The organism is Pseudoalteromonas sp. NC201 (genome assembly GCF_002850255.1).
GTDB lineage: Bacteria > Pseudomonadota > Gammaproteobacteria > Enterobacterales > Alteromonadaceae > Pseudoalteromonas.
Map to the genome: position 1 here is coordinate 3,462,501 of NZ_CP022522.1, position 57,671 is coordinate 3,520,171.

The window sequence follows — 57,671 nt, forward strand, 5'->3', positions numbered from 1 at the left end:
ACGATGGTTTCTATTTGCTCTAATTGGTCGTTGTCTTTATGGTATGCCACAAATATCTCTCTTGAGTTACTTTCTACTTCATCAACTTGAGTCAACCTTCCAGCCTCAATGGACTCTAACGCTAACGCTTCTGGCACAAATGCAGAGCCACCACACTGAAGAATAAGATCAAGCGCTATTCTGCCGGTGCTGGTTCTAAAATAAGGAGGGGTTGCGCCAGTGAACTGTTTTGCATGCCATAGAGAAAAAGCAGTTCCCCAATCAACATAAACATACTGGTTGTCAAAAAAGTCTTCCTTTGTTGCGTTATCAAAAGTGCTTACAGGAATAATAGCAAGATCGCTGATCGGCTTAACAACCAGTTCATCCACTTTTGGCGGATCGAACAGAACAGCGAGATCCAATGTTCTCTCTAATAATAGTCGCGTGCTTTCTTGCTGTGCTTTCACTTCAGCAACAAGCGATACTCCGGGCATAGCGGATACAATATGGTTAATCCCGAATTGTAAAAATGCGTCCCAAATATTAGCCGTGCCGCTCAATGACAATTGCTTGTGCATATTGTTTGCCAATGCAACATCTACTTTGGCGCGCTGCATCCCAGTTAAGATCATTTTGGCGTGTGGTAACAACCTTTCACCTGGCGCAGTTAACTGAATATTGTTACGCTGGCGAATAAAAAGATTCACCCCTAAACTTTGCTCAAGCTGGCGGATCCTAAAACTTACAGCTGACTGAGTGATGTATAAATTTTCTGCCGCTCGACCAAAGTGACGGGTTTTGACAACTTCGACAAAAGTTTTTAATAGATCTATGTCCATTTTTCTTCCTGACGATAAAAATTACTCGTTTAAAAAATTATAAAACTTGGTCCATACTCCAGCCAGATAATCTTAGAGGACTCAGTTATGGATCATAATTTAGCGACTTTGAAAAATGCATTTGCAAGCCCCAGAGCCTTTTATGATGACGCCAACTTCCCTAGAGGATTCGGACGCAGTGGTCACTTCACGCTACAAGAAGCCGAAATTCTTGAACGCTGTGGTGCCACATTAAGAAGCTTATACAGCAAAGCGGAAGAACCTCAAAACAGTTTCCAATCTCAGTTTGTTCAGGTGATGGAAGGGTTAATCCCCCCAACTAACGCTGTAGAAAAAGCTTGGACCAAATATTTGAAGCATACTACGTGTAAGACAAAGTTTCACACGCTATTTGGACGCTCTAAAGTTCAAAACGATGGTAGCGTGGTGATCCCGGTAGATATTGACGACGAGCTATAAGCAAAATCGCCTAAATCCAATCAAGCTTAGACGCCAACAGAGTGGCTTTATTTCTGTCGTTGGTGTCTGGGCACTTCACTTATTAACCCCATTTCAACCTCGATTACCTCATCAGCCTCTATTTGTCTCGTATTTTGTTCTTAGTCATTACCTGTTTATTAGCACAAGCATTGCAATTAAGCGCAGTTAGGTTAAGAATTAGTAAAACAGGAAATGATTGGCGAAGGTTGTGTTACGGAAAATCTTAATCATTGAAGACACCCCCACAATTGCGAAGGTGCAAAAGCATATTGCGACCACTGTGGGATACCATGTAGATATTGCAGAGTCTTTGGCCGAAGCCAAAGCATTGTTATCACAGCACGATTATTTTTGTGCCGTGGTAGACTTTGTGTTACCAGATGCGCCGCTTGGAGAAGCTATTCCCTGCACGGTTAAAGCTGATATTCCTACCATCGTGATGACTGGTAACCTTGAAAGTCAGACTCGCTCAATCGTTGAGCAATACCCCATCATCGACTATATCACCAAGGAAAATAAACAAGCCTATCATTATTTACGTCGCCAATTAGAACGCCTGCCAAGAAATGAAAATGTCAGAGTACTGGTTGTGGACGACTCTATTTCGTCGAGACACTATGTCTCAGCACTCCTCACTCGCCATAAATATCAGGTACTAGAAGCCTGTGATGGCATAGAAGCACTCGCAGTATTAAAAGACAACCCGGATATTTCAGTGATCATTACCGACAATGAAATGCCAAATATGCGAGGCGAAGAGCTATGTATCGAAATTAGGCGACTCTACACTGATGATGATAAAGCGATAATTGGTATATCTGGAGTTGAAACCGAAAATTTATCTACACGATTTTTGAAAAATGGTGCTAATGACTACCTCAGAAAGCCCTTTAACGCTGAAGAGTTTTACTGCCGCCTTAGCCAGAACGTCGATATGCTAGAACATATTCAAACGATACGCCGACAAGCAAATACAGACTATTTAACCAGCTTGCCAAATCGACGCTACTTTTTCGATACCGTAAAGAAAAGCCTAAAAGCAAGACATAAAAAGGAGCTCTACGGGCTGATCGCTATGATAGATATCGATCATTTTAAGCAAGTAAATGACAAATATGGCCATGAAGGCGGCGATGCAGTGCTTGAGTCAATTGGCCAAGCGTTTGCTCAATACTTTCCCAATGATTTAGTCGCTCGATTAGGCGGCGAAGAGTTTGCGATATATTTTAAAGATACGGTGGCTGATCATTGCAAAGAAAGACTGGAGTGCTTTAGGGAATATTTAGAGCAAAGTAGTAACGAACTGACTGAACAGCAGATCTCATTTACCGTTTCAATGGGACTTGCCGCTCAGGTGACTACGGACATAGAAAGCCTGATAAAACGAGCCGATGAGCGTTTATATCAGGCGAAAGCTTCGGGAAGAAACCGCTTAGTTCACTAAGCGCTTTCTTTTATCTCGATAAGAATCAAAGCTAAACATCACCAGCGCTCCCCAAATAAAGGCAAACGTTATTGCTCGTTCTGCATCAAAGGCTTCCCCATAAAAGAGTACCGCCAATATGAACATTAAGCTCGGCCCGATATATTGAAAAAAGCCAAGTGTCGTGTAGGGTATCCGTTTTGCTGCTGCGGTAAAGCATAACAAAGGCAAAGTTGTCACCACACCCGCACTTATCAAAAGCGTGTTGGTGTACCAATCATTATTCCAAAGGTTGCTTGTGGCACTGGGCTCAACCCACCACCAATAAGCCAGTGCAATTGGGGTGAGAATAAGGGCTTCCACCAGCAATCCAGGAAGTGACTCAACCGCTAAGGTCTTACGCAACAATCCATATATTGCAAACGATCCTGCCAGTGAAAACGCAATGACTGGGAATGAGCCAAAGCTGATTAACTGTAACACCACACCCACTATCGCTAATAACACAGCAAACTTTTGCGCCGTTCTCAACCTTTCCGATAAGAACAGCATTCCCAATAGCACGTTAAGTAATGGGTTGATGTAATAACCCAAACTCGCATCTAGCATAAAGCCGTTATTCACAGACCAAATAAATAAACCCCAGTTAAAACCCAACAGCAACGCAGTGAGTGTCAACATCGCCAGCAATTTAGGATTAGCCAATATGGCCTTAATTTTGGGCCATTGCTGCTTTGCCAGCACAATTAGTGCAATAAAAAAGACAGACCACACAACGCGATGAATGAGTATCTCAATCGCGTCAACATGGACGAGTTGCTTAAAATAGATGGGTGCAAGTCCCCACATAAAAAAGGCGAGTACAGCGAGTAAGTGGCCTTTCTTTTGTTCTTCAATCACGGGCGTTTAACCTTTGGAGGGATCAACTAAGAGGTCAATCATTATACTCATTTTTACTAATCACGGCGATGAAAGTTCGATGAATTCACAATCACAAAGTTTAAAGCCTACAAGTGCTCAAAACTTATTCAAGTCTCTTAAGATTAGATAAAAAGCAAAGACAAGGTTCAAAAAAAGCTCTAAAATGACACCGATGGATACCCTCGTAAGCACCCCAATTAACGACCCTCATTCAGTACTGAAAGATGTGTTTGGCTACAGTACGTTTAGAGATGGTCAGCTTGATATTATTCAGTCTAGCTTAGCTGGTCAGGATACGCTTGTACTACTGCCTACCGGCGGCGGTAAATCACTCTGTTACCAAGTCCCAGCAGTATTATTTGCAGGCGTGACAATTGTTATATCGCCACTTATCTCATTAATGCAAGATCAGGTCGCGCAGTTAAAAGCACAAGGCATAGCCGCTGAATATATCAACAACAGCGTCGCTTGGGAGCAGCAAAGAGATACCTATGACGCGCTTTTCCAAGGCCGTTTAAAGCTGCTGTACGTTGCACCAGAAAAGGCCTTACAACGAGACTTTATTGAACGCATATCCAACTGTAACATCAGTTTGTTTGCCATTGATGAAGCCCATTGTGTATCTCATTGGGGACATGACTTTAGACCGCACTATTTTCGTTTAAAAGAATTACGTCAACATTTTCCGTCCGTTCCGATGATGGCATTAACCGCAACGGCCGATTTAGCGACACGAAAAGATATTGTCCAGCAATTAGGTATGCAAGCACCATTTATCTATACCGGTAGCTTTGACAGACCCAATATTCGTTACACCATCGAAGAAAAGTTCAAACCCCTGTCGCAGTTGATCCGCTATTTAAAAGAGCAAAAGGGGCAAAGTGGCATAATCTACTGTGGTAGCCGTAAACGTGTTGATGATATTGCCGAAAAGCTGATTGATGCTGGGTTCAATGCTGCAGGTTATCACGCAGGTCTAGATAATGATCAGCGCCAGTTTGTACAAAACCGCTTCGCCCGAGATGACATTCAAATCGTAGTTGCAACCGTTGCTTTTGGGATGGGGATCAATAAACCCAACGTGCGATTTGTGGTTCACTATGATATTCCTAAAAGTGTAGAAGCGTATTATCAAGAAACCGGCCGTGCAGGGCGAGATAGCTTAGCAGCTGAAGCCGTTATGTACTTTGATCCTGCGGATATTCCCCGCGTTAGGCGCTTTTTTGAAGATATTCCAGACGAGCAACGTCGTAAGGTTGAAGAACAACGGTTTCAGGCGATGTCGAGCTTCGCTGAAGCGCAAACCTGTCGTCGTCAAATTTTGCTCAATTACTTCAGCGAATATCAACGTGAAGCATGCGGAAACTGTGATATTTGCCTTAACCCACCGAAACAATTTGATGGCACATTAGTTGCCCAACAAGCGTTATCGTGCGTATACCGCGCAGAACAACGCTTTGGCATTGGTTACATTGTGGATATTTTGCGTGGGGCAAATACCGCAAGGATCAGAGAACAAAATCACCATACCCTCTCAACCTATGGGATCGGGAAAGAGCACAGCAATGAATTTTGGCTGAGTATCTTACGTCAATTGATCCATCATGGTTTATTGAGTCAAGATATTACTCAAGGCGCAACGCTTAGATTAACAGAAGCCGCCCGCGCCGTACTTCGCGGCGAATATGTGCTACAACTCGCAGAACCAAGACTTGTAGCAAAGCATGTCTATCAAGATAAACTGGCTCAGTTTAATTACGATAAGAAACTATTTGCTAAGCTTCGTGCACTCAGAAAGCAGCTCGCAGATGAAGATGATGTACCACCGTATGTTGTATTTAACGACCGAACGTTGGCTGAAATGGCACAAAGAACGCCAACAACTGATAGTGAGTTTTTGCAAGTATCTGGTGTCGGTTTTACTAAGCTCAGCAAGTACGGTGCCCCTTTCATGCAGCTCATTCGCAATTATTTGGAAAGAGAATAATGACTACACTCACTTTGAATAATTCACACGAGGTGATTATCGTCAGCTGTGAAATTACACCTCAAGACGATGAATTTGAACTTTGGGGGCAAATATTCTTACATCAAGATGAGATTCAATTAATTGAATTCTCTGCTGGAGCGGATAGACATCAGTGGCGTTTTTCATATAAAAGCTGTAATTTTAATTTAAATTTTGAACATTACAGTGAGAGTGTGTGGATAGCTCCTGATGGCGTTGATGCCTTAGAACTCCTACCTTTCCTACGCCAACAACTTTCTCGTTAAGTCCACATAAAGCTCTTTAAGTCTATAAATATTATTACTTTTGTTGCAGAACTAAAGCAAGCTGCAACAATATAATCCATACTAAAGGAATATTAGACTTAAAGGCTCTGTGATGAATGTAAAGAGGATTTCGTGTAATAGTATTGTGCTAATGTGTAGCCTAAATGCAGCTGCGCAAGCTGAAAAAGTGCCTGCTGTTGATTTTGCTAATAGCTGTGGTAATGACCGAGTTGAAGCACAAAGCGACCAAAACCTTTCACGCCAGCTAGACAGCAAACAAGCCTATCCTGAGCCCGCAGAGGGTAAAAAGGTCGTCGCTATCACTCTAAAACAACTTAATGTTTTCGATACCGATAAACCTGAAGAAGACAATGCCCTATTCCGATTTGCCAACCGTTATCATATTCAAACCAAGCCCGAAGTATTAAAAAGCGTGCTCCTATTTCAGGAAGGGGATGCTTACAACCCAAGAAAACTCAGTGAATCCGAACGACTCCTTCGCAATCAGTCATACCTATATGATGCACGTATCTATGCCGTAGAAAACTGTGATGGTGATATTTTAGTTACGGTTGTAACGCGGGATCTTTGGACACTATTGCCCGATTTAAGTTTTAGTCGTAGTGGTGGGGAAAACACTTCTCGAATTGGGTTTAGAGAAAGTAATTTATTTGGCTGGGGAAAGCGCCTTTCTTTTACCCACATACAAGAGGTCGACCGCTCTGGTTATCAGTTTGTCTATGATGACCCTAATATTTTAAACTCAAGATATCGTGGTCGCGTAGAATATTCAGATAATGACGATGGTGAGCGCCACTATATCGATGTGAGCTATCCATTTTTTGCAACCGATACTCCATATAGTTATGGTTTTACGAGTTATTCCGACAAACGCGAAGAACCCATATATTCTGAAGGTGAAACAATCTCAGAGTTCAGTCAATCCACGGATGTCACGCAAGTCTACTTCGGACACTCAAAAGCGCTATCGGGCAGTTGGACTCGCCGTCTCATCGCAGGCGTTAGACATGAGCAACATACCTTCCGTGAGATAGCAGATACCACTTTACCCATTGCACAAGATAGAACGCTCACCTACCCTTATGTTCAAGCTCAGTGGTTTGAAGATTCCTATGTAAAAGTACGCAACTTCGACTCGATTTATCGTACAGAGGATCTTAATTTAGGTTGGAATATTAATGCTCTATTTGGCTATTCAGCCGAATCTTGGAGTGACGATACTGAACGTCTTGTCTATTCATTTTCTGCCAATACGGCACACTACACCTCAGATCACAGCTTGTGGCGTTTTTATTTTGATGTCAGTGGCAACTGGAACAAAGACACAGATAAAACCGAAAACCTAATAGCGAAAACGACCTTTCAATACTATTTAAATACCAGCTTGTATGAGTCTTGGTTTATCAACGCAAGCTATACCTATGGGAATAACCTGACCTTTGATAATCAAATTACGTTAGGGGGCGAAACCGGGCTTCGCGGATACCCAATAAAATATCAGCAAGGTAGTCGCAGTATGCTACTCAATATCGAAAAACGCTATTACTGGGAATATGACTTACTGCGCTTATTCAAAATTGGTGGTGCAGCTTTTTTTGATGTAGGGCGCGCGTACCACTCTCACCTGCCGATTGAAGCAGATGAATCAGTCCTAAAAAATGTCGGTATTGGCTTGCGTTTAGCACCTAGCCGAGCCAATTCAGATATCATGGTTCATATTGATTTAGCCGCACCAATTAATGGCCCGGATAACGTCGATAGCGTACAGTGGCTATTAACGGTAAAAAATCGCTTTTAACGGTGTCGCACAACAATAAACATGATATAAAGCAGAAAAAATTTCTTAGGATACGGTTTTGCATTTGTTAGATTTCGCACTCAGTCAATACAAGCTAATTGTAACTTTGGTGGCGCTATTATCCTTCCCACTATTAATGAAGGCATGTTGCAAACTCTTAGAAAAAGTAACACGCGGAAAAATAGACTCTCATCGTAAACAACGTGCCGACTTACTCGTTCGTGTACTTGTTGCCTTTGTATTCGTCTGCTTTATGCTTGTATTCTGGGGCATAGAACTTCGTGGTTTACTGGTGCTTGGTTCATCGTTATTTGCGATGCTTGGTGTTGCCATGTTTGCCGGTTGGTCATTACTTTCCAATCTGACTTCATTTTTACTTATGTTTATTCAAAACGATTATCGCGTTGGGAATTGGGTAAGAATTGTTGACGGTGCAAACTTTGTGGAAGGCTGTATTGTAGAGATGGGGTTGATGAGTGTAGTGCTACGCCATGTTGACGGCCATAAGGTCGTATATCCTAATAACTTGTTTGTCACTCGCCCCGTTATGGTGCTTAGTCAAGAACCGACTAAACCTAAACAGGTTACAACACCAAGAAGAACATTAGGCCCTAAGAAATAGGGCCTATATCGTCAATAAAGGTTTCTAGCTGTTGCTCAACAATACTATTTGCATGTGCAAAGTAAGCTAAGTGAAAAACTGCATCTCCCTCATTCACCAAAGGTAGCATTTGTTGGCCAATCACTATCCCACTACGAGGTGCGATAACTGCTTCTTCGCTTTGACCTAATGGACTGTCTATATAAGCCAAGATTTGACCTTTTGATACGCGTTCCCCCAAGTTAACTTGAGCTCGAACAATACCGTCAACGTCCGCACGCACCCAACTTGTCGCTGCCGCGATAACCGCGTCATGACGTTGTTTCCTTCGACGCCCACGCAGCATTCTGAGTTTACGCATGACATTTTCAACCCCTTGCAATCCAGCTGCAATGGCCAATGAGTCAAACCGCAACGCTTCTCCCGCTTCATAAGTGATAACAGGAATGTCCAATCCCGCCGCTTCACTTCGCAACGAGCCGTTACGCAGTCGCGCATCTATCGCAACCGGCGTACCAAACGCCATGGCCATTTCTTTGGTCATTTCGCAGGACAAGTCACCACGGATCTGCGGTAAATTAGAGCGATGAATCGCGCCGGTATGTAAATCGATAATATGTGTGCATTTTTTTACCACCAAATCGAAAAACATAGATGCCATTCGAGCCCCTAACGAGCCTTGCTCAGAACCTGGAAAACAGCGATTTAGGTCTCGTCTATCAGGTAAATAGCGAGACTTATGAATAAAGCCAAAGATATTTACGATAGGCACCGCTATCAAGGTGCCACGTAGCGTTGCCGCATCGACTGTACTTAATAGCTGACGCACAACCTCTACGCCATTCAATTCATCACCATGAATTGCGGCACAGACCAAAAGTACCGGTCCGGCCTCTGCGCCATTAACGACTTCAATCGGAATGGTCATTGGTGTGTGAGTGTAGAGCTTAGCCACTTCCAACTGGACAGTCTGCCTTTCAGCAACACCCACTCGTGTATCTAATAACGTAAAGGGTTGGTTGATTTTAACCTTTGCCACGTGTAGCAGTCCTTTTCGCCGCCGCATTCTTCTCGATAAAGGAGATAATCAGGCTAGCTATGTCTTTACCTGTTGCCTTTTCGATACCCTCAAGGCCTGGAGAAGAGTTCACTTCCATCACCAAAGGCCCACGCTCTGAACGTAACAAGTCAACACCAGCAACATTTAGGCCCATGGCCTTTGCTGCAGCAATCGCAGTGCGACGCTCTTCTGGAGTGATTTTTACCAATGTCGCTGAACCACCACGATGTAGATTTGAGCGGAACTCACCTTCTTGCGCTTGACGTTTCATCGCGGCAATAACACGGTCGCCGATAACGAAACAGCGAATGTCCGCACCACCAGCTTCTTTAATATACTCTTGCACCATAATGTTGGCTTTTAAGCCCATAAATGCTTCAATAACGCTTTCTGCAGCTTTGCGCGTCTCAGCTAACACCACACCAATTCCTTGTGTGCCTTCTAGTAGCTTGATTACAACCGGTGTGCCGCCAACCATTTCTAGTAAGTCTTTGACGTCATCTGGCTTACTGGCAAAGCCTGTGATTGGCATGCCTACGCCTTTTCTTGACAGTAACTGTAATGAACGCAACTTATCTCTTGAGCGAGTGATTGCAACAGACTCATTCAATGGGTAAACCCCCATCATTTCAAACTGCCTGAGTACCGCACAACCATAAAACGTCACAGAGGCACCAATTCGCGGAACAATCGCATCAAAGCCGCTCAACTGCTGACCCTTAAAGTGAATTTCAGGCTCGCTACTATTGATATTCATATAACAACGTAGCGCGTCAATAACCTCAACTTCATGCCCACGCTGCTCTGCCGCTTCAATTAAACGACGTGTTGAATACAAAGATTGATTCCTTGAAAGAATGCCAATTTTCATGATTTATCCGTTTTATTACTTAAGTATGACTGTTCTGGATCAACAAGGATGCGGCCTCGCATCGCCGTGCGGCCCAGTAACATTCTAAATTTCATGGTTTCTCTATTGCTTAGCGTGATTTCAATTGGCCAAGCCTGATTGCCGATAGTTAAATTTGTTTCTATTACATAACGTAGTTCTTTATGACCGCCCGAATCGGTAACAACGCGCTCATCTACTACTTTTGCTTCACTACAGACTTCATAGTCGGTATTGTCTTGTTTGGGATGGATCCAAAACCTTACCCAAAGTTCATCTTGTTCTGTTTTGAAAGGCTCAACCTTAAAGGCATGCAGACATGATGTTCTTGCTCCAGTATCTACTTTCGCTTTGATTTTTTCGATACCTAAATCGGGTAAGGAAAGCCACTCTCTCCAACCAACTGTGATCATATTATGCTCTCGTACAAAATGAGTTTGGACTTATACGCTGATTCAAGTCACTTGAAAAACAAAATAAATTTATCCTAAAGATAAAAACGCTCTGTTAAGCCGAGCACCTTAACTTACAGTAACACCAGTTACACATTTTTCAAGGTAAAGCCCTATACTGAGCTAAAGTAAAATAGAGTATTCAAACAATTTATTTCATCGCCAAGATTTTTAAATGAATTTGAAAATTAAATTATCTATGTCAGTCTTGGGACGAACTTTTTAATAGGAATTAGCTATGACTGGATTACTCCATGCGTTTGTGCTCGACGGTCAAGGCGGCGGTAGGCTTCTTTGCGATCTGAGTGAAGTAAAATCCGTAATTCACAAGGAGCCACTTTGGCTCCATTTTGACTACAGCTTCGACGAAACGACTGAATGGCTGAAGCAACAAACGTTTTTGGATGACTGGGAAAGAGAAGCGCTAACCGCAGATGAAACTCGTCCGAGAACGGCTAATGGCGATGAAGGTTTGCTAGTGTTCTTGCGTGGCGTGAACCTTAACCCCAAGCAAAGCCCCGAAGACATGGTTTCTATTCGCTGTTTTGCAAACGATAAACTACTTATCACCTGTCGTAAGCGCCATATTATGTCTGCCCAAGATATGCTGGCATCGCTTAAAAAGGGTCAGGGCGCAAAAAGTATCGGTGAGTTACTGTCTACATTGGTGATGCGACTTTCTGTGCGAATGCAAGACATCATCTGGCAAATAGAAGAACAGCTTGATGAATTTGAAGACGCGATGGAAAGCAGCGAGCAGCTGCCAAACTATCAGCAACTTTCAACATTAAGAAGACAAACCATTGGTTTAAAACGCTATCTTAAGCCACAAAAGCTTGCTATTAGCGAACTGCTATTGGCAAAGATTGCTTGGCTAGATGAAGATCATCGACACATGATTGAAGAGGCGAGCAATGCCTTAAGTCGATATATCGAAGAATTAGAGGCAGCGATTGAACGTGCACAAGTGATCCAAAATGCGATCACCAACCATCAAAATGAACAGTTAAACCAAAGAATGTACGTGATGTCCGTCGTTGCAGCGTTATTCTTACCACTTGGATTTTTAACAGGCTTGTTAGGGGTGAATATTGGCGGTATTCCTGGCACTGAATGGGGTGGCGCATTTGCCTTTTTTGTTATTATGTTGGTGGTACTAACTGGCGGTATTGGCGTGTACTTTAAACGCAAAGGCTGGTTGTAAGTAGGAGTAATCATTGGCGCTCTCGCTAGGGATCGAACCTAGAACTCAGCCTCCGGAGGGCTACGTGATATCCATTTCACCACGAGAGCGTCGCCAACATAATAATGCTAAGTGCAGACAATTGCCAGACAATGTTTGCTATATGACTAATTAGTAACCTATTTTTTAAAAAAAGCTGTACTTTGGGCAAAAAACCAGTTATTCAACTATGCTTTGAAAATAATAAAATAGACTGATATTGCTGCCCGTTCAGAAATATCGCGATACATCATTGAGGATCCCAAATATGACACCGATGACAACAGAGCAAGTTGCAGAGTTTCTTGACGTAAAGGTTGAGCGCGTAAGACGCCTCGCACGAGAAAACTTGCTAGTCGCCAAAGACACAGATGCCAATGGCGAACCTATCTTTGACAAAGCAGATGTTGAAAAATACAAAGAGTTAGCACAGCGACTGGGTGGGATTTAAACTACCCAATAGTGATGGCCAGTAATGTGATCAAGGAATATCACACACTACTGGCTCAGCTTGTAGCTAGAGTATCCACTGCTTCAGTAACTGTCTAAGCTTTTCGGGTTCTATCATTACGCCGCGCTGCTCGTACCATTGAATGCTAACAATCAAATAAATTTGGCAAAATACCGTCAGTTTAGCTTGAGCGTATGAAGGCATGGCTTGCCGCTTTAGAGAAAAGTAAGACTCAACCACCGTAAGTGCTTCTTCGACACCACAGCTAAAACTACACACCAGCGCTGCTAAATCAAAAAAGATGTCACTATGACAAGCATACTCAAAGTCGATTAACCGACCCCCCTCAGGAGTTTGAATGATATTGCTCATGACTAAGTCATTATGGCAAAACGCCTGATCCACGGGTAAAGAAGCTAAGCTTTCGATAAGCCATGCGATGTCGACCAGGTAACGCAGTTCCTTATCAATAGCCTGAACATAACCGGCTAAGTCCAGCACCTCATATACTTCAAGCTCTAAGCTATGCACCTGAATAACTTGTGCTAACAACGCAGTGTTTAACTTTGGCTCAGCACACACTTCTGGCATAAAGGTGAACAATGCCATACGAGTGCGTAGGTCGTACTGCAGTACTTTAGAAGTAATGCCTTGCTGTGCTAACTCATTCTGTGCCTTTAATGCCTCAGTAGGAATACCATGGCTATAGCATTTTAATAGGTAGCTTTCGCCCTTACTCACCATCAGGTAATTATTGTTACTCACACCCTTAGTTAGCTTTTCTAATCGCTCAGCTGAAACCTTGAATACGGTATCCACCTTTACTTTTAATTTTTCAAGCTCAGAGTGCTGCAAGCGTCTTTCCTTGCTTAACTTCATATTCTTCGTACCAACGCTTGTAGCCCCAACACGCCATCAAGGTGTAGAAAATAAATAGTACCAGCGTAGGATAGAAACCTTTAAGGTAATAAAGGTAGATGGAGGCTGCATCAATCACGACCCAATATAACCAGTTTTCAAGAATTTTCTTAGCCACTAAATAGGTCGTCACCACCGCAAAGCACGTGGTAAAGCTATCTAAATAGGCGAGATCTGCTGCCATATAATGCTTGGTGAAATACCCGAGCACAACGGAAACCACTGAAGTAATAACAATGATTGAAAGATGTTTTGATAACGACCAAGAAACAATATCACTGGGCTTGTTTTTGTCACCCTGACGCCACATCCACCAACCAACAACGGCCATGACCATATAGTAAAAGTGCAACAGTGATTCCATCACTAGTGCTCCGTTCCAGTACAGCACGGTATAGATGAAGGTGTTAATAAAGGCCACAGGCCAACACCAAATATTCTCTCGAATTGCCAGCAGTAAATAGGCGACTGCCAGCACCACAGCGATATACTCCCAACTCGACATCGCTGTGAACCCTGCAAAGGTTTCAGTAAACCAGTCCATTAATCGCAGGCACTATCAGCTGGAGATAAATCGCCTGAGATAAACTTACAAACAAAAATACATTTTCCGTAAGCTTCAAATGAGTGTTTCATTTCTTGATTCAATACTGAGGTCACTAAATCAAATTCACCAAAGACCTGAGTTGACATCGTGTTTGTGATCACCTTGATCCCTTCATGCTCATTCAGCCTATCAATAAAACCTTTAATAAAAGGGATATAGTCTTGGTGCAGTGGGTACTTGCTTATTTCAACAGAAACTTGCATGGGCGCTCCTTACAAATGGCAGCCGATTATTAATATTGCTGGTTTAGATTTTCCCCACCGGTAAAATCCGATTTTGGGGTATAGTTAATCCAGTCTTGCTGATAGATAATTTTACCTTTTTCGTCAAACTTTAGCACTATCAGAAATCGCCAAGGACCTAACTCGCGTGACGCATAATTAAAGCGATTAAAAACGCCTCTAGCAACCACGGTTCGAGTCGTGCTATCGACTACTTTATCCTCAACCACTAATACGGGTTGTTCATCCAGCACAGCAAAATTCCCAGCAGACCAATTAAAAAAAGCCGTAATCTGATCTTTACCTCGTGCCCTATGACCAAAAACCATATCTTCAAGCACGGCATCTTCGGCATAGAACTCGATAAACTGGGTAAAGTTCTGCCGCTGAGCATAGCTATTAAAGTAAGCATCGGCATGGCTGATGAATGTATTTTTCTTACTGATATTAACGGAGTTACTACAACCACTCAGTATTAATATAAAGAATAACAAGAACCGATAGCGCATCATAGCCACTCCAAAAACCGTATTAATCGAGTATAAAAAAAGCGCCTGTAGCGCTTAATTCGACGATGATAAAGTGTGTATTTTTATACTGTTACTATACCCAATGGTTTAGCGGTTTTCCACGCTCCACGGGTAAAGTCTGGAATACTCAATGATTCACTGCGATTAGCGACTGATTGAGCCGATAATGGAGAAATTACCGACCAAGCGGCACCGTCGTATACGTCTTGATCTAGCGCCTCACCATTGCGCAGGCAATAGATCATCCGCCAGAACATTAAAAAGTCCATACCACCATGACCGCCGTTGCGCTGTGCTTCTTCACCCATTTTAGTCCAAAGCGGATGGTCGTATTGTTTATACCATGAATCCATTTCGTAATCCCATTCATGGAAGCTCTTAGTACCACCTTGCTCTAACGCGATACGATTAGGGAAACCAGCAAAGACCCCATTAGTTCCTTGAATAAGATTGTGACGAGAATAAGGCCTAGGCGTGGTCGTATCATGTTGTACCATGATACTGCGTCCTTTGATGGTCTTAATCATCGTGGTATTCATATCACCCGCAATATAATGTAGTTGATTGCGTTCATGATCTGCCGGAAATTCGCGTTTTGCATAGGCTGCACGACCTAGGGCGGGAGAACTCATAGAAGTTAAGTAATCAAAACGGTCACCGCGGTTAATATTCATGTACTGAGATACGGGACCTAAACCATGAGTTGGATATAGGTTACCATCTCGCTTAGTATGCCAGTGTGTACGCCATGAGCCGGTCTTGTGCTCAATTTCCTTCATTTGCCAACGTAGCTCATGAATATATGCAGCTTCACCATGTAATAACTCACCGAATACACCTTGGCGAACCATATTCAGTACCATCAACTCATCGCGACCGTAATTGACATTTTCCATCATCATACAGTTCTTTTGCGTGCGCTCTGCGGTGTCGACTATCTGCCACATTTCTTCAACGGTCAACGCTAAAGGCACTTCAACAAACGCGTGCTTACCGCTATTCATGGTATCAATTGCCATCGGCGCGTGCCATTTCCAGGGTGTTGAAATTATAACGATGTCAATATCATCCCGGTTAAGCATTTCTTGATAAGCTAAGTCACCACCACGATACAGCGCAGGTTTCGGCAAACCTCGCTCGCGCACAAGATAGTCAGCCGATTTTTCAAGCACTTCATCATGGGTATCACAAATCGCGACAATACGTGCACCATCGATGTGACTCATGCGCTTTACATGACCATAGCCACGTTGGCCAACCCCAATAAAACCTACCCGAACCACGTCCATTTTTGGTGCTACGAGCCCAATAACAGAGCGGCCTTGTTGCTTAGGTACAACGCTGTTATTTTGATTAGAACTTGCGCACCCAGCTACTACACTCGCAGCCGCTGCCGCTCCTGCGGCTTTTAAAAAGTCGCGGCGGTTTATATTTTTCATTCTTACTCCTAAACGATACTTCTTAACAGCACTAATACTGCTCGCTATCAAGCTAACCTATCCCAATCTTAGGTTCAAAACATTGCGATAAAGCCGCAAAAAAAGCGCTTGAAGCGCTTTTTCTTAAAATATATTAAATCGTTAAATTGCTCTGATAATATTATTCAGACAATCCTCTTTTTCTAGCACACTGGAATACAACGCAAACTGGTTCTTCGCACGGTCAAGATTATGACTGGCTCTGTGGGTTGCAAAATAATTATCTCCATCTAAGTGATCTGTTAAAAATCGCAGACCTATCATGAATGGCATCACTTTTGCGCCAAGAATAAAACTATCTTTCTCTGCTTCAGTCACACTGTCTTGTAACGGTTCAATGTACCCTTGCGCCAACGCGGCAAAGATATTTTCTCTTACCTGCACATTACTCAAGTTCGTTGAGTCTTCAGCTTCTGGCGAACAGAAGGTACGCACCATATCGCCAAAATCAAATAACCAGTTACCTGGCATACAAGTATCTAAGTCAATAACGGCTCGCGCTGCATCACTCTGTGTTGAAAACAGCATGTTGTTGATTTTGGTATCGTTGTGGCAAGCTCTAAGTGGTACTTGTTTTTGTGCCTGCTGCAGCTCTTCTGCAAGCGCAAATTGCTGCTGAAAAGCAGCGATAACATCACTGCACTTGTCCGCGCGACCATGCTCATCTTTCGCTAGCACTTGGTTAAATGCATCAATACGCATCGCCAAGTTATGAAAATTTGGAATGACATGATGTAACTGCGCCGCATCAAAATCATTTAGCGCATGTGCAAACTGCCCAAAAGCGTTTGCAGCGGTTAATGCTTGCTGTTCGTTTGCCACTACGTCTTCGCTATAACTGCGGCCAATAAATGCAAGCGCACGCCAAACTTCATCATTAATATCGACTAAATATTGGCCTGAACTCGTCGCTAGATGCTTTATGATAGCGAGACTATATTCACCATTTAAGGCTTTTGCTGTTAAGTGCTGTTCAATCGCTCGCGCATTTTCAACAAGATGCAAAGGGTTTGGAAATACCGTGGTATTTAGCTTTTGTACCACCATGGTTTTGTGGTTGTCCTGCAACAGCATAGTCGTGTTGATATGACCACTACCGATCGGCTTCATTTTAGCTTCTTCACTAATGAGACCGTATTCATCAGCAAGTTGTTGCGCAACGGCTTGATACTCCATATTCACCTCAAAAGGAGTTAAGTCGGATGTAGTTGTGTGGAGATGATTATCTTCCCTGACGTGCTTCATAAATCTTTCTCGCGACAATGTCTAGTTCGCTCTTATAAGTTATACCGTACCAATGTGATTTAGCTTGGTAGACCGACACGGTTTGTCGGCCCTTATTGATACTGTGTTGGATACAATCTGGCAGATAATACTCTTTTTTGACACCGTTGTCATAATTCCTTAAAAATGCATTAAACCCGGCTTCTAATGAATCAAAAAGTGACGGTGTCACACCCCAGCAGGTCATCGAAGCCAGCGCAGAGTGTGCTATCTTACACCGCTTACCTGCAATATCACCTGACAACTCGCCGTTTTCAAAGCGAATATCTAATGCCTCTTCAACCGAGTGTAGTTGTTGCGCTTGTACCTGACAAACGCCACGGTTTACTCCACCCTGATCTGATAAGGTATTTATAATTGGGTATGCGACCATCGCCATATTGCTATGATGCTGAAAATGTTCAACAAGCTGCTCAAATGCATCTGGCCCGTAATAATCATCCGCCGTAATAACTATCGCAGGCTTATCAACGTATGGTTTTGCACACAGCAGCGCATGTCCTGTGCCCCATGGTTTTTCTCGCCCTGCCAAACAGTCGATAAATTCATTCGGAATATCGCTAAGCCGCTGCTGCACTAAAGTAATGTTCAGCGCCTTCGGCAATCGTGGCAATATCACATTTTCGATTAGGCTTCGCACTTTGTCATTGATGATCAAAATAACATCTTGCACACCAGCATGATGCGCGTCAATTATGCTCAATTCCATAATGCTTTTATCGATACTTGGCAGCTCAGCAACCTGCTTATTACCACCAAAGCGGCTTCCTAATCCACCTGCCAAAATGATCAGCTTAGGGGGTTGTTCGATTCCTATCATTGAAAAAATATCAAAACTCAAATAAGCGGGTAAGTGTACTGAGCTTTTGCGCAGAATAAAAGCAATTGCGAGGAAAGACGTCCTCGCTATTAGTGTGAACTAGCTAAACTTTTGACATAAGTACTTTATTTCTTGGTATTCAAGCAATCCTTCCTGTGCTCCTTCTCGACCAAGACCTGAAAACTTCACACCACCAAAAGGCGCTACTGGATTGGATATGATCCCTTCATTAATCCCAACCATGCCATACTCAAGCGCATGACTTACTCGCCTTATTTGATTGCCATCATTCGAATAAAAATAAGCAGCAAGCCCTTCTGGCACAGAGTTTGCCATTCTTACCACTTCATCTTCACTCTCAAAATCAATAATGCTGACAATCGGTGCAAAAATTTCTTCATGGAAGATCCGCATGGTGCTATTTACACCCGTGATAACTACCGGTGCCATAAATTGGCCGCTTTGTTTATCACCTTGATAAGCGATGCTCGCACCTTTAGCTAACGCATCTTCTAACAGCTGCTGTGCTTTTTGTTTGGCTTCAAGTGAAATGAGTGGACCAATATCAATACCCTGCTCTAGACCATTTCCCAAGGTGAGCGTGCTAACCTGCTGAGTGAGTGTATTGAGTAGTTCTGCCGAGATACCTTTCGCGACAAACACACGATTTGCGGCCACACAAGTTTGTCCTGCATTTCTGAACTTCGCTGCCATCAAACCACTTACCGCTTGCTCAACATCAGCGCTGTCGAAAACAATAAATGGTGCATTACCACCAAGCTCCATTGACGTTCTTTTCACTGTGTCGGCACATTGCTTTAACAACGCACTCCCCACTTGTGTTGATCCCGTAAACGTGAGTTTTCGCACTTGTGGTGACTCAGTAAGGTGTGCTACTAACCCTTTAGAGTCGTTAGTCACTAACACCTGAAAAGCGCCAACTTCCATTCCAGCCTGAATAGCCAGCTTTGCAAGGGCGATGGCCGCAAGAGGAGTTTTCTCAGAGGGCTTTAAAATAAAACTACAGCCTGCAGCATAAGCTGGTGCTACTTTTCTGGTGATCATCGCCAGTGGAAAATTCCACGGTGTGATCCCAAGTACAACACCAACCCCTTGCCTGATTGTAGTTAGCTCATGTGATTGAGAATGACTGGGAATAACCTGACCATAGGCGCGCTTGGCTTCTTCGCTATACCATTCAATAAATCCTGCAGCATAATCCGCCTCGGCAAGTGCCTCCTTAAGCGGTTTGCCTTGTTCCTTAGTGACGATTTCAGCCAAGGCCTGGCGATGCTCTATTACCAATTCGTACCATTTTCTAAGTACTTGACTACGGGCATGTGCTGTCGTGCTAGCGAGTTTTTCGAAGGTTTCAGCCGCTGCTTGCAGCGCTTTATCGGCAGCCTGATTATCCGCCTCCGAAACCTGAGCAAGGTGCTCTCCAGTTGCAGGATTAACCACATCGACATGCGTTTTACTATGATGTGCTTGGCCATTGATAAGTGAAAATTCGGGGTTACTGATGAGTGACATAGCGTTCCTCCTAGAAAAGCAAAAAGCCGTAGTATCAGACTACGGCTTTATTAAATTTGTCAGTAACAACCTAGGTTGTTAGCAGCACTTAATGGTCTTCATTAACGATATTGAGATTGTACTTTGGAATTTCAACCACTAAGTCTTCATCACTAATTATCGCTTGGCAACCTAAACGCGACTCAGCTTCAAGACCCCATGCTTTATCTAGCATGTCATCTTCTAACTCATCGCTTTCTTCCAGCGAGTCAAAACCTTCACGAACAACGATATGGCACGTAGTACATGCACATGACTTTTCACAGGCATGTGGAATACTAATTCCGTTTTTCAACGCCACATCGAGTACAGTTTCACCCGTTTTCGCGTCGATTGCAGCACCTTCCGGACATAACTCTTCATGGGGTAAAAAGATAATTTGTGGCATATTACACCTCGTCTACCGACTGCCCTTGCAGTGCCTTTTTAATTGATTCATCCATACGGCGTGAAGCAAAATCACTACTCGCCTGATCGACTTCTTCGATCGCCTTTTTAATCTGCTCTGGATTGTCTGCACTTTCGCGAATTTGTGCAAGTTCAGTCATTGCACCACGCAGTGTATTGAGCTCATCTTCTGCCAACAGATGACCATCCGTTGCAAGCGATGCCTCTAACGCTTCTAACACACGCAGCGCTTCAACCTGCTGCTCTTTAAGCATACGAGCGCTCATGTCTTCTTTGGCATTGCTCATCGAATCTTTTAGCATTTGCGCTACTTGGTCATCGCTCAAACCAAACGACGGTTTTACCTGGATCTCAGCCTGCACGCCTGTCGACTTTTCTTCAGCCGAAACACTCAATAGACCATCAGCGTCAACTCTAAAAGTGACTCGAATATGCGCAGCGCCTGCCGCCATTGGTGGAATGCCTTTTAGACTAAATTTAGCTAAGCTACGACAATCATCAACGAGTTCACGCTCACCTTGCAATACATGCAATGACATAGCGGTTTGACCATCTTTAAAAGTGGTAAACTCTTGTGCACGTGCAACAGGAATAGTGGTATTGCGCGGAATGATTTTTTCAACCAATCCACCCATAGTTTCTAGGCCTAAAGACAATGGCAATACATCAAGCAGTAACATATCAGAGTCAGGCTTGTTACCCACTAAAATATCAGCTTGGATAGCAGCACCTAATGCCACCACACAGTCTGGATCGATTGATGTTAGCGGCTCTTTGGCAAAGAAACTCCCGACTTCTTCACGCACCACTGGCATACGAGTCGAACCACCGACCATCACAACCTGCAAGACTTCTTCTGCTGTGACACCGGCGTCTTTTAACGCGCGGCGACAAGAGCGTAAAGTCTTTTTAACTAAAGGCATTGCCATTTCAGCAAATGCTTGACGCGTGATCGTAACAACCAACTTTTGCTCGCGAACTGGTAGCTCTACGTTTACCGTTTCATAGCTTGAAAGCGCTTCTTTACAGGCTCTTGCCTTATTGATAAACAAGCGTAGCTCTTTTGGGTTTAAATCAAATAGCTGCGTTTGCTGTTTGAAGAAATCGACCAACAGTGAATCAAAGTCATCACCACCAAGGCTAGAATCACCACCGGTTGATAATACCTCAAACACTCCTTGGTTTAAGCGTAAGATAGAAATATCAAACGTACCACCACCAAGGTCATAAACCGCGATCACGCCTTCTTGACCGGAGTCTAGGCCGTAAGCTACCGCAGCTGCAGTCGGCTCATTGAGAAGTCTTAATACTTTTAGACCAGCAAGCTCGGCTGCGTCTTTTGTACTTTGCCTTTGTGCATCATCAAAATATGCAGGTACAGTGATCACCGCGCCCATTACATCCTCACCAGCAAAGCTATCAATAGCACGTTGGTGTAATGTTTTTAAAATTTCAGCGGAGGCTTGCACTGGGCTTACAGCGCCAGCTACGGTTTCAATAGCAAGCGAACCGTTATTATCGACAAAATTATAAGGCAACTGACCATAGCTTTGTTCTATTTCAGATTGCGTTTTACCTAAAAAACGTTTTACAGAAATAAGCGTATTAGTCGGGTCTTCAGCAGAAGCAGCTTGGGCTTGTTCACCAACAATAACCTCTGAGTCGGTGTACCTTACTACCGACGGCAGCATAGGTTTACCCATAAAATCGCTAAGAGTCTTCGTTTCGCCACTTTGTACTGTTGCCACAAGAGAGTTCGTGGTACCTAAGTCAATACCAATCGCTAATTTATGCTCATGAGGTGCCGCGCTCTGCCCCGGCTCAGCAATTTGCAATAATGCCATAATGCTCTTTTCACTTTAACGTTTGTTGATGTTATACATCATCAATCGAATAATTCATCTTCGATACGTGCTAATTCGTCGCGTAACTTGTAGACAAACTTTAGCTTACGAATATTGTCTGCTGCGGCTTCTAATGTGCTCACGTCATCGCTTTGAAGCTGCTCGGCAAGGGAGGCGCTAAACTCTGTATCTAACGCTTTAATCTGTGTTTCGAACTCTGCAATCGCGCCGTCAGGATCCGCCGCATCAGGTAATTCTTCTAATGCTTCGCGCAGCTCCATCTGTTGCATTAAAAACATCGGATCTTGCAACGTTTGTTGCTCTGCACGTATGTCTACACCCTTTTCGCTTAGCATATACTCGGCGCGTTTAACTGGGTGTTTAAGTACCGCTAGCGCGTCATTGATCTCTGCGGTTTTCTGTACCGCGAGCAACTTCTCACGCTCACTTTTACCAGCAAATCTATCTGGGTGAACTGCACGCTGTAGCTCTAAATAACCTTGATTTAGTTTGTTTAAATCAACGTGATAATCAACAGGTAAATCAAATAATTCAAAATAACGCATACGCACCTAATACAGCAAAGCCCCACCAAGGCAGGGCTTTAAGCTATTCACTGTTGCAAACTATACGGTGAAGCTTTCGCCACAGCCACATTCGTCTTTCTGATTTGGGTTATTGAATTTAAACCCTTCATTCAGACCTTCTTTTGTGTAATCAAGCTCTGTGCCGTCGATATAAACTAAACTTTTTGCATCAACGATGATTTTGACATCTTTGTCTTCAAATACTTCATCGCCTTCATCTAAATCGTCGACAAATTCGAGAACATAAGCAAGACCTGAACAGCCCGTGGTTTTAATACCAACGCGCAGCCCTATGCCTTTTCCACGGTTACTCAAAAAGGCTAATACGCGATTAGCGGCTGCATCTGTTAACGTCACTGCCATAATAGTCTCTTACTTCGCTTGTTTACTCTTATAATCTGCAATCGCAGCTTGAATCGCATCTTCTGCCAAAATTGAGCAGTGGATTTTCACTGGTGGCAACTCAAGCTCAGCGCTGATATCAGTGTTTTTGATAGTGGAAGCTTCTTCTAACGATTTACCTTTCACCCACTCAGTCACAAGGGATGATGATGCAATCGCGCTACCACAACCATATGTCTTGAATTTCGCATCTTCGATGATGCCTTCTTTTGACACTTTAATTTGTAGTTTCATTACGTCGCCACATGCAGGTGCCCCCACCATGCCCGTTGCTACGCTTGGATCGTTCTTGTCTAAAGAACCTACGTTACGTGGATTCTCAACGTGGTCGATAACTTTATCACTGTAAGCCATAACTATTTCCTCACTACCTGCTTGCGGCTGGATAGTATCCAGCCAGCGGCTAAAACTTGCTTAATGGTGTGCCCATTCAACGCTATCTAAGTCGATGCCATCTTGGTGCATTTCCCAAAGCGGTGACATCTCACGTAAGCGACCAATAGAATTCTTAAGAAGATTGACGGTGTAATCGATCTCTTCTTCTGTCGTAAAACGACCAATACTGAAACGGATTGAGCTGTGTGCTAATTCGTCATTACGACCTAGAGCACGCAGTACATAAGATGGCTCTAAGCTCGCCGATGTACATGCAGAACCTGAAGAAACCGCAATGTCTTTAACTGCCATTAGTAGACTTTCACCTTCAACAAAGTTGAAGCTGATGTTTACAATGCCAGGTACTGATTGGTCGATAGCACCATTAAAATAAACTTCGTCCATATCCATTAGGCCGTCCAATAGACGCTGACGAAGCGCACTGATGTGTGCATGGTCTTTTTCAAAGTCTTGCTTAGCAATTCTAAATGCTGTGCCCATACCCACGATTTGATGAGTAGCAAGAGTACCAGAACGCATACCGCGCTCATGACCACCACCGTGCATTTGTGCTTCTAAACGCGCACGTGGCTTACGGCGTACGTACAACGCACCGATACCCTTCGGGCCATAAACTTTGTGGCCCGAAAATGACATAAAGTCTACTTTCAATGTTTGTAGGTCGATTAGTACCTTGCCAGCACTTTGCGCCGCATCAACATGGAACATGATCTTGCGCTCACGACACATCTCACCGATAGTCGCGATATCTTGAATAACACCTAGCTCGTTATTAACGTGCATTACGCTCACTAAAACAGTGTCTTCACGCATGGTTGCTTCAAGCTTTTTCAAGTCAAGTAAGCCGTTGTCTTCAACATCCATATACGTCACTTCAAAGCCTTGACGCTCAAGCTCACGGCAGGTGTCTAGTACTGCTTTGTGCTCTGTACGAACGGTGATGATGTGTTTACCTTTCTTTTTATAGAACTGCGCAGCACCTTTGATTGCAAGGTTGTTTGACTCAGTTGCACCAGATGTGAAAACGATTTCACGCGGATCAGCGTTGATTAAATCAGCGATATCATTACGCGCCTGATCAACCAGTTCTTCTGCTTGCCAACCGAAACGGTGTGAACGAGAAGCTGGATTACCAAAGTTACCATCCATTGTCAGGCACTGCATCATCTCGTCTGCAACACGCTGATCAACCGGAGCGGTTGCTGCATAATCTAGATATATCGGTAATTTCATTTATCTCTCCGCTTGACGTCAACCTAGAGTTGACAGCTCACTTGAATATTGTCTAATTGCTCGATAACACGTTTAACGTGCTTATCTTGCCGCGTTGCTACGGATTGAACATCCGCGTCGGCGACTAACTCGGCTAGGGAAATACTGTTTAAAAATTCTTCAATTCGCACACTTAAATCAGACCACAATGAATGAGTTAGACAGCGCATACCGCTTTGGCAGCCGCCGCCTTCGCCGTGACAACGTGTTGCGTCAACGGACTCGTCAACAGCATTGATCACATCACCAACGGAAATTGTGTGTGCATCACGGCCTAATAAGTAGCCGCCGCCTGGACCACGTACAGAGCTAACTAAGCCATGTTTACGTAGACGGGCAAATAATTGTTCAAGGTAAGATAGCGAAATCTCTTGTCGTTCAGAGATATCGGCTAGTGGAACAGGGCCAATACTTGCGTGTAACGCAACATCTAACATTGCTGTCACGGCGTATCTGCCTTTTGATGTCAGTTTCATGCATAACCCCCGCTAATTTACCAAGCTGCAAATTTTAATTACTTGACTAAGATAGTCAAGTATTAACCAAGCATAATAACGGCTTTAAATCTGCAACCCTCGTATGCCTACCCGAAATACCTGAGTAATTTAATCAGGTATTATGGATATTGTAATTACCTGAGTATTTTAGTCAAGTATTAGTGATGAAGATTTATGCAAGATTTCACAAAAGGAATGGTTGATATTTAGACAGTAGAAATATAACAGTATTGGCGCGCTGAATTGGCCAATACTGTTATCGTGTTTGGTTTACTTGTTAGTAGATTTATCTATCGAACTTAGGATCCCACGTAGAATATTAAGTTCTTGATCTTCCGGTCTAGCACGGTTGAACAAACGCTTTAGCTTAGTCATTACCATGCCCGGATGCTGTTTGATGATAAAGCCGGTGTCATTCAGGGTATTTTCAAGATGCTCGTAGAATAACTCCATCTGCTTTGATGATGGGTAAATCGTTTCATCCACTTCTTCTGGCTGCTTTTGTTGCGTGTCTAAGTATGTCATACGCGTTTCGTAGGCCAACGTTTGCACTGCCATCGCAAGATTAAGCGAGCTATACTCAGGATTAGCCGGAATACATACGTGATAGTTGCACAACTGCAGCTCTTCGTTCGACAAGCCACTGTTTTCTCGACCAAATACCAATGCAACTGGGCCATTCACCGATTCAGCAACCAATTTTTGTGCACACTCACGCGGGTCTACCATTGGCCACGACAAAGTGCGTGAGCGCGCACTCGTGCCAATAGTTAAAGCGCAATCAGCAATCGCCTCTTGAAGTGTATCGACTTTAGTCGCTGCACCCAACACGTCGGTTGCGCCAGCCGCCAATGCACTTGCATGGCTGTCCACTTCACATGCAAGGTCAACTAAGTAAAGCTTAGATAACCCCATCGTCTTCATCGCTCTCGCAACAGAGCCAATATTGCCAGAGTGTGAGGTGTTCACTAATACAATTCGAATATCTTCTAAAGCCATTTACACGAGTCTCAAACAAAAATAATGGCGCAGTGTAGCATATCTAATTTGCGTTTTTCCAAGCTCCACAACCAGAAATTAAAAATCTTTATGTAGCAACGAAGTACAAAAAACAACCAGAGAAATTCACAATTGGTTATTTACTTTAGAGAAAAAACCGCTAGAATACGCCGGCTCAAAATGATCCTGTTCTTTTACAACCTAAAGGTAATGCTATGCATCCAATGTTGAACATTGCGGTACGCGCTGCGCGTAACGCAGGTAAGATTATCCTACGTGCAAGTGAAGATTTATCGCGCGTTGAAGCTACTCAAAAAGGCACAAATGATTTAGTAACTAACATCGATAAAGATGCGGAATCAATCGTTCGTGACACAATTTTAAAATCTTACCCTGATCACGCTATTGTTGGTGAAGAATTTGGTCATCACGAAGGCAAAGATGCAGACTACCTTTGGGTTATCGATCCTCTAGACGGTACAACTAACTTCGTTAAAGGTATCCCTCATTATGCTGTTTCTATCGCGCTAAGAGTTAAAGGTCGCGTAGAGCAAGCTGTTGTATACGATCCAATCCGCGACGAATTATTTACTGCTTCTCGTGGCCAAGGCGCACAGCTAAACAACAAACGTATTCGTGTATCTAAGTCTATTGAATTACAAGGTACTGTGCTTGCAACAGGTTTCCCTTTCAAGCAAAAGCACCACATGGATGCCTACCTAGAAGCGTTCAAAGCATTATTCATTCATACAGCTGATATCCGCCGTGCGGGCTCTGCAGCTTTAGACATGGCATATGTTGCTGCAGGTCGTATGGATGGCTTCTTTGAAATTGGCCTTAAGCCTTGGGATACAGCAGCCGGTGAGCTGTTGGTAAAAGAAGCAGGCGGTATGGTCACTGATTTTGCAGGCGGTGCTAACTTTAACCGTAGCGGCAACATCATCTGTGGCGCGCCTAAGCTTTGCCAAGCGATTGTAAAAGAAATTCGTCCAGTATTAACTGAGTCATTGCTAAAATAATAACTCTGGCTTAGACAAAAGAGCCAAGTATTACCTTAGGCTAGTAAATAAAGAAAGAGCTACTATTTCATTATGGTGGCTCTTTTTGTTTCCACCTCCTTTCGTAAAACTTACGACGAGCCAGCCTGTCACTACCACAAAAATGGCTCTTTTCTTCTTATATCCGAATCGCTAAATGCTGTTGCCAGCAGTACATAAGCACCATATGCTAGAGCTTCACCATTTAAGCAAGGAAAAGTGATGGTAAAACTCATTATTTTTGTATTTACGGTATTCACCCCAATCGCACTTTCGCAACCAACAATTAATAATGCGCTACCCTTTCCTGATAAAAAACAACGAGCAGAGATTGCCACACAGCTATTTTCTGGAATAGAAAGCATCGATGCTATAACAATAGCACTGCGCAATAAAACCAGACGTGTAGACTGGAAAACCTACAAAGCCATAGCAAGTAAACGTATCGTAAACTCAAATAATTGGGATACCCTATACCGTGCCCTAGACAACCTACACTATGGAATTTTAAATCGTCACTCCTATTTGATAGTTGATGAAAAGGCACGCCAACAAGTCACGAACTTCCCTAAGTGGCCGAAGCTCGAAATAGGCTATACATGGCCTCAAATTAGCTTTTTCTCTACCAAAAACCAAAAGTCAATCAGACTTATAAACGAGCGTAGCATAGAAGATTTGTTTGAAGAGTTTTTCAACTTTTATTGTAATGACGTACACAAATCAGGTTGCCTGCGGCTGTTCTCCAGCTACATGAAATCGGGCTACTTCTTCTCTGGTGGCCTAGATAAACTCGTCGTTAGTTACACAGATAACAGTTCAGATGTTTTTGTAAAACTGGGGCAACAAAAAAACAAGCAACAAGCTTCTTCTAAATGTTCAGAAATGTATTTACCGCTTGGCTTAAATTTGCTCTACGATGGCAGTCAGTCATGCCTATATGAAAGCAACGGTACCTTTGTGCTTAAAATATTCTACTTTGGTAAATGGGGTTCTCACAGCAATGATATCTATTGTGACGAAGCTAAAGAACCAGGTATGTGCTTCGATATCAACGAAATAAAGCAAATTACACATCGCTCGCCGGCTAAGCCCCTAATCGTAGATATCCAGAATAATAAAGGTGGTTCAGAAAATACGCCTTGGATCGCCGCTTTGACCCGAAATGGATTCAGAGACAATTTGGTCCAGTATCGAAATACACCGCTTTTGGCAAATAAAGAGATACGGGATAGCGCGTTTTACCAAAGTAAAAAAGCCGAACGTTGGTATCAAAATATTGTCGCTGACATCACCAGTCGTGACGACTTTCTGCCTCCTCGGCCTGACTTTTGCCGCGGCTCTGCCCAGTGCGACATTCGCATGATTGACTCGTCTTCTACATCTATAAAGTACGAATCCTTAAAACTCGTAGTCAATGCTGGATGCGTTAGCTCTTGTGATGATTTTATTTGGCGAACACGCCAGTATGCAAATGCGAAAACCTTTGGACAATTGCCGGCTACCGACGGCGCCTATGCCAGATTAACTGGTTACTTATTTATCACTCAAACAGGGAAGATAATTAATGTTATCACTGGTGAAGGCGAGCACCCAGCAGGTGATAATGGAACTTTATTACTGACTTATCAGCTCCCTATTTCTAAAACAGTGAGCTTTGACGGAGAAATGTTGGAAGGAAATGCTAGCGTACTTGACAACTTATTGCCTGTCAGCAAACTGAACTATGTTAATTTGGAATTAGATAACTTGGTAAATACCTTGCGTGATTAAAGCATCCGATTAGCTAACTAGAAATACAATGAAGCCGCTATAGCCAAGATAGCGGCTTCACTGGTTTAGGAGCGTTCAGACCTACTTAATTTCCACACGGGCTGAGCGCATCACGATTTCATCGTTTAGCTCAATACCAAGCCCCGGCTCTTCTGACACTCTAAAGATACCGTTCTTAGGCTGTGGATCTTGCAAGCATAGCTCTCTGTTCCACTTTTTGATTGCGTAAGTATGGTGCTCATGGATCAGGAAATTTGGGATCGCGGTTTCCAAGTGTAATGAAGCTGCGGTTGCTACCGGGCCGCCACAGACATGCGCCTGAATACGGATATCAAAGATATCGGCGTAATCACATACCTTCTTAGTTTCCGTAAAGCCACCACATAGGCCAATATCTGGCTGCAGTACATCAATACTTTGATCTTCAAAATAAGGGCGAACACCCCAGCGATTATATAAACGTTCCCCACCAGCGATTGGCACAGAGGTCTTGTTGGCTACCTTTGCATGTAAAGAGTGGTTAAGATAATTCACAGGCTCTTCATAATACATACAATCAAATTCTTCAGCGATGTCTGCAATTTGAATGGCTGATGTCGCGCCTGGTAAGCTGTGGCATTCAAAAATAATGTCGACTTCATCACCTACCGCTTCACGTATTGCTTTCATTCTTGCACGGTATAATTTCATTTCCGCGCGCGAGATAAGCTTAGTTCTATCGTAATAGGTGTTGCCATCTTTATCGTACTGAATTGGGTCAACTTTAACCGCATCGTACCCTTCTGCAATGGCTTTGTGAGCCGCTTCAGCATATTCGTGTGGTTGAACTAGTGCTTTAAACTCGCTATCCCAATCAAACTGTAATTGTGAGGCATAGGTGCGAAGCTCAGGGTTCACTTTACCACCAAGCAACTGATAAACAGGTAGGTTTAAGGCTTTACCTTTAATATCCCAAAGCGCGGTATCTATTGCTGACATCGCCGCATATACCACAGGTCCGCCACCTAAACCCCAAAAGCTTTCTCTCAGCATACGCGACCAAAGCAGCTCGGTTTGAAAAGGGTCATGACCAATTAAAAAAGCTTCAGCCATTTCTTTGATCATACTGGCCGCAGCGCTGTGGCCGAGGTCGTATGCAAGCCCAGCTTCACCAACCCCTGAAATGCCTTCATCGGTGTGAATACGAACAAAAACGGGTGTCCAAGCAGGTCTATCTGGACAATGAATATCGAAAACTTCGACACGATTAACTTTCATGTTGACTCCTATTGAGCAAAGCTTGGGTCTAGGCGGTAAGCTTTACGAAGCATTGCGGGCCATGCTAATTGACCACCGGTGCTACCGCTATGCACGACATTCGCTTGGTTATATATGTTATCAATAATGGGTTGTGGTACAGGTACGGCTTGTTGTCCCGTTGCTTGAATCGCAACTTGAATCTCGCATGCACGCTGTAAGTCATAAAAACGCATAAAGGCATCGCCTACCGTTGGTCCAACAGTTAAACCACCATGGTTCACCAGCAGCATATGATTGGTTGTACCTAAGTCATCTTGCAAGCGCTTTTTTTCATCCATATTCACTGCTAAGCCTTCATAGCCGTGATACGACAGTGATGGTAAGGAGAACATACTATGCTGACTCAAAGGCAATAAACCACATTCTACACTTGCGACTGCGATCGTCTCTTTGGTATGGAGGTGGATAACGCAATGCGCATCTTCTCGCACCTCATGGATCGCACTGTGAATAGTAAAGCCCGCCGGATTAATCTCAAATGGCGTATCATCAAGAATATTCCCTTCAAGATCGACCTTCACCAAATTAGAAGCGGTGACTTCATCAAAGGTCAGGCCAAAGGCGTTTACTAAATAATGATCCGTACCCGGCAAACGCGCCGACATATGCGTATAAATTAGATCTCCCCAACGAAAGTGCTCAACCAGTCGATAGCAAGCGGCAAGGTCAACACGCAGCTGCCATTCTTCTGCGCTTACTTTGTCTTTTAAATTTAACTGAGGTAATTCGAACATGGGGATCCCTTATTGACTCCACATTTGGATGTATAGAAGTCTAAATTAGCTTAATTATATCTTCAACTAAAAACCACCGCGAACGGTGGTTTTTTATCATCTTTGATATCTAACTTTGGTGTTATTCAACTTTAGATAGATACTCTGCAATCGCATCGATTTCAGCGTCAGTGACATTAGCAACCATCGCTTTCATTGCTGCTGTCATACCGTTATTACGTTTACCTGATTTGATATCTTTCATTTGCGCCGCTAAATACTCTTTGCTTTGACCATTTACCTTCGGATACAGAGGCATGATCGGTGCTTTACCTTCTGCACCATGACAGGTTTGGCACATCTTTGCTGTATACAATGCTTTACCATCTGCAGCCATTGAACTTGCTGAACCTAGTGCGCAAATTGCCACCGTAGTCCCTACTAGTAGTTTTTTCATCTTGCTCATATCATTACTCTTTTTATTGACGGTTAACGTTGTAAGTCAGTGTAGACTAAAGTTTGACCTAAAGCCTAATCACTACCACATCAAATCATCTGGGACTTCAAAGTCAGCGTAAGGATCATCCTCATCACCTTGCTGATTGTCCTCAACATGGAAAACGATATACTTCTCGTCTACCTCTGCAATCTTTCTAGCAGGTTCATCTTGTAGCACGTAGAACTGCTCTTCTAATACACAAATCGCTAAACGCCCCTTTGATAGCGCTTTTTGTGTTTCGGAATTAACTTCTAACTCCTTCACCTTATTTTGATATGTGAAGTTAAAGGTCACATTACCGCGGATCTCATCTTGGTTATGGTGTTCTAAGATCTGCTTCACGCGAGCAATTTGCTCTTTATCTTTTAGCGTTTCTTGCTTCGCTTTATTTAGCTCTTCGGCACGCTTTTGCTGCTCAAGCTTTGTCTGCTCAATATGTTTTTGAAGGTCTGTTTGGTCGCTCGTTGCGCCTTTTTTCTTTTTCTTCTGCTGTTTACGCTTTTGTGTTTTTGCAACTTTCGCTTTGTGCTCAGTTGTTAGACCTGCTTTTAGCAACTGATCTTGCAGTGAACCCATCATGCAACTCCGTAAAATAGACTTTTCACTATTTTAACTCAGCAATTTAGATTGACCAGAGAGGAATCGGTCAATCTAATGTAAAACTACCAAAATTATTGTTGCGCATCGTGATTTAGCGCAAAAAATTGTCATCTAGTTTGCTTTAATTTAAGCTAACTCATCGAAATTAAAAGCCTTATTGCTTAATGCCCGTCATTCATCTATTGCTTTGCTCTGTGACCATTTTTTTTGTGCTTTACGCGCCGCAGCCGCTGCTGGCCGAGTTTGCAGAGCAATTTAATGTATCGGCGTCAGATGCGGGCATGCTGATGTCAGCAACTATGCTACCTCTGGCTATCGCGCCAATCTGCTACGGGTTATTGCTGGCAAAGTCCAATCCGCTGCGCATTTTAAAATGGACCATGCTGCTCTTGGCACTCAGCAGTTTAGCATTTGCTTCAATGACTTCGTTTTCAGGGCTCTTGTTTACTCGGTTAATTCAAGGGTTATTATTACCTGCTGCACTCACTGCGATGACGGGTTATATCGGCCAACAGTTTAGTGGCTCACAGTTGAAAAGAAACATGAGCTTGTACATCGGAAGTACCATAGCCGGAGGTTATTTTGGCCGTACACTTGCGGCCAACTTTACTGTCTGGTTTGAGTGGCAAAGTTTCTATTACCTAAACGCATTGTTATTGATTGTGCTGGCATTTAGCATTCGAGCCAGCAAGAACAAACCACCAATAATTCACGCGACAAGGATCAGAGACTACCTGGCACCACTCAAGCAATCGCGCCTAGTGAGATTATACAGCTCTGTATTTTGTATGTTTTTCTGCTTCGCGGGGCTACTCAACTTTTTACCTTTTATACTCAAGTACGACTTTAATTTAACTGATCCAAGTAAAGTGGGCTGGGTCTATACAGGCTATTTAGTTGGTGCTTTAGGGTCTATCGTTACACCTTGGCTACAAAGTAAATTTCATTCTACCTGGCGATTTTTAGCTGTGATGTTCTTCATCTATGCTACAACCATTGCGCTATTACCCGTGGCGTCTGTGTTCTTTTTTGTGGTCTTATTTACGCTATTCTGCGCCTGTATGTTTGTGATCCATTCAACCGCAGCGCCTTTAGCAAACAGTATTAGTCAGGCACCTGCAACCGTCACCAATGGCGCTTATGTTTCATTTTATTATTCCGGAGGCGTGCTGGGATCTTATCTTCCGGGTTTGATTTATGAGCAAGCTGGTATCACTTGGTTTTGTGCGTCGCTTTTTACCGTCTGTACAGTCGGCTTAGCTCTGAGTTTGAGAAACACAGTCAACCCAGTGAGGTGAGTGCCCAGTGACTTGCCAAAAGCGCTTTAAATCTTCGAGCGTTAACACCCAAGTTTTAGTATTCACTAGGGGGTGGCACTGCCATAAGTGCGCAGATTGCAGTTCACTATCAAGCCATAATTCGACTTGTTGCTCACAGTCGTTATGCAGTGTGAGTGCTGATACACAGCCTTGTTCCACTCCTAAATACTTCGCTAGTCTGTCCGTCGATGCAAAACCTAAACGTGACACCCCTTGAGATTTAGACAGCGCTTTTAGGTCGACTTGCTTATCTGCAGGAATAATAAAAAGAAAGTGTCGCTTTCCATAGTTATCTCGGAGGAAGAGATTTTTCAGTCGCGTCCCTTTTCTCTCTAACTCCAAGTTGTCAGCATCTAGACAAGTATGTAACGGTGGATGCTCATAATTGAAATAGTTGATATCTAGCTGAGCGAGCCGCTCTGCAAGTGCACTTGGATTGTTTCTGATCACAAACACTTACCTCGTAACTGAACGCTACGCTGCCGCCAGTATACATCGGTAATTTTATGACCTGCGTTACAGTAGTCCGCCTCAATCAAAGCCGGTTTTAATAAGGCGACGGCTTGCTCTTCTAACTTGAGTTTTAGAGAGGGGGAATCTTCAATACGTTCAAACTCGGCAAAACGTTTTAACTCTCTTCTTGATATTGGCTTACTTGAATCCAGCTCCATTCGAGGTGTTGCTTGTACCGTTACAATGAAAGCAAATTCTTTATCACCAGTTGGCGAAAGACGCTTATGAAGAGATTGTTTTTCGATAATAAGTTCAGGCTCATCAGACTGTGATGCACAACTCGCTAGCAGCCCAATAATGAGAATAGAAAAGATATGACGCAGAACCATAATTCGCTTAATTCGTTTTATTTTCAGTTCAGTGTAACAAAGACTATAAAAAAATAGCGAAATTTTTTGTCTGGGGTTGACGGGAATATAAAAAATGATTAAATTTCGCTTCGTCCACTGACGGAATGTGGGGCTATAGCTCAGCTGGGAGAGCGCCTGCCTTGCACGCAGGAGGTCAGCAGTTCGATCCTGCTTAGCTCCACCACTTTCCGCTCTTCTTACTTCTTACTTCTTACAAAACTCCCCCCCTAAATCGAAAAGAAAAAAGCCCAAGTCTTTCGACCCGAGCTTTGCAGTTACTTATGTCATTCTGTGTATACCACTGAGTATGATTTTTCTATCTACTCAAGCAGCATCTGTTCATTACTCTCTGATTTGGCCTTCACCATTTACTAAAAACTTTTCGGTTGTTAGCGACTCTAAGCCCATTGGTCCGTAAGCGTGCAATTTGGTGGTAGCAATACCAATCTCGGCACCTAAACCTAACGCTGAACCATCACTAAAGCGTGAAGAGGCGTTAACCATCACGACGGAAGCATCTACACCGCGTTGGAACAAATCAGCAGCTGCTTTGTCTTCCGTACAGATAACTTCGGTATGGTGACTACCAAAGCGATCAATATGTGCAAGCGCTGCATTAAAATCAGCAACCTGACGAACCGCTATTTCAAGGCTCAAGTATTCTTCGCCAAACTCGTCATCACTCAATTCAACTGCATTATCAAAATAAGCTACGGTTTGCTTACACGCATTAATTTTCACACCCCTTTCTGCTAGTGCTGCAGCAGCTTTCGGTAAAAAAGTCGGAGCGATATCTTGATGAACGATTAACCCTTCAAGTGCATTACATACACCAGTACGCTGCGTTTTACCGTTTAACAGAAGCGCCATTGCTTTATCGAGATCGGCCGCTTTATCTATATACAAGTGACACACGCCCTTAAAATGCTGGATCACTGGCACCGTACTATTCTCAGTAACGAAATTGATTAGACCCTCACCGCCACGTGGGATGATAAGGTCGATATATTCTTTTTGCTGCATCAGCTCCATTAGCAACGCGCGGTCTGGATCCGGAATAACAGAAACCAATGCGGCAGGTAGATTATGTTTTTCGAGCGCCTGATGCATCGCTTTTGCGATCTCTAAAGAACTTGATAACGCTTCTTTACCACCACGCAAAATAACACCATTACCTGATTTAAAACATAGTGCACCGGCGTCAGCGGTGACATTGGGGCGCGCCTCATAAATCATGCAGACAACACCAAGTGGCACTCGCATTTTACTGATTTTAATGCCATTTGGTCTTACACCCATGTCTCTACGTGCACCCACTGGATCGTCCAGTTGAATGATAGTCTCGATACCTTCAGCCATACTTTCAATCCGCGCTTGGTTAAGCGTTAATCTATCTATCATGGCGTCGCTAAGCTGGTTATCACGAGCAGCAGCCAAGTCAGCTTCATTGGCTTTAATAATGGCATCGCTATTATCACGGATCCCTTTTGCCATATCTGCTAACACCGCATTTTTTTGCTCTGTAGATAATAATGCTAACTGTTTCGCTGCTTTTGCAGCCTGTGATGAAATATCTGTGATTAAACTCATGTCTTATGACTTCTCCAATAATGCAATATCTTGTTCTGAAATAACGGGTCCGATACTATCTTGAATTCTTTCGCTGATCGGATTCTCTTCATGTTCAGTTAAAAAGTTTAATAGGCAGCTACTGTAATTGGTGGTTGCTTTGGCTAAGCGCTTACCATCTTTGCTCCTCACGAGCACGGTATCTCCAACAGAAAACTCACCTTTTACTTCAGTGATTTCATCGCCACTTAACTGACCCACCACTTGATTTTCGCCTGAGCCATAATCGCTATCAACGACCAGCTCACCTTGCTCTGATGCCGTGTGAGTCATCCAATGCACCGCTTCTTGCATCGGTTTATCATAGGCTGTAAATACCGTGCCTGGATTTTTTCCCGCCAACAATAATTCAAAGGTTGTTTCTTCGAAGCCGTTAACAATATAGGTATCTATACCGTGAGACGTCGCCTTTTCAGCAGCTTCAATTTTGGTCTTCATACCACCGGTACCAACCTTACTCGTTGGACAACCTGCCATATCGTAGATTTCTTCAGTGATCTCTGTCACCTCAGAGATCAGCTCTGCATCAGCATGTAAATTAGGATTTTTGTTATATAAACCACTGACATCGGAGCAAATAATTAGCCCATCTGCATCTGCAGCCCCCGCTACCATTGCAGACAAATTATCGTTATCACCCACCTTCAGATCGTCTGTGGTCACGGTGTCATTTTCATTGATAATAGGCAGTATTCCATGATCGAGTAAAGTGAATATTGTTTCACGAATACTGGTATATCTTTCCCTGTCACGCAGGTCGCCGTGAGTCAGCAATATCTGCGCCGACGGGAAGTCAAAGAAACGGTCCCACGTAGCCATCATCTCAGTTTGGCCAGCTGCCGCCATCGCTTTTTTCACCGCAATGCTCGGCTGCTCTGAATTAGGAAATAAGTGCGACCCTGCTGCGACTGAACCTGAAGAGACGAGGATCACCTCGATACCTCGGGCTCGACAACGCACGATGAATTGCGCGATGCTGAGTAAATAGCGGGATCGACACCCATCTTGCTCTGGCGCGATCAACGCACTCCCGATCTTGATTACTATACGTTTTGACTGTTTCATCGACATAAATTCCTGCATTAAATTAACCACCCACTCACGAGTTGGTACTCCAAATATCTCCTATTAGAAGACAACAGAAAGCGCAATGCATCGACCAAAAAGTCGGCAAATAGATAAAACAAACAGACGTGCGGCGGCGAAGACCTTAGTCCCATCATGTCGCCACACATGCTAAACCCAGACACAGCAACAATCGTTAACTGGCTGACATTTCACTAATAGAAGATTGATTGTGACATCAAGTACTTAACCTTTGATGTCGAGCCGTTTCCAACAGGGCCACCATGGTTTGGTGCGGCCGGAAAGGCTATACCGCAATGAATAATTGCGTAATGAGTAGATTGTGAATGACGGCGCGATTTACTCCACGCCTTGAACGTTTATTACCTTAACGTAAGCAAGGGTAAGATTGCAACCCTATCCCATGTTAATTATTTATGACCACCATAAATCAATTTTATAATACCTTATTTTCAGTAATTTATTCACTTTACCCTCATTCGCGCTGTGTTATAACTGGATGCTAGCTATACTGATAAAAATGTTGGGATAATCCAACCGGGGAGAATCTATGTCAGCAATCTACATTGCAGGTATTGCAGTATGTTCTGTAATAGCACAATGGCTTGCTTGGGCCTTTAAGGTTCCAGCAATTTTGTTTTTACTTCTTATAGGTCTTGCTTTGGGGCCATTTAGTGGCACGCTGGACCCAGATGCCTTACTCGGGGATTTACTCTTTCCCGTCGTCTCACTTTCCGTTGCTGTAATCCTCTTTGAAGGTTCACTAACCCTGCATTTTAAAGAACTCAAAGGAATTGGTAAGGTTGTACGGAATCTTTGTTCTATCGGGATGTTGGCAACCTTTGCGGTGATAGCAACGACCGCAATTTTTGTGCTGGAGCTTAACTGGCAAGTTGCCGCTGTTTTGGGCGCAGTACTTGTCGTGACTGGTCCAACAGTTATTGCCCCGATGCTGAACGCCATGCGCCCAGACAAAGACATAGACCGTATTTTACGTTGGGAAGGTATAGTCATAGACCCAATTGGTGCACTCTTTGCGGTACTCGTATTTGAAGCCGTCTCTTTAGTTGGTGGCGAAGGTATCTTCAGTCATACCCTGTGGGCGCTCGTATCAACACTTGGTGTGGGGATAAGTATTGGCGTCGCATCAGGTTACCTTACCACTTACCTAATAAGAAAAGAGTGGCTTCCTTTCGAGCTTCACAAGTTCGCCATTTTAGCGCTAGTGTTGTTTAGCTTTACGCTATCGAATCATCTGAGCCATGAGTCGGGTTTACTAGCCGTGACTATCTTTGGTATTTGGCTCGCTAACCAAGATGACTTGGAAATAGACTCAGTGTTAGAATTTAAAGAAGATCTCTCAATGATCCTGATTTCGAGCTTATTTATCTTACTCGCGGCACGACTCAAGTTAGAAGATTTAATGCTGTTAGACACTGACGTCTTTATCTTTCTAGCTGTAGTATTATTTATTGCTCGACCACTGTCGATATTCTTATCGACGTTCAATACAGACTTACCGATAAAGTCTCGTATTCTGTTAAGTTGGATAGCTCCTCGAGGTATTGTTGCTGCAGCGGTAGGCTCAGTTTTTGCGTTGAGTATGACCAAATCACAGATAGCAGATGCGGATAAAATGGTGCCGCTTATCTTCACCGTCATCATTGTCACCGTGGTACTACAAAGCCTAACGGCAACGCCTTTCGCACGTCTTTTAGGAGTGCGTCAACCAAAGCCCAATACCTTACTTATCATTGGAGCAAACCATGTAGCTAGAGCAGTAGCTAAAGGCTTAAAAGACCAAAATATTGATGTTTATCTCTCCGATCCCGCATGGGAAAACTGCAAGATGGCGAGAATGGACGGATTGCCTTGTTACTATGGTAACCCACAGTCGGAACATGCAGAGCGTTACCTCCCGTTGACCAGCTTAAAGTCAGTGCTAGCGCTTTCACCTAACCGTCATCACAACGCTTTGGGTGTACAATACTTTTCTCATTTACTTGGTGATCAATGTGTTTATTCGCTCAAATCATCCACTAACCACGCCAAGTCGAACAAAGATAGCGCCACTTTCCTTTCTCGCCAAATCTTGTTTGGCGACGAAGGTAATTACGCCAAGCTAAGTAGCATGATGGCAAAGGGCGGCAAAGTGAGCGTAACGCGGATCTCAGAAGAATTTAAATGGGAACAGTATAAAGAGGTTAACAGTGAAGCAATCCCGCTGTTTGTACTCACAGAGCAGAACAAAGATGAGGAACCCATCTTGATCCGCCCATTTACCTCTGACATGAAAAAGCTTCCAGAAGAAGGCGACCGCATATTGGCGTTGCAACCGCCTAAGTTAACGGTGCTTAAAGATCCAAATGTGAATAAAGAAAGCCAAATTGGTGCAAAGCTTAGCAGCCAGCAAATTACTTAACCTGAGATTTGGATAAGAAATAAGCTAACTTTACGAGCTTTATTTAGAAACAAGCAAAGCGGCGTCACTTACGCCGCTTTTACTTTGCACTCAAAACCTGCTGAAGTAATATCTATTGATCCAACGGAGTTAACCTGAGCCTCAGGTAATACAACCTGAACTCGGGATAAGAAGTAAGTTAATCCACTAAAATCAAAAGCGTAGTGTCACTCTAGCCAGAAGTTATTTCTTAATACAAGGCAAATTTGTGCGCCAATAGCTGGCCTATTGCAAGCAAATTTAACGCAGTAGTAAGGGATAGCAGCTGCTAGAGAACAAGTTGTTATCCCGAGTTCAGGTTATATAGGCAATCTCGCACGCTTGACCACGCTATCAGGCATTTTGTTTGCCAGTTGACCTAGTGCTACCTGAATCCGCTTATGTAGCTTTTTATCTGCAACTGCGGAATGGAACAGCCATCGATAGGCGTCTTCATAATCTCTTGGGCTACCGTGGCCTTGATTAAACACATCTACGAGTCTTAATTGAGCGTTTAAGTTGCCAAGTGCTGCTGCCTCTCTCAGATAGGTTACCGCCATCGCTTTATCTTCTTGCACTAACTGGCCAACATCATAGTAGCGACCTAATTGTTCAAGCGCCGCGGCAAGGCCCTGCTCTGCTGCCCTTTTCATATAATAAAGGCCGAGCTCAACATCTCTGTCTACACACACGGCATAAGCTAACATGTCACCATAAAGAAACTGATACGAAGGCAGCGCCATGATCTCAGCACGCGCTTCAATATCTTTAACCAGCTGGCACTCATCCGCTTTAACCCGAGCAAGGTGTTGATTTTTTTCAATGAGCGCTAGTAGCTCTTGCTGTGTATACAAAGGCACAGCTTCGATAGCCTCTTCGGCAGATACTTTGCTCTGTATACTGAGACTTAAGGAAACACTCAATGCTGAAGCTGCAAAATAACGAAGTAAGTAATTCATCGAAGACCCATCAAAGTAAAGCTGATTGTTTAACTATAGCAGGCTGCAAAGGCAAATTACTTGCTCTGCAGCAACATCGACACTCAAATTTGATTAAGCATTATTTACGCCAAAGCGAAGTCTAATTTTATCATATGAGCAAAAATTCACTTACTTATCGGCAGGAAGACAAAAACTTGTAGGGTAATAGACACAAAAAAAGCTGCCGTAGCAGCTTTTTTCTTTATCAATCGACAGCAAGATTATTCAGCAAAAGGGTTGCGAACAATCATTGTCTCAACGCGGTCAGGGCCTGTTGAGATGATATCAATTGGCACGCCAGTGATTTCTTCTAGGCGCTTGATATAGTTGATAGCGGCTTCTGGAAGCTGCTCAACAGAAGTTGCACCAAAGGTGTTTTCGCTCCAACCAGGCATTTCTTCATATACTGGAGTCACTTTCTCATAGCCTTCAGCAGCAAGAGGAGTCACATTAGTCACAGTGCCGTCTTCTAATTGGTAACCAGTACAGATTTTCACTTTTTCTAAACCATCAAGTACGTCTAGTTTAGTTAAGCAGAAACCACTGATGCTGTTGATTTGAACTGCACGGCGCATTGCCACTGCATCAAACCAACCGGTACGACGTAAACGACCAGTTGTTGCGCCAAACTCGTTGCCTTTCTCGCCTAAGTGTCTGCCAACTGGGTCTTGCTTGTCTTGACCATCGTAAAGCTCTGTAGGGAAAGGACCTGAACCAACACGAGTTGTGTAAGCTTTAACAATACCTAAAACGTAATCTAAGTGTAGCGGACCAAAACCTGCACCAGTCGCAACACCACCAGCCGTCGTGTTTGATGAGGTTACGTACGGGTAAGTACCGTGGTCAATATCAAGTAATGTACCTTGCGCACCTTCAAATAGAATATGGTCGCCAGCATTACGCGCTTGATCAAGTAGTTCAGTAACGTCAACAATCATTGACTTAAGTACTTTTGCTACTTCCATTGCATCATCGTATGTTTTCTGAAAGTCTACTGGATCTACTTTGTAGTAGTTAACCAAGGCGAAGTTGTGGAACTCTAGTACTTCTTTAAGCTTCGCAGCAAATTGCTCTGGGTTGAAAAGATCGCCAACACGTAAACCACGACGTGCAACCTTATCTTCGTACGCAGGACCAATACCACGGCCAGTTGTACCAATGGCTTTTTCACCACGCGCTAGTTCACGCGCTTGGTCTAGTGCAACGTGGTAAGGCAAGATCAAAGGACATGCTTCGCTGATCAATAGACGCTCACGTACAGGAACGCCACGCGCTTCAAGCATGTGGATTTCTTTCATTAGTGCATCCGGTGCAAGTACTACACCATTACCAATTACACATTTAACGTCTTCGCGTAGTACACCTGATGGGATCAAGTGTAGTACCGTTTTCTCACCGTTAATTACTAGTGTATGGCCAGCATTGTGTCCGCCTTGGTAGCGAACAACTAAAGAAGCCTTATCTGTAAGTAGGTCAACTACTTTACCTTTACCTTCGTCACCCCATTGGGTGCCTAATACAACGACGTTTTTACCCATTGCAAATTCACTTAGAAAAAATTAGGCGCAGATTTTACCAGAAAACCATAGTCGAAATCACCCCAATTTGCCTAATTTTTCTGCTTTCAATAAGATTGATGATGTAAAACATCAAGGCAAGTTACATAACTTGTTGAAAAGGTGGGTTAATAGCTGAAAATCAAACAACGTATTTTATTTTTATATCAAAATAGCTGTATTGTTCGGATTAATCGATAACTATCTCTTTGTTATCAAAAGTAAACTTTTATAAAATGTAAAAAGCCCAAAGGTTAACCTTTGGGCTTTTTAAAATATAGCTCAAGCTTGCTGGCGAGCCGTTAAACTTGAGTGGTTAGCCTATAGCTCTAAATCATCTTCAACTTCAGCAAGGCCTTTATCTTCACCCTCTTCAGGCATAATAACCGCTTGCGCTAGGAGCATTTCTCTTAACTTGCCTTCAATTTCATTGGCAATCTCAACATTTTCTTTTAAGAACTTAATTGAGTTTGCTTTACCTTGGCCAATTTTACTGCCGTTATAGCTAAACCAAGCACCCGCTTTATCAACCAGTTTGTGTTTCACACCTAAGTCTATCAACTCACCTTGTTTCGACGTACCTTCACCGTACATGATGATGAACTCAGCTTGCTTAAATGGTGGTGCTACTTTGTTTTTCACAACCTTAACACGAGTTTCGTTACCAACAACCTCATCACCTTCTTTCACTGAACCGATACGACGAATATCAAGACGTACAGATGCATAGAATTTAAGTGCGTTACCACCAGTTGTGGTTTCAGGGTTGCCAAACATCACACCAATCTTCATACGAATTTGGTTGATGAAAATACATAATGTGTTCGAGCGTTTGATATTAGCTGTAAGCTTACGCAATGCTTGTGACATGAGTCGAGCCTGCAAACCAACGTGTGAGTCACCCATATCGCCTTCGATTTCAGCTTTAGGGGTAAGTGCTGCTACCGAGTCAATAACAACCAAATCAACCGCACCAGAACGAACTAGCATGTCACAAATTTCAAGCGCTTGTTCACCGGTGTCAGGCTGTGATACTAATAACTCATCAACATTAACGCCTAGCTTTTCGGCATAGATTGGATCGAGTGCGTGTTCAGCATCAACGAACGCACATGTTTTTCCCATTTTTTGCGCTTCTGCAATCGCTTGCAATGTTAGCGTTGTTTTACCTGATGATTCTGGACCATAGATTTCAACAATACGACCAGTTGGTAAGCCGCCGATACCAAGTGCAATATCCAGACCTAATGAACCCGTTGAGATGGCTTCAATATCTAGCGCCTTGTTCTCACCCAGTTTCATGATTGAGCCTTTACCAAACTGACGCTCAATTTGTGATAGTGCTGCGTCTAATGCCTTTTGCTTGTTATCGTTCATTTGCTTCTCCAATTCAGCGTAATGACACCTAGTATACTGTATGAAATTACAGTATCAAGTAGAATTTTATGATTTTACCATCGCTATAGCATTTTTTAATGCAAATTCAATGGCTTGAAGTCTTATTTCGGCCCTATTCCCAGTAAATACTTGGTGAAATGCCTGAACTCTATCACTATTCGCAATAGCAAACCATACAGTACCTACGGGCTTATCAACGCTGCCTCCAGTTGGTCCAGCGATACCAGACACAGCAATGGCAACTTCAGCATGAGCTGCCTGCTGAGCACCTTTGACCATCTCCAAAACCGTTTGCTCACTCACGGCACCAAATTGCGTTAGGGTTTGTTGTGATACTCCCAATAATTCGTGCTTAGCTTGATTACTGTATGTCACAAAACAACGTTCGATATAAGCAGAGCTCCCCGGCGTATCTGTTAACGCATAACTCACCCCACCACCTGTACATGACTCTGCGGTAGTGATTGTTACGCCGTTATTCGTTAGAATAGCGCCCAATTGTGCCGCATATTCGGCTATCTCTTTGTAGTGCTCCATAGGAAAACCTTTTAGGTATCAACAATGTCGTCAGATCTATATTCAGAACACACTATAAACCAACAAACCCCAATGATGCAGCAATACCTGCGAATTAAAGCTCAGCATCAAGAAATCTTGCTGTTCTATCGCATGGGCGACTTTTATGAACTCTTCTTTGACGATGCTATCAGAGCGGCGCAGCTTCTCGATATATCTCAAACCTATCGCGGTAAAGCCGGTGGCAATCCAATTCCAATGGCAGGTGTTCCCTATCATGCAGTTGAAAACTACTTAGCTCGCTTGGTACAACTGGGTGAATCTGTTGCTATTTGTGAGCAAGTTGGCGACCCAGCGACCAGTAAAGGTCCTGTAGAACGTAAAGTTGTGCGTATTGTTACTCCAGGTACCGTCACCGACGAAGCACTATTGCAAGAACGCCAAGATAATTTACTTGCGGCGGTCTACCAACATCCAAAAAACTTAGGTTATGGCGTTGCCTACCTTGATATTAACTCGGGCCGATTTAATATCGTAGAGCTACAGACTGACGAAGCACTTAATTCCACGCTACAGCGCTTGCAGCCCGCAGAATTGTTATATCCAGAATCATTTCAGAACCTTTTAGTGCTAGAAAGCATTAAAGGCAGTCGTCGCCGTCCAGATTGGGAGTTTGATTTAGACACAGCAAAGCATTTACTTTGTCAGCAGTTTGCAACCCGTGACTTAGTCGGTTTTGGTGTCGACAATGCCAATATGGGTTTAATCGCCGCGGGTTGTGTCATGCAATACGTGAAAGACACGCAACGCACTGCATTACCTCATATTCGTGCGATCACGCTAGAAAAGAATGAGCACGCAGTGATCTTAGATGCCGCGACGCGCAAAAACTTAGAGCTGACACTGAACCTCTCTGGCGGTGTTGAAAACACCTTAGCGCAGATTTTAGACAAGTCTTCAACGGCCATGGGTTCGCGCTTACTAAAACGCCGCATTCATACGCCCGTGCGCGAACGCAAAGAGCTCAATGCTCGACTCAATGCGATTGCGAGCCTTATCGAACAACAACTATGCATGGAAGTTTACGATGCACTAAAACACATTGGCGATATTGAACGAGTCGTAGCCCGGTTAGCGTTATTTACCGCTCGTCCGCGTGATCTAACGCGCTTAAGAAGTGCATTACAAGCGTTACCGCCACTGCATGATATTTTACAAGATGCGACGGATACGAGACTTCAGTCTATTATTAGCCATTCACCTGCATTACCTAAGTTACAAGATTTGTTAGAACGAGCGGTTATCGACAATCCCCCTGTTCTCATTCGTGATGGTGGAGTAATAGCACAGGGCTACAATGCAGAGCTTGACGAGCTACGCGCATTAAGCGCAGGTGCCACGGATGTTTTAGAAAAACTTGAAGAAAGAGAGCGCGAACGCACAGGGATCTCGACATTAAAAATTGGGTATAACCGCGTTCACGGATTTTATATTGAGATCAGCCGGGCCAATTCGCACTTAGTGCCTGCGGAATACATTCGCAGACAAACACTGAAAAATAACGAACGCTACATTATTCCTGAGCTAAAAGAACATGAAGACAAAGTGCTTGGTAGCCAATCGAAAGCACTAGCACTTGAAAAGCGCCTATATGAAGAGCTCTTTGAACTCATCGCTCCTTATATTGAACAATTGCAAGTCATGGCTGCAGCGCTTGCCGATCTGGACGTATTAAACACCTTAGCCGAACGTGCTCAAACACTAGACTATTGCAAGCCCACGCTTACCGAGGGCACTGAAATTGATTTAGTGGATGGTCGCCACCCAGTCGTAGAACAAGTAAGTAAAGAACCATTCATTGCCAACCCAGTAAAACTCAACGATGAACGTAAAATGCTCATTATTACTGGACCAAATATGGGTGGTAAATCGACCTATATGCGTCAAACCGCGTTAATTGTGTTGATGGCGCATATTGGCAGCTATGTACCGGCAAGCGCAGCCACCATCGGAATTGTCGATCGTATTTTTACTCGCATTGGTGCCAGTGATGACCTTGCCTCTGGGCGCTCAACCTTTATGGTTGAAATGACCGAAACTGCAACCATTTTAAACAATGCAACCGCCCAATCATTAGTGCTAATGGACGAAATTGGTCGTGGGACAAGCACCTATGACGGTTTATCACTCGCTTATGCGACAGCGGATTATCTCGCCAGCAAAATTGCAGCAAAAACACTGTTTGCTACTCATTATTTTGAGTTAACCGAATTGGCTGAGCAGCAAGCCGGCCTTGTTAATGTGCATTTGGATGCCGTTGAACATAACGATACTATTGCCTTCAAACACACAGTGATGGAAGGGGCTGCAAGTAAGAGTTTTGGTTTACAGGTAGCAAGTCTTGCCGGCGTGCCAAAAGCAGTGATTAAGTTAGCGAAACAGAAACTCGCTTTGTTAGAGCAACATCAGAGTGTCGTTAGCGATAAGCCTGTTCATGTAGCCGCACCTGTACAGCAGAGCTTAATGCTTGCCAATGAGCCTTCTGAGGTTGAAGCGCTACTTGCAGATATGGATCCCGATGATATGACACCAAAGCAAGCTCATGCTTTGCTATATCAACTTAAATCTATGCTATAGAAAGTAAAAAGCGGCCAAAAGCCGCTTTTTTAATGTTCTCTCATAATTAGAACTTGTGGTTATACTGAAGACCAAAGATCATCGCATGGCCTTTAGAGCGATAGCCCCACTCACTGAATCTGTCAGCTTCAGTGAAAGTTTGTGTTTTACCTCTTAAAACACTGATCCCGAAATCTACAGTTGCTTGGTTAGCAAGTGTATACTCCGCACCAAATGAGTACCAAGTACGGTCTGTATCAGGAATTGAGATAGATAGATGGTTTTCATCCGCTGGTGACTCATCATATGCCATACCTGCACGTAGTTTCACCGCATTACTAAGCTGATAGTCAGCGCCAACGGCAAAACGTAATGAATTAGAGAAATTCTCTTCTTTAGTGAATACTGAACCTGCGTTACCAACTACAGCTTCAAGTTCATCAAAACTATTCCAACCTGTCCAAAGTACGCTGTAGTGTAGTGAGGTTTCTTGGTTTAATTTATGAGAACCTGAGATCTCAGCAATCGCAGGTAACGTTACATCCACTGAACCTGGTAGTGACGCGCCATTCAAGCCGCCCATCGCTGCTGGTAAGTCGTTACTAAAGTGACCATCAAATGTGATATCTGTTTCACTGCGGTAATGGAAGCCGATTAGGTTGTTTTCATCGATTTGATAAGCAACGCCTAGGTTCCAACCAAAGCCATAATCGTCACCTTCTAAGTGTACCGCCTGAGTACTGGCTGGCAAACCTGTCGTTGTCGCACCAAGGTTACGAACGATTTTAGCATCGGCATAAACTTCATTAATACCAAACGCTACGCTCCATTGCTCATCAATTTGGTAAGCAGCAGAAATACCTAAGTTAACGGTCTTAATTTCAGTTTCACCCGCGATTTGACCTGCAACATAATCCTTATCGAATTCTGTAGATAGACCAAACTGTGAATAGATACCAGCACCAATCGACCATTGGTCGTTATATTTGTGCGTTGCATAAATAGCAGGAATAATAGCACTTGGTGCGATGCTGTTGTCATTTAACGCTGATGCAGGGATACCATTGCTAGTACCTGTTCCCGTCAGGCTTACGTCCGGTTGAACATACATAGCTGCTACTGATAATTGCGTGCCTGATAGCTTACCCATCAATGCTGGATTACGTGCAACCACTGACGCATCGTCGGCTGCAGATGCTTCACCCGCATAAGCACGACCAAGGCCAGAGACGTTTTGTTCCGCAAGTTGGAAGGCGGCAGCTAGTGCTTGTGATGACGATAAAATCGCACCTGATGCGATAAGACCTAATAATACTTTGTTCATACTCTAATCCCCTGTGAACTAACCATTTCCTGAGTAATGGTTAAAAAAACCAATTCGAGTAACACTGCGCAGCCTCACTTTGACCTTGCTCACCTAGCCAATATCCAGCTATGCCACACACCCACCAAATTGGCAGAATAATAAATTCATGACACCCTACCTAAAAGTGGAGTAGAAATCTCCTTTTTTGCGACTTTTCGTTGATTAAGTGAACATATAACGAACAAATTACGCACTTTGTAAACTCATCGGATGAGATAAATTATCAAATGATAATAATTACCAATATCATTGACGTACCTTCATCCCTTATATACACTCTTCAATCTGAGTATGAGTCATTCAGTGTGTTAATCGTGCTAAGGAGAACAACATGTCGATAGCATTAATCGTTTGCGCATTGGTATTTTGCGGTCTCAGCGTATATTGCCTGTGTAAAGCAAACTACTGTGCCTGTCGCCACGCGGGAGAGTGCGATAACCCGGTCAGTCAATACTGGTTAGGTGCTATTGTTGCAGCGCTGCTATCACTGCTGCTAAGCTGTGCGGCGTTACATTCGGAAAAGGGAACATTACTGTGGATATTAATGATGGCAAGCTGTATGACTGGCGCGATGCTCTCTGCTAGATGGCAAAATCTCAAAAGACGCTGTAAAAACGCTTTCTTCCCTGTCGCGCAATCCAAACCTTAAATCAGTAATTGATCTCTTAGCAATCGTGAGAGGTTAATTTGATAATCAAGCGGCCTGACACTTGCGATCACTTTTATCTCTGACTCGCTTAAATCCAAATCTTTTGCCGTAACATGGTGGAGATGTTTGGTATTGTAAAACACTCGTACAAGAGGCGCCGTGGGTGCATGTTTATTGCCCTCGAGTACCAACCCTAATCGCTCGTTGGTCAGTTTAACAATAGTTCCTACGGGGTGAACTCCCATACACTTAATAAAACGCTGCACTAAAATAGGATCAAATTGCTTTTTACTCGACAGCAAAAAGCGTAATGCATTAATAGGCTCATCAGCCTCTTTGTGGTGCTGATCTGAGGTTATAGCGTCGTATACATCCACAATCGCCATCATTCTTGCCGCGGTGCTGAGTGCGCCGTCTTTAATCCCTCTGGGATAGCCTGTACCATCTAAGCGTTCATGATGGTTGATGATCATGTCCAGCATGATTGGCGTGATCCCAGACTCTCCTTTGCTCAACCCTAAAGACTGCGCCACATGTTTTTTGACCGCACGATATTCAAGATCGGTAAAATTGCCCGGCTTATTGATAAGCCCCTGGGGTAACTTAGCGTGACCAATGTCATGCAACATCGCCCCCATGGCTAACTGTTCAATAATGTGATGTTGCAAACCGAGGTGCTTGGCAAATACGGTGATCAGAATTGCGCAATTGGTCATATGACGCCAATTGTAGGCATCTTTGTCTTTGATCCGAGTTAAAATCGCCATCGCATTTGAATTACGCAGTACCGAATCGACGATGTCTTTACTTACCTCATTGATGAGGCTCATATCGACCTTCAAACCCGATGTTACATCTCCATAGAGGCTTTGGATCTGACGGTTATTCTTTTCAAACTTTTGCATCGCAACCGCAAATTCTTGCTGCAAAGTTTGTTCTTTACTCACCGTTTTGGCTTTGGATTTTGGCTTGCTGCGAGCGGTGGAAAGACTGCCATCCATGCCATTTTTGGCGGCAGGTTCTTCAGGGGCTTGTGGTGCGTCAGTGACCAGTTCTGCTGGCTGCTGGTATTTCTGTGGTACAGGAATATCGCTCTGCGTAAAGTCTATAGTGAGCTCCAGTACTCCTTTGTCAATCAGCTTTTGAATGATGGCTTCATCTCTGACCATTCCCCGAGATTTGATCTTAATACCCGCGTCAGACTTATGCTTGTGAACATTATCCACAAACATGCCAGGTCTAAGATCTTCAATTGGGAGGACAATCTGCATGAATCGCTTACACTACGTAGTTAGCCAATGAATATTAATACCATTGAATGAGGTGAAACACCATCTATTCAGATTAAATTCACACAAAGGTATGGTGAAATTACAACCACTCAGAAACGCTTGTTATACCAGTTTACTTAATTAAGTAATTTAATTTGAGGTATTTATGAAGTGTTGCAGAAGGGGAAACCCAACACCATATACATGCTGGGTTTTATACAGTTGCTATTCTTGGAAATAAGTTCCCCAGCCGTCGTATTCAACGCCAGCGTCTAGTGCAACCTTTTCTAACTTGTCTACGTCTTCCATGATAACGTCGGTATCCAGTTCGGCTTCTACTACAACATCAAAGCCCCAAATTTTACCGCCGTCTTCGAGCTCAAGCTCTGCTGGTTCTTCAACATCATAGCCCAATTTAAATGCCGCTAATGCTGCTGCTTCCAGCTTGTCAAAATCCTCACTTACAAAGTGATGTTCTACTTCATAAAGCGTTTCAGGGTTTGAACCGTCTTCTAGCAGTGAAGAAACGATGTCTTCACTTATCTCACGCCAGTTTTCCATTATTTTAATCTCGCTTTTGCATCTAATTCAGCTATTCTTTGAGCCATTTTAGCATGGATCTGAGCAGCGTGATCCCTTGCTGGCACTTCAGGGTCTAAATATTCCGGTTCTAGCATGTCGATATAGACCTTACCATTATTCCAACGATTGAGCTTTATCTGCTCATGCGTTGAACTCATACATACTGGGATAATAGGCACATTGGCGCTCATTGCGGTGTGAAATGCCCCGGTTTTAAATGGCAACAAACCGCGACCATAGCTTCTGGTCCCTTCAGGGAACATCCAAACCGATAGTTTTGACTCGGTGATTTTTTTTGCTGATTTGGTCAGTGTTCCTAAGGCTTTAGAACGATTGGCTCTATCAATCAAAATGTTGCCAGATAGCCAATACATTTGTCCAAAAAACGGGATCCACTTTAAACTTTTTTTTCCCATGCTGACGGTGTTTTTTGGCACCACGGCCGGCAGCGTAAAGAGATCATAATTATTTTGGTGATTTGCAACATACATCGCGGGGACAACATGCTTGGCATTTTCATGCTGCGTTATCACCAACTCAACGCCTATCAACTTTGACATATAGCCATACCATTTGGCTATCGTGTGCACATTGTTAGCATGAAAAGGGCGCACAATGCACAATAACAATCCGCAAATACCACTAACAATGATAAACACTGTTAATAAGAGAATTCGTATAATGGCAATCAATTTAACCACTCCAGAATTAAAATCTTGCGCATTATAGTAAAATAAGCGAACACTTGTAAGCTCAAAATGATGATAGTTTAGAGGCTGCCAGAGGAATCTCAGAGTATGATAGTTAAGGTACTGATCTATTTATAGAAAATAAAAATGCCGCTGAGTAGCGGCATTTGACACACGATTTATCATTTTTGCAAAATTTAACTCATTGCGTTTTGCAGCTTTTTCATTGCTGACTTTTCTAGCTGGCGTACACGCTCTGCCGACACGCTATATTTCTCAGCAAGATCTTGTAATGTTGCTTTTTCGTCAGCAAGCCAACGTGCACTTACGATATCTTGAGAGCGTTCATCAAGCGTTTTCAGTGCTGCAAATAGGCGATTATGTGACTGCTCTTGCCACTGTTCTTGCTCAACTTCTTCGGCAAGGTCGCTACTTGTGTCTGTTAAATACTGTACTGGAGAGAAGTTACCAGCTTGGCTTTCATCATCGTCAGCAGATAGGTCAAAGCCCATATCTTGGCCTGCCATACGAGACTCCATCTCGCGAACTTCTTTCTCACTTACACCAAGCTCGTTTGCAACCGTTGTCACTTCGTCTTGGTTAAACCAACCTAAACGCTTTTTATTTTTGCGTAGATTGAAGAATAATTTACGCTGCGCTTTTGTCGTCGCAACTTTAACAATACGCCAGTTCTTTAATACATATTCATGGATTTCTGCTTTAATCCAATGTACCGCAAAAGAAACAAGGCGCACACCCACGCTTGGGTCAAAACGCTTTACTGCTTTCATCAACCCAATATTTCCTTCTTGGATTAAATCAGCCTGAGGTAGGCCATAGCCCGAATAACTTTTTGCGATGTGAGCAACAAATCTCAAATGAGACATAATGAGTTGCTTAGCCGCGTTAAGATCCCCTTCTTCCTGAAGACGTGTCGCAAGTTTTTTCTCTTCCTCAGCGCCAAGCATAGGTATTGTGCTTACAGATTGAAGGTAACCTTCAACGCTTGCGCTTTGCTGCCCAGTTAGTGCTAATGCGTATAAATCTTTAGTCATGTTTCACCTCAGTGATAAACCGTTTCGTGTATATTTAGCACTCTAACATCTAGAGTGCTAAATGCAATCTACTTTATCTGATTTTTAAAATCAACCTTTTTAGAAGAACTTCAAAAATAAAATATAACCTGCTGAATAATATTAAAAATATTGAATTAACTAGGCTTCTTTTTACGATATTATTTTTTTATGACAGTGCTAAATTTAATTAGTTCTGATTGTTTGAGTGCTAAAATCTGATAGTAATTGGCAACCGACTGCTACACTTTAGCAGTCGATTGGTGTTTGTAGCGTTAAATCATACCTTTTCAGGTTCAATCTCTTTGATATAACGGTGTACAGAAAGAAAAGAGCCTACAAACCCTAAAGTAATTGCAGTGCCAAGTAGCACTAAAAGTTCATTCCCTGCCATTCCCTGAAGCACAAAGTTGCTTTGATATACCCCAACAACTGTAGATACAGCTGACTCCAGCCACCACAACATAAGGCCAACACAGATAAAGGCAACCAAACCACCGACTATGCCATACCATACACCAGTCCAAAGAAACGGAGCCTGAATAAAGGTATTGGTCGCTCCCACCAGTTTTAGCACTTGAATTTCTTCTTTCTTGTCCATGATGGATAAGCGTATGGTATTTCCAATAATCAAGATAACGGCGCTAAGCAATAGAAACCCCACGGTGATCACACTTTCTTTTAGTAACCCCAGTAGTGCATTTAGGCGCTCTAGCCATTCAATATCCAGCTTACCAAACTCGACCTCGCGCTCTTTTTCAAGTTTAGTAAGAAGCTCTGTTGCGGCTTGTGGTTTTCTAAAACGACTAACAGGCGTTACCAGCACAACATTAGGCAGCGGGTTTTCTTCTAAATAGTTAAGCGCCTGACCAAAGCCTGACATTGACTTAAATTCATCCAAAGCTTGGCTTTTACTTATCAGTACTACTTTTTCTATTTCTGGATAGAGTGCAAGTCGCTTCACCAGAGTTTGTGTCTGTGCCTCAGTCATTTCATCTTTAACGAACAATGATATTTCAGATGCCTCTTTAAACCCGCTACTTACCTGCTGTACATTTTTCACTACCACATAAAGCGTCGCGGGCAATGTCAGGCTGAGCCCCAAAACTAGAATAGTCATTAAAGAGGCCATTGGCGTACGCCACATTTCCCCAAGGCTCTGTACACCTTGACGAATAATCATCAAACAAAAAAAGTAAAAATGATGAAATATCGATTTTTTACTCTGTTCAGCCTGATTTCCTCGTCCTTTAAACAGCAAACTCATAGCGTGTCCTCCGCAAGCGGATCTTGTAGCATGCGTCCTTGATTAAGCGTGAAGCTACGGTATTTCATACGTGCTATTAACCCCAAATCATGAGTAGCGATAAGAACGGATGTACCACGGCGATTAAATTCTTCAAATAGGTTCAGAATTTCCATCGATAGTTCTGGGTCTAAGTTCCCCGTAGGTTCATCTGCAAGCAGCAAAGGCGGCGAGTTAACAATCGCTCTTGCTATGCCAACACGTTGCTGTTCACCTCCAGATAACACACTCGGATGGCACTTTGCTTTATCAAGCAAACCCACCTTGTCCAGAGCGGCATGTACTCTTTTGGTGATCTGTTTATGGTGAGTACCTTCAATAACTAAAGGTAGTGCGACGTTATCAAATACGCTGTAACGTTCGAGTAGGCGGTGGTTTTGAAAAATAATCCCAATATCTCGGCGAACAAAAGGAACTTGCCGGTTAGATACCGTATTGAGATCGACACCATTAATGTAGACACGGCCTGCTGATGGCCTTTCCATCACGCTAACCAACTTTAATAATGTACTTTTACCAGCGCCACTGTGGCCGGTTAAAAATGCGAGTTCTCCATTTGCAAGTTCAAAGCTCACTTTTTCCAGTGCTTTGTGCCCACCAGGATAAGTTTTGCTCACTTGCTCAAATTTAATCATGTTGGCCTCTTATACTTATTTTAACCATGACACTCAGTCCGTGGCATTGTAGCAATTCGGCAATCGAATAAAGCGGGCAAATTTGCCCGCTTTATTGCAACTGATGTCTCTATTTATTCTTGACTGAACAATGCCTCGATAAAATCATCACTCTTAAAGGTGCGTAAGTCATCAATGCCTTCACCTACACCAATATATCGAATTGGCACCTTAAACTGATCCGCCACAGCAAAGATAACCCCACCTTTGGCTGTACCATCAAGCTTAGTTAACGTGATACCAGTTAAGCCAACCGCTTGATTAAACAGTTTTACCTGGCTAATCGCATTCTGACCAGTTCCGGCATCAATCGTCAACATCACTTCATGTGGCGCGTCTGGGTCTAACTTTTTCATTACTCGAGCTATCTTCTCAAGCTCTTGCATTAGGTTATCTTTATTTTGTAATCGACCCGCTGTATCCGCTATTAATACATCGATATTTCTCGCTTTAGCGGCTTGGAAGGCATCAAATACCACCGACGCAGAATCAGCACCTGTGTGCTGGGCAACAACAGGGATACTGTTTCTTTCACCCCATACCTGCAACTGCTCTACCGCAGCCGCGCGGAAAGTATCGCCAGCCGCCAACATGACAGATTTACCTTCGCTTTGAAACTGTTTGGCAAGCTTACCGATTGTTGTCGTTTTACCAACGCCATTTACGCCGACCATTAAGATAACAAAAGGTTTCTTATCGGTAGGGATCTCAAGCGGTTGCTCAGCCGTTTTTAAGATCTCTGACATTTCTTTTTTCATTAGATCATATAAAGCTTCACCGTCTTTTAACTGCTTTCTATCAGCGGCATCAGTCAGGTTATCTATTAGCTTCATCGTGGTTTCAACACCAATATCAGCCGTTAGCAATTGCGTTTCTAGATCTTCGAACAGCTCATCATCGATTTTCTTGCCTTTGAATACCGAAGCAAAGCCTGAGCCGATATTGGCCTTGGTTTTCAACAAGCCTTTTTTAAGGCGGGAGAAGAAACCTTCTTTTTTCGGCTTTTCTTGTTCTTGAGCTAATTGTGCCTGACGCTCTGCTTCCTCACGCTCAGCCTGTTCTTTCGCAAGTTGTGCCTGACGTTCTGCTTCTTCACGCTCCGCCTGTTCTTTCGCAAATTGTGCCTGGCGTTCTGCTTCCTCACGTTCGGCTTGTTCTTTAGCCAATTGTGCCTGGCGTTCAGCTTCCTCACGCTCAGCTTGTTCTTTCGCAAGTTGTGCCTGACGTTCTGCTTCTTCACGCTCGGCTTGTTCTTTCGCTAATTGTGCCTGACGCTCTGCTTCTTCACGCTCAGCTTGTTCTTTCGCAAGTTGTGCCTGACGTTCTGCTTCTTCACGCTCAGCTTGTTCTTTCGCTAGTTGTACCTGACTTGTTCTTTCGCAAGTTGTGCCTGTTCTGCTTCTTCACGCTCAGCTTGTTCTTTCGCTAATTGTGCCTGACGTTCTACTTCCTCACGCTCGGCTTGTTCTTTTGCAAGTTGCGCCTGACGTTCTGCTTCCTCACGCTCGGCTTGTTCTTTAACTAGCTGTGCCTGATGTTCTGCCTCTTCACGCTCAGCTTGTTCTTTCGCTAATTGTGCCTGACGTTCCGCTTCTTCACGCTCAGCCTGTTCTTTCGCTAATTGCGCCTGACGTTCTGCTTCCTCACGCTCAGCTTGTTCTTTTGCTTGTTGCGCCTGACGCACTGATTCTTCACGCTCAGCTTGTTCTTTCGCTAATTGCGCCTGGCGTTCTGCCTCTTCACGCTCGGCTTGTTCTTTTGCTAATTGTGCCTGACGTTCCGCCTCTTCACGCTCAGCTTGTTCTTTAGCCAATTGTGCCTGGCGCTCTGCTTCTTCACGTTCAGCTTGTTCTTTCGCTAATTGCGCCTGACGTTCCGCTTCTTCACGCTCAGCCTGTTCTTTTGCTAATTGTGCCTGATGCTCAGCCTCTTCACGCTCAGCTTGTTCTTTTGCTAATTGTGCCTGACGTTCCGCTTCTTCACGCTCGGCTTGTTCTTTCGCCAATTGTGCCTGGCGTTCCGCTTCTTCACGCTCGGCTTGTTCTTTCGCCAATTGTGCCTGGCGCTCTGCTTCTTCACGTTCAGCTTGTTCTTTCGCTAATTGCGCCTGGCGTTCTGCTTCCTCACGCTCAGCTTGTTCTTTTGCTAACTGTTCTTGGCGCTCAGCTTCTTGTTGCTCTTTATCGGATTTACCAAAGCCCAACCAAGATAAAAATTTGTTTTTCTTTCCCATATTCACTTATGACCGTGTTAGATAAATTGCATAAACCCAAAGCAAAATGTTGATGATCTTGCTACCATACTCGAAAACGCCAATCCGCATCAGCTTATTGCTTTTACTTGGATTGATATCACACTTAATTTTGGGCTCGAAAGGCAAGCCGAGGATGGCAACCTTAGTGCTTAGACAAAATTGCGTGCAAGTGTACCATGTTCCGTAAGGATGAAAAATCCTGACACCAAGAACCTTTAATAAAGAAGCAAATTACGTCGCTATGAGAAAATCTAAGCCTAAGTCAAATACCAAACAGTCTGGTTTCATCCGCCTGATCAGTGGTAAGCATAAAGGTCGCAAGTTACCAGTTCATGATGTTGTGGGATTAAGACCAACAACAGATAGAATGAAAGAAACCGTTTTTAATTGGCTCATGCAGGACGTAAGAGACGCAAAAGTACTCGATTGCTTTGCCGGTGCTGGCAGTCTAGGATTTGAGGCTATTTCACGCTTCGCTGCAAGCGGAACTTTTATCGAACTGGATAAAACCGCGGCGACGCAGCTTAGCAATAATGCAACTTTACTCAAACTGGATAACGTTGAAATCATTAATACCGACGCGTTAACCATGCTGGCAAATAACCTTAAGCAACAGCAATATGACTTGGTTTTTATTGACCCACCCTTTCGCAAAGGGCTTGTGACTCCTTGTTGTGACTTACTTGAATCACAATCTTGGCTCAGCGAAGACGCACTCATCTACGTTGAATTTGAACAAGAGGCACAACCTGAAACACCAGAAAATTGGCAAGTGATTAAAGAAAAGCATGCAGGACAAGTGATCTGCCGCCTTTATCAGCGCTGAAATTCCCTCATAAAGAATGAAAAAACAGCCGCTAGCGTTTGACATGACAGGGCTGGTGTTTTTAGCTATAATTTAGGCTTTACATGCGGTCTTGCTTCAGATTACAATACCGCACCATTTTTGAACCAATTGGCTAGTTTTTAGCCAGATAGAGCTAAGCTCATTAATTAGGTAGGTGAATTTTTAATGCCAGTAATTAAAGTAAGAGAAAACGAGCCGTTTGACGTTGCACTACGTCGTTTCAAACGTTCATGTGAAAAAGCAGGTATCCTTTCTGAAGTTCGTCGTCGCGAGCACTACGAGAAGCCAACTGCTGAGCGTAAGCGCAAAAAAGCTGCAGCGGTTAAGCGTCACATGAAGAAGCTTTCTCGCGAAAACGCACGTCGCGTTAAATTATACTAATCAGTATTGG

The 57,671-nt window shown here is 43.5% G+C and carries 56 protein-coding genes, 2 tRNA genes and 1 pseudogene (1 of these 59 only partly in view); 17 read left to right on the plus strand and 42 right to left on the minus strand.

Going from position 1 to position 57,671, the window contains the following annotated elements:
* Nucleotides 1-821 carry the 5' portion of a LysR family transcriptional regulator gene (locus PNC201_RS15140; protein WP_010607242.1) on the minus strand. It extends 25 nt beyond the left edge of the window, so only the first 821 of its 846 coding nucleotides appear in the window; it begins with the start codon at nt 819-821; the stop codon falls past the left edge of the window.
* Nucleotides 822-908: 87 nt separating this feature from the next.
* Here PNC201_RS15140 and maoP point away from each other — a divergent pair, with 87 nt between their 5' ends.
* Entirely contained in the window at nt 909-1,280 is a 372-nt protein-coding gene (gene maoP / locus PNC201_RS15145; RefSeq protein WP_010607241.1) for a DUF413 domain-containing protein, read from the plus strand.
* A gap of 229 nt (nt 1,281-1,509) precedes the next feature.
* On the plus strand, nt 1,510-2,745 hold the full coding sequence (locus PNC201_RS15150; protein ID WP_199539664.1) for a GGDEF domain-containing response regulator: 1,236 nt from the start codon (nt 1,510-1,512) through the stop codon (nt 2,743-2,745).
* Here PNC201_RS15150 and rarD read toward each other — a convergent pair.
* Nucleotides 2,734-3,573, minus strand: coding sequence for an EamA family transporter RarD (gene rarD / locus PNC201_RS15155; RefSeq protein ID WP_211200999.1), 840 nt, complete (start codon nt 3,571-3,573; stop codon nt 2,734-2,736). The two genes, PNC201_RS15150 and rarD, sit on opposite strands and share 12 nt — an antisense overlap.
* Before the next feature lie 235 nt (nt 3,574-3,808).
* On the opposite strand from rarD, the gene recQ reads away from it, so the two are divergent.
* From recQ to PNC201_RS15175, 4 genes are all read left to right on the plus strand, one after another.
* Nucleotides 3,809-5,632, plus strand: a complete 1,824-nt coding sequence (gene recQ / locus PNC201_RS15160; RefSeq protein ID WP_442793310.1) for a DNA helicase RecQ — start codon at nt 3,809-3,811, stop codon at nt 5,630-5,632.
* Nucleotides 5,632-5,919: a DUF3630 family protein gene (locus PNC201_RS15165; RefSeq protein WP_102057524.1), complete on the plus strand. Its 288-nt coding sequence runs from the start codon at nt 5,632-5,634 to the stop codon at nt 5,917-5,919. The genes recQ and PNC201_RS15165 overlap by 1 nt, the downstream gene beginning before the upstream one ends.
* A gap of 151 nt (nt 5,920-6,070) precedes the next feature.
* Nucleotides 6,071-7,738: a POTRA domain-containing protein gene (locus PNC201_RS15170; protein ID WP_102057525.1), complete on the plus strand. Its 1,668-nt coding sequence runs from the start codon at nt 6,071-6,073 to the stop codon at nt 7,736-7,738.
* A gap of 58 nt (nt 7,739-7,796) precedes the next feature.
* Nucleotides 7,797-8,360, plus strand: a complete 564-nt coding sequence (locus PNC201_RS15175; RefSeq protein ID WP_010607234.1) for a mechanosensitive ion channel domain-containing protein — start codon at nt 7,797-7,799, stop codon at nt 8,358-8,360.
* Here the strand turns inward: PNC201_RS15175 and PNC201_RS15180 are convergent.
* Genes PNC201_RS15180 through PNC201_RS15190 form a run of 3 tightly spaced genes read right to left on the minus strand, consistent with a single transcriptional unit; the run spans nt 8,350 to nt 10,701 of the window.
* On the minus strand, nt 8,350-9,378 hold the full coding sequence (locus PNC201_RS15180; RefSeq protein WP_102057526.1) for a succinylglutamate desuccinylase/aspartoacylase family protein: 1,029 nt from the start codon (nt 9,376-9,378) through the stop codon (nt 8,350-8,352). The two genes, PNC201_RS15175 and PNC201_RS15180, sit on opposite strands and share 11 nt — an antisense overlap.
* Nucleotides 9,365-10,270 (minus strand): 30S ribosomal protein S6--L-glutamate ligase, encoded by a 906-nt coding sequence (rimK, locus tag PNC201_RS15185; protein WP_010378991.1) that lies wholly within the window; start codon nt 10,268-10,270, stop codon nt 9,365-9,367. Before rimK ends, PNC201_RS15180 begins: the two co-directional genes overlap by 14 nt.
* The gene (locus PNC201_RS15190; RefSeq protein WP_010378990.1) at nt 10,267-10,701 is read right to left on the minus strand and encodes an ATP-dependent zinc protease family protein; all 435 of its coding nucleotides are present in this window, start codon (nt 10,699-10,701) and stop codon (nt 10,267-10,269) included. Before PNC201_RS15190 ends, rimK begins: the two co-directional genes overlap by 4 nt.
* A 277-nt stretch (nt 10,702-10,978) precedes the next feature.
* Between PNC201_RS15190 and PNC201_RS15195 the strand changes: the two genes are divergently transcribed.
* On the plus strand, nt 10,979-11,944 hold the full coding sequence (locus PNC201_RS15195; protein ID WP_010607232.1) for a zinc transporter ZntB: 966 nt from the start codon (nt 10,979-10,981) through the stop codon (nt 11,942-11,944).
* A gap of 14 nt (nt 11,945-11,958) precedes the next feature.
* On the opposite strand, the gene PNC201_RS15200 is transcribed toward PNC201_RS15195, so the two are convergent.
* A tRNA-Arg gene (locus PNC201_RS15200) sits at nt 11,959-12,033 on the minus strand.
* Nucleotides 12,034-12,230: 197 nt separating this feature from the next.
* On the opposite strand from PNC201_RS15200, the gene PNC201_RS15205 reads away from it, so the two are divergent.
* Entirely contained in the window at nt 12,231-12,413 is a 183-nt protein-coding gene (locus tag PNC201_RS15205; protein ID WP_010607231.1) for a helix-turn-helix domain-containing protein, read from the plus strand.
* A 66-nt stretch (nt 12,414-12,479) separates the two neighbouring features.
* Here the strand turns inward: PNC201_RS15205 and PNC201_RS15210 are convergent, their stop codons facing one another.
* From PNC201_RS15210 to trmJ, 16 genes are all read right to left on the minus strand, one after another.
* Nucleotides 12,480-13,292, minus strand: coding sequence for a phosphotransferase (locus PNC201_RS15210; protein WP_233525184.1), 813 nt, complete (start codon nt 13,290-13,292; stop codon nt 12,480-12,482).
* Nucleotides 13,255-13,875 (minus strand): nicotinamide riboside transporter PnuC, encoded by a 621-nt coding sequence (gene pnuC / locus PNC201_RS15215; RefSeq protein ID WP_102057528.1) that lies wholly within the window; start codon nt 13,873-13,875, stop codon nt 13,255-13,257. Before pnuC ends, PNC201_RS15210 begins: the two co-directional genes overlap by 38 nt.
* Nucleotides 13,875-14,141 (minus strand): YkoF family thiamine/hydroxymethylpyrimidine-binding protein, encoded by a 267-nt coding sequence (locus PNC201_RS15220; RefSeq protein WP_017218496.1) that lies wholly within the window; start codon nt 14,139-14,141, stop codon nt 13,875-13,877. The genes pnuC and PNC201_RS15220 overlap by 1 nt, the downstream gene beginning before the upstream one ends.
* A gap of 29 nt (nt 14,142-14,170) precedes the next feature.
* Nucleotides 14,171-14,671, minus strand: a complete 501-nt coding sequence (locus PNC201_RS15225) for a nuclear transport factor 2 family protein (RefSeq protein WP_102057529.1) — start codon at nt 14,669-14,671, stop codon at nt 14,171-14,173.
* A gap of 80 nt (nt 14,672-14,751) precedes the next feature.
* The gene (locus PNC201_RS15230) at nt 14,752-16,128 is read right to left on the minus strand and encodes a Gfo/Idh/MocA family protein (RefSeq protein WP_102057530.1); all 1,377 of its coding nucleotides are present in this window, start codon (nt 16,126-16,128) and stop codon (nt 14,752-14,754) included.
* A gap of 141 nt (nt 16,129-16,269) precedes the next feature.
* Entirely contained in the window at nt 16,270-17,343 is a 1,074-nt protein-coding gene (locus PNC201_RS15235; protein WP_102057531.1) for a phosphotransferase enzyme family protein, read from the minus strand.
* A 46-nt stretch (nt 17,344-17,389) separates the two neighbouring features.
* Nucleotides 17,390-18,271, minus strand: a complete 882-nt coding sequence (locus tag PNC201_RS15240) for a nucleotidyltransferase family protein (protein WP_199539665.1) — start codon at nt 18,269-18,271, stop codon at nt 17,390-17,392.
* Between the two features lie 99 nt (nt 18,272-18,370).
* Nucleotides 18,371-19,804 carry an NAD-dependent succinate-semialdehyde dehydrogenase gene (locus tag PNC201_RS15245; RefSeq protein ID WP_102057533.1) on the minus strand — a complete coding sequence of 478 codons (1,434 nt, stop codon included), beginning with the start codon at nt 19,802-19,804 and terminating at the stop codon, nt 18,371-18,373.
* 88 nt (nt 19,805-19,892) lie between these two features.
* The gene (gene fdx, locus PNC201_RS15250; protein ID WP_102057534.1) at nt 19,893-20,231 is read right to left on the minus strand and encodes an ISC system 2Fe-2S type ferredoxin; all 339 of its coding nucleotides are present in this window, start codon (nt 20,229-20,231) and stop codon (nt 19,893-19,895) included.
* 1 nt (nt 20,232) lies between these two features.
* Nucleotides 20,233-22,095: a Fe-S protein assembly chaperone HscA gene (hscA, locus tag PNC201_RS15255; protein WP_102057535.1), complete on the minus strand. Its 1,863-nt coding sequence runs from the start codon at nt 22,093-22,095 to the stop codon at nt 20,233-20,235.
* Between the two features lie 41 nt (nt 22,096-22,136).
* Nucleotides 22,137-22,661 carry a co-chaperone HscB gene (gene hscB, locus PNC201_RS15260; RefSeq protein ID WP_102057536.1) on the minus strand — a complete coding sequence of 175 codons (525 nt, stop codon included), beginning with the start codon at nt 22,659-22,661 and terminating at the stop codon, nt 22,137-22,139.
* Between the two features lie 60 nt (nt 22,662-22,721).
* Nucleotides 22,722-23,045 carry an iron-sulfur cluster assembly protein IscA gene (gene iscA, locus PNC201_RS15265; protein WP_010378967.1) on the minus strand — a complete coding sequence of 108 codons (324 nt, stop codon included), beginning with the start codon at nt 23,043-23,045 and terminating at the stop codon, nt 22,722-22,724.
* Nucleotides 23,046-23,054: 9 nt separating this feature from the next.
* Entirely contained in the window at nt 23,055-23,438 is a 384-nt protein-coding gene (iscU, locus tag PNC201_RS15270; protein ID WP_010607219.1) for a Fe-S cluster assembly scaffold IscU, read from the minus strand.
* Nucleotides 23,439-23,498: 60 nt separating this feature from the next.
* Nucleotides 23,499-24,713 (minus strand): IscS subfamily cysteine desulfurase, encoded by a 1,215-nt coding sequence (locus tag PNC201_RS15275; RefSeq protein ID WP_010378962.1) that lies wholly within the window; start codon nt 24,711-24,713, stop codon nt 23,499-23,501.
* Nucleotides 24,714-24,736: 23 nt separating this feature from the next.
* Nucleotides 24,737-25,228, minus strand: coding sequence for a Fe-S cluster assembly transcriptional regulator IscR (iscR, locus tag PNC201_RS15280; protein WP_010378960.1), 492 nt, complete (start codon nt 25,226-25,228; stop codon nt 24,737-24,739).
* Nucleotides 25,229-25,519: 291 nt separating this feature from the next.
* A complete protein-coding gene (trmJ, locus tag PNC201_RS15285; RefSeq protein WP_102057537.1) occupies nt 25,520-26,248 on the minus strand; it encodes a tRNA (cytosine(32)/uridine(32)-2'-O)-methyltransferase TrmJ in 729 nt (242 codons plus the stop codon).
* Nucleotides 26,249-26,463: 215 nt separating this feature from the next.
* Here trmJ and suhB point away from each other — a divergent pair, with 215 nt between their 5' ends.
* The gene (gene suhB, locus PNC201_RS15290; RefSeq protein ID WP_010607217.1) at nt 26,464-27,267 is read left to right on the plus strand and encodes an inositol-1-monophosphatase; all 804 of its coding nucleotides are present in this window, start codon (nt 26,464-26,466) and stop codon (nt 27,265-27,267) included.
* A 240-nt stretch (nt 27,268-27,507) separates the two neighbouring features.
* Nucleotides 27,508-29,055, plus strand: coding sequence for a hypothetical protein (locus PNC201_RS15295; RefSeq protein WP_102057538.1), 1,548 nt, complete (start codon nt 27,508-27,510; stop codon nt 29,053-29,055).
* A gap of 81 nt (nt 29,056-29,136) precedes the next feature.
* Here PNC201_RS15295 and PNC201_RS15300 read toward each other — a convergent pair whose 3' ends face one another.
* The 4 genes from PNC201_RS15300 to PNC201_RS15315 all read right to left on the minus strand — a co-directional run bounded on the left by PNC201_RS15300 (nt 29,137) and on the right by PNC201_RS15315 (nt 32,142).
* Nucleotides 29,137-30,312: a mandelate racemase/muconate lactonizing enzyme family protein gene (locus tag PNC201_RS15300; RefSeq protein ID WP_039493039.1), complete on the minus strand. Its 1,176-nt coding sequence runs from the start codon at nt 30,310-30,312 to the stop codon at nt 29,137-29,139.
* Between the two features lie 8 nt (nt 30,313-30,320).
* Nucleotides 30,321-31,088 (minus strand): class II aldolase/adducin family protein, encoded by a 768-nt coding sequence (locus tag PNC201_RS15305; protein ID WP_102057539.1) that lies wholly within the window; start codon nt 31,086-31,088, stop codon nt 30,321-30,323.
* Nucleotides 31,089-31,209: 121 nt separating this feature from the next.
* Entirely contained in the window at nt 31,210-31,533 is a 324-nt protein-coding gene (locus PNC201_RS15310; RefSeq protein ID WP_010607213.1) for a c-type cytochrome, read from the minus strand.
* A 72-nt stretch (nt 31,534-31,605) separates the two neighbouring features.
* Nucleotides 31,606-32,142, minus strand: coding sequence for a DUF2058 domain-containing protein (locus PNC201_RS15315; protein ID WP_010378951.1), 537 nt, complete (start codon nt 32,140-32,142; stop codon nt 31,606-31,608).
* A 188-nt stretch (nt 32,143-32,330) separates the two neighbouring features.
* On the opposite strand from PNC201_RS15315, the gene PNC201_RS15320 reads away from it, so the two are divergent.
* The gene (locus tag PNC201_RS15320) at nt 32,331-33,464 is read left to right on the plus strand and encodes an MFS transporter (protein ID WP_102057540.1); all 1,134 of its coding nucleotides are present in this window, start codon (nt 32,331-32,333) and stop codon (nt 33,462-33,464) included.
* Here PNC201_RS15320 and PNC201_RS15325 read toward each other — a convergent pair.
* Both PNC201_RS15325 and PNC201_RS15330 read right to left on the minus strand, forming a co-directional pair.
* Nucleotides 33,423-33,935 carry a prolyl-tRNA synthetase associated domain-containing protein gene (locus PNC201_RS15325; protein ID WP_102057541.1) on the minus strand — a complete coding sequence of 171 codons (513 nt, stop codon included), beginning with the start codon at nt 33,933-33,935 and terminating at the stop codon, nt 33,423-33,425. The two genes, PNC201_RS15320 and PNC201_RS15325, sit on opposite strands and share 42 nt — an antisense overlap.
* Nucleotides 33,932-34,327 carry a hypothetical protein gene (locus PNC201_RS15330; protein WP_102057542.1) on the minus strand — a complete coding sequence of 132 codons (396 nt, stop codon included), beginning with the start codon at nt 34,325-34,327 and terminating at the stop codon, nt 33,932-33,934. The genes PNC201_RS15325 and PNC201_RS15330 overlap by 4 nt, the downstream gene beginning before the upstream one ends.
* A gap of 129 nt (nt 34,328-34,456) precedes the next feature.
* Here PNC201_RS15330 and PNC201_RS15335 point away from each other — a divergent pair.
* Nucleotides 34,457-34,532, plus strand: a tRNA-Ala gene (locus PNC201_RS15335).
* A 158-nt stretch (nt 34,533-34,690) separates the two neighbouring features.
* Here PNC201_RS15335 and PNC201_RS15340 read toward each other — a convergent pair.
* Both PNC201_RS15340 and proB read right to left on the minus strand, forming a co-directional pair.
* Nucleotides 34,691-35,938, minus strand: coding sequence for a glutamate-5-semialdehyde dehydrogenase (locus tag PNC201_RS15340; protein WP_102057543.1), 1,248 nt, complete (start codon nt 35,936-35,938; stop codon nt 34,691-34,693).
* Between the two features lie 3 nt (nt 35,939-35,941).
* Nucleotides 35,942-37,048, minus strand: coding sequence for a glutamate 5-kinase (proB, locus tag PNC201_RS15345; protein ID WP_026001031.1), 1,107 nt, complete (start codon nt 37,046-37,048; stop codon nt 35,942-35,944).
* A gap of 565 nt (nt 37,049-37,613) precedes the next feature.
* On the opposite strand from proB, the gene PNC201_RS15350 reads away from it, so the two are divergent.
* On the plus strand, nt 37,614-39,485 hold the full coding sequence (locus PNC201_RS15350; protein ID WP_102057544.1) for a cation:proton antiporter: 1,872 nt from the start codon (nt 37,614-37,616) through the stop codon (nt 39,483-39,485).
* Between the two features lie 338 nt (nt 39,486-39,823).
* Here the strand turns inward: PNC201_RS15350 and PNC201_RS15355 are convergent, their stop codons facing one another.
* The 4 genes from PNC201_RS15355 to PNC201_RS15370 form a co-directional block, all read right to left on the minus strand.
* A complete protein-coding gene (locus PNC201_RS15355) occupies nt 39,824-40,462 on the minus strand; it encodes a tetratricopeptide repeat protein (RefSeq protein WP_010378945.1) in 639 nt (212 codons plus the stop codon).
* A 242-nt stretch (nt 40,463-40,704) separates the two neighbouring features.
* On the minus strand, nt 40,705-42,021 hold the full coding sequence (locus PNC201_RS15360; protein WP_010378944.1) for an adenylosuccinate synthase: 1,317 nt from the start codon (nt 42,019-42,021) through the stop codon (nt 40,705-40,707).
* Nucleotides 42,022-42,360: 339 nt separating this feature from the next.
* Nucleotides 42,361-43,416, minus strand: coding sequence for a recombinase RecA (gene recA, locus PNC201_RS15365; protein ID WP_095729681.1), 1,056 nt, complete (start codon nt 43,414-43,416; stop codon nt 42,361-42,363).
* A gap of 66 nt (nt 43,417-43,482) precedes the next feature.
* Nucleotides 43,483-43,974, minus strand: a complete 492-nt coding sequence (locus PNC201_RS15370; RefSeq protein WP_102057545.1) for a CinA family protein — start codon at nt 43,972-43,974, stop codon at nt 43,483-43,485.
* Between the two features lie 24 nt (nt 43,975-43,998).
* On the opposite strand from PNC201_RS15370, the gene mutS reads away from it, so the two are divergent.
* A complete protein-coding gene (gene mutS, locus PNC201_RS15375) occupies nt 43,999-46,590 on the plus strand; it encodes a DNA mismatch repair protein MutS (protein WP_102057546.1) in 2,592 nt (863 codons plus the stop codon).
* 46 nt (nt 46,591-46,636) lie between these two features.
* Here mutS and PNC201_RS15380 read toward each other — a convergent pair whose 3' ends face one another.
* The gene (locus PNC201_RS15380; RefSeq protein WP_102057547.1) at nt 46,637-47,893 is read right to left on the minus strand and encodes an outer membrane protein transport protein; all 1,257 of its coding nucleotides are present in this window, start codon (nt 47,891-47,893) and stop codon (nt 46,637-46,639) included.
* A 373-nt stretch (nt 47,894-48,266) separates the two neighbouring features.
* On the opposite strand from PNC201_RS15380, the gene PNC201_RS15385 reads away from it, so the two are divergent.
* Nucleotides 48,267-48,584, plus strand: coding sequence for a hypothetical protein (locus PNC201_RS15385; RefSeq protein ID WP_010374094.1), 318 nt, complete (start codon nt 48,267-48,269; stop codon nt 48,582-48,584).
* Here the strand turns inward: PNC201_RS15385 and PNC201_RS15390 are convergent.
* From PNC201_RS15390 to ftsY, 7 genes and pseudogenes are all read right to left on the minus strand, one after another.
* Nucleotides 48,581-49,855 carry an HD-GYP domain-containing protein gene (locus PNC201_RS15390; RefSeq protein WP_102057548.1) on the minus strand — a complete coding sequence of 425 codons (1,275 nt, stop codon included), beginning with the start codon at nt 49,853-49,855 and terminating at the stop codon, nt 48,581-48,583. The genes PNC201_RS15385 and PNC201_RS15390 overlap by 4 nt on opposite strands.
* A gap of 225 nt (nt 49,856-50,080) precedes the next feature.
* The gene (gene rraB, locus PNC201_RS15395; protein ID WP_010374098.1) at nt 50,081-50,416 is read right to left on the minus strand and encodes a ribonuclease E inhibitor RraB; all 336 of its coding nucleotides are present in this window, start codon (nt 50,414-50,416) and stop codon (nt 50,081-50,083) included.
* Nucleotides 50,416-51,129: a 1-acylglycerol-3-phosphate O-acyltransferase gene (locus PNC201_RS15400; RefSeq protein ID WP_029215903.1), complete on the minus strand. Its 714-nt coding sequence runs from the start codon at nt 51,127-51,129 to the stop codon at nt 50,416-50,418. Before PNC201_RS15400 ends, rraB begins: the two co-directional genes overlap by 1 nt.
* Nucleotides 51,130-51,323: 194 nt before the next feature.
* On the minus strand, nt 51,324-52,181 hold the full coding sequence (gene rpoH, locus PNC201_RS15405) for an RNA polymerase sigma factor RpoH (protein WP_010374102.1): 858 nt from the start codon (nt 52,179-52,181) through the stop codon (nt 51,324-51,326).
* Between the two features lie 298 nt (nt 52,182-52,479).
* On the minus strand, nt 52,480-53,466 hold the full coding sequence (gene ftsX / locus PNC201_RS15410; RefSeq protein ID WP_010607197.1) for a permease-like cell division protein FtsX: 987 nt from the start codon (nt 53,464-53,466) through the stop codon (nt 52,480-52,482).
* On the minus strand, nt 53,463-54,140 hold the full coding sequence (gene ftsE, locus PNC201_RS15415; protein ID WP_017218471.1) for a cell division ATP-binding protein FtsE: 678 nt from the start codon (nt 54,138-54,140) through the stop codon (nt 53,463-53,465). Before ftsE ends, ftsX begins: the two co-directional genes overlap by 4 nt.
* Before the next feature lie 113 nt (nt 54,141-54,253).
* Nucleotides 54,254-56,412 (minus strand): annotated as a pseudogene (gene ftsY / locus PNC201_RS15420) (signal recognition particle-docking protein FtsY).
* 262 nt (nt 56,413-56,674) lie between these two features.
* On the opposite strand from ftsY, the gene rsmD reads away from it, so the two are divergent.
* Nucleotides 56,675-57,259: a 16S rRNA (guanine(966)-N(2))-methyltransferase RsmD gene (gene rsmD, locus PNC201_RS15425; RefSeq protein WP_010607193.1), complete on the plus strand. Its 585-nt coding sequence runs from the start codon at nt 56,675-56,677 to the stop codon at nt 57,257-57,259.
* Between the two features lie 186 nt (nt 57,260-57,445).
* Nucleotides 57,446-57,661, plus strand: coding sequence for a 30S ribosomal protein S21 (rpsU, locus tag PNC201_RS15430; RefSeq protein WP_010362466.1), 216 nt, complete (start codon nt 57,446-57,448; stop codon nt 57,659-57,661).
* Nucleotides 57,662-57,671: the final 10 nt, after the last annotated feature.

Excerpts from the sequence above, each read along its gene's own strand:
- maoP (WP_010607241.1), top strand. The coding sequence starts at position 909 with ATGGATCATAATTTAGCGACTTTGAAAAATGCATTTGCAAGCCCCAGA.
- rarD (WP_211200999.1), bottom strand. The coding sequence starts at position 3,573 with ATGTGGGGACTTGCACCCATCTATTTTAAGCAACTCGTCCATGTTGAC.
- recQ (WP_442793310.1), top strand. The coding sequence starts at position 3,809 with ATGACACCGATGGATACCCTCGTAAGCACCCCAATTAACGACCCTCAT.
- PNC201_RS15165 (WP_102057524.1), top strand. The coding sequence starts at position 5,632 with ATGACTACACTCACTTTGAATAATTCACACGAGGTGATTATCGTCAGC.
- PNC201_RS15170 (WP_102057525.1), top strand. The coding sequence starts at position 6,071 with ATGTGTAGCCTAAATGCAGCTGCGCAAGCTGAAAAAGTGCCTGCTGTT.
- rimK (WP_010378991.1), bottom strand. The coding sequence starts at position 10,270 with ATGAAAATTGGCATTCTTTCAAGGAATCAATCTTTGTATTCAACACGT.
- PNC201_RS15190 (WP_010378990.1), bottom strand. The coding sequence starts at position 10,701 with ATGATCACAGTTGGTTGGAGAGAGTGGCTTTCCTTACCCGATTTAGGT.
- PNC201_RS15195 (WP_010607232.1), top strand. The coding sequence starts at position 10,979 with ATGACTGGATTACTCCATGCGTTTGTGCTCGACGGTCAAGGCGGCGGT.
- PNC201_RS15205 (WP_010607231.1), top strand. The coding sequence starts at position 12,231 with ATGACACCGATGACAACAGAGCAAGTTGCAGAGTTTCTTGACGTAAAG.
- PNC201_RS15210 (WP_233525184.1), bottom strand. The coding sequence starts at position 13,292 with ATGAAGTTAAGCAAGGAAAGACGCTTGCAGCACTCTGAGCTTGAAAAA.
- pnuC (WP_102057528.1), bottom strand. The coding sequence starts at position 13,875 with ATGGACTGGTTTACTGAAACCTTTGCAGGGTTCACAGCGATGTCGAGT.
- PNC201_RS15220 (WP_017218496.1), bottom strand. The coding sequence starts at position 14,141 with ATGCAAGTTTCTGTTGAAATAAGCAAGTACCCACTGCACCAAGACTAT.
- PNC201_RS15225 (WP_102057529.1), bottom strand. The coding sequence starts at position 14,671 with ATGATGCGCTATCGGTTCTTGTTATTCTTTATATTAATACTGAGTGGT.
- PNC201_RS15230 (WP_102057530.1), bottom strand. The coding sequence starts at position 16,128 with ATGAAAAATATAAACCGCCGCGACTTTTTAAAAGCCGCAGGAGCGGCA.
- PNC201_RS15235 (WP_102057531.1), bottom strand. The coding sequence starts at position 17,343 with ATGGAGTATCAAGCCGTTGCGCAACAACTTGCTGATGAATACGGTCTC.
- PNC201_RS15240 (WP_199539665.1), bottom strand. The coding sequence starts at position 18,271 with ATGATAGGAATCGAACAACCCCCTAAGCTGATCATTTTGGCAGGTGGA.
- PNC201_RS15245 (WP_102057533.1), bottom strand. The coding sequence starts at position 19,804 with ATGTCACTCATCAGTAACCCCGAATTTTCACTTATCAATGGCCAAGCA.
- fdx (WP_102057534.1), bottom strand. The coding sequence starts at position 20,231 with ATGCCACAAATTATCTTTTTACCCCATGAAGAGTTATGTCCGGAAGGT.
- hscA (WP_102057535.1), bottom strand. The coding sequence starts at position 22,095 with ATGGCATTATTGCAAATTGCTGAGCCGGGGCAGAGCGCGGCACCTCAT.
- hscB (WP_102057536.1), bottom strand. The coding sequence starts at position 22,661 with ATGCGTTATTTTGAATTATTTGATTTACCTGTTGATTATCACGTTGAT.
- iscA (WP_010378967.1), bottom strand. The coding sequence starts at position 23,045 with ATGGCAGTGACGTTAACAGATGCAGCCGCTAATCGCGTATTAGCCTTT.
- iscU (WP_010607219.1), bottom strand. The coding sequence starts at position 23,438 with ATGGCTTACAGTGATAAAGTTATCGACCACGTTGAGAATCCACGTAAC.
- PNC201_RS15275 (WP_010378962.1), bottom strand. The coding sequence starts at position 24,713 with ATGAAATTACCGATATATCTAGATTATGCAGCAACCGCTCCGGTTGAT.
- iscR (WP_010378960.1), bottom strand. The coding sequence starts at position 25,228 with ATGAAACTGACATCAAAAGGCAGATACGCCGTGACAGCAATGTTAGAT.
- trmJ (WP_102057537.1), bottom strand. The coding sequence starts at position 26,248 with ATGGCTTTAGAAGATATTCGAATTGTATTAGTGAACACCTCACACTCT.
- suhB (WP_010607217.1), top strand. The coding sequence starts at position 26,464 with ATGCATCCAATGTTGAACATTGCGGTACGCGCTGCGCGTAACGCAGGT.
- PNC201_RS15295 (WP_102057538.1), top strand. The coding sequence starts at position 27,508 with ATGGTAAAACTCATTATTTTTGTATTTACGGTATTCACCCCAATCGCA.
- PNC201_RS15300 (WP_039493039.1), bottom strand. The coding sequence starts at position 30,312 with ATGAAAGTTAATCGTGTCGAAGTTTTCGATATTCATTGTCCAGATAGA.
- PNC201_RS15305 (WP_102057539.1), bottom strand. The coding sequence starts at position 31,088 with ATGTTCGAATTACCTCAGTTAAATTTAAAAGACAAAGTAAGCGCAGAA.
- PNC201_RS15310 (WP_010607213.1), bottom strand. The coding sequence starts at position 31,533 with ATGAGCAAGATGAAAAAACTACTAGTAGGGACTACGGTGGCAATTTGC.
- PNC201_RS15315 (WP_010378951.1), bottom strand. The coding sequence starts at position 32,142 with ATGGGTTCACTGCAAGATCAGTTGCTAAAAGCAGGTCTAACAACTGAG.
- PNC201_RS15320 (WP_102057540.1), top strand. The coding sequence starts at position 32,331 with ATGCCCGTCATTCATCTATTGCTTTGCTCTGTGACCATTTTTTTTGTG.
- PNC201_RS15330 (WP_102057542.1), bottom strand. The coding sequence starts at position 34,327 with ATGGTTCTGCGTCATATCTTTTCTATTCTCATTATTGGGCTGCTAGCG.
- PNC201_RS15340 (WP_102057543.1), bottom strand. The coding sequence starts at position 35,938 with ATGAGTTTAATCACAGATATTTCATCACAGGCTGCAAAAGCAGCGAAA.
- proB (WP_026001031.1), bottom strand. The coding sequence starts at position 37,048 with ATGTCGATGAAACAGTCAAAACGTATAGTAATCAAGATCGGGAGTGCG.
- PNC201_RS15350 (WP_102057544.1), top strand. The coding sequence starts at position 37,614 with ATGTCAGCAATCTACATTGCAGGTATTGCAGTATGTTCTGTAATAGCA.
- PNC201_RS15355 (WP_010378945.1), bottom strand. The coding sequence starts at position 40,462 with ATGAATTACTTACTTCGTTATTTTGCAGCTTCAGCATTGAGTGTTTCC.
- PNC201_RS15360 (WP_010378944.1), bottom strand. The coding sequence starts at position 42,021 with ATGGGTAAAAACGTCGTTGTATTAGGCACCCAATGGGGTGACGAAGGT.
- recA (WP_095729681.1), bottom strand. The coding sequence starts at position 43,416 with ATGAACGATAACAAGCAAAAGGCATTAGACGCAGCACTATCACAAATT.
- PNC201_RS15370 (WP_102057545.1), bottom strand. The coding sequence starts at position 43,974 with ATGGAGCACTACAAAGAGATAGCCGAATATGCGGCACAATTGGGCGCT.
- mutS (WP_102057546.1), top strand. The coding sequence starts at position 43,999 with ATGTCGTCAGATCTATATTCAGAACACACTATAAACCAACAAACCCCA.
- PNC201_RS15380 (WP_102057547.1), bottom strand. The coding sequence starts at position 47,893 with ATGAACAAAGTATTATTAGGTCTTATCGCATCAGGTGCGATTTTATCG.
- PNC201_RS15385 (WP_010374094.1), top strand. The coding sequence starts at position 48,267 with ATGTCGATAGCATTAATCGTTTGCGCATTGGTATTTTGCGGTCTCAGC.
- PNC201_RS15390 (WP_102057548.1), bottom strand. The coding sequence starts at position 49,855 with ATGCAGATTGTCCTCCCAATTGAAGATCTTAGACCTGGCATGTTTGTG.
- rraB (WP_010374098.1), bottom strand. The coding sequence starts at position 50,416 with ATGGAAAACTGGCGTGAGATAAGTGAAGACATCGTTTCTTCACTGCTA.
- rpoH (WP_010374102.1), bottom strand. The coding sequence starts at position 52,181 with ATGACTAAAGATTTATACGCATTAGCACTAACTGGGCAGCAAAGCGCA.
- ftsX (WP_010607197.1), bottom strand. The coding sequence starts at position 53,466 with ATGAGTTTGCTGTTTAAAGGACGAGGAAATCAGGCTGAACAGAGTAAA.
- ftsE (WP_017218471.1), bottom strand. The coding sequence starts at position 54,140 with ATGATTAAATTTGAGCAAGTGAGCAAAACTTATCCTGGTGGGCACAAA.
- rsmD (WP_010607193.1), top strand. The coding sequence starts at position 56,675 with ATGAGAAAATCTAAGCCTAAGTCAAATACCAAACAGTCTGGTTTCATC.
- rpsU (WP_010362466.1), top strand. The coding sequence starts at position 57,446 with ATGCCAGTAATTAAAGTAAGAGAAAACGAGCCGTTTGACGTTGCACTA.